The organism is Sphingomonas sp. GW821-FHT10F11 (genome assembly GCF_058809095.1).
Window position 1 is genome coordinate 1062796 of sequence record NZ_JBXASH010000001.1, and the last position, 53947, is coordinate 1116742.

The 53947-nt window shown below is 65.7% G+C and carries 64 protein-coding genes and 1 pseudogene; 11 read left to right on the forward strand and 54 right to left on the reverse strand.

Annotated features, from left to right (window positions below):
• Positions 1-204: 204 nt before the first annotated feature.
• A complete protein-coding gene (locus AC1RT8_RS05240) occupies positions 205-1509 on the reverse strand; it encodes an amidohydrolase family protein (RefSeq protein ID WP_493074522.1) in 1305 nt (434 codons plus the stop codon).
• A 31-nt stretch (positions 1510-1540) separates the two neighbouring features.
• The gene (locus AC1RT8_RS05245) at positions 1541-2854 is read right to left on the reverse strand and encodes an MFS transporter (RefSeq protein ID WP_493074523.1); all 1314 of its coding nucleotides are present in this window, start codon (positions 2852-2854) and stop codon (positions 1541-1543) included.
• 168 nt (positions 2855-3022) lie between these two features.
• On the opposite strand from AC1RT8_RS05245, the gene AC1RT8_RS05250 reads away from it, so the two are divergent.
• On the forward strand, positions 3023-4198 hold the full coding sequence (locus AC1RT8_RS05250) for a molybdopterin molybdotransferase MoeA (protein ID WP_493074524.1): 1176 nt from the start codon (positions 3023-3025) through the stop codon (positions 4196-4198).
• 56 nt (positions 4199-4254) lie between these two features.
• Positions 4255-4932: a transcriptional repressor LexA gene (gene lexA, locus AC1RT8_RS05255; RefSeq protein ID WP_372851496.1), complete on the forward strand. Its 678-nt coding sequence runs from the start codon at positions 4255-4257 to the stop codon at positions 4930-4932.
• On the opposite strand, the pseudogene AC1RT8_RS05260 reads toward lexA, so the two are convergent.
• A pseudogene (locus tag AC1RT8_RS05260) lies at positions 4877-7114 on the reverse strand (ComEC/Rec2 family competence protein); the annotation flags it as partial. The gene lexA and the pseudogene AC1RT8_RS05260 sit on opposite strands and share 56 nt — an antisense overlap.
• Positions 7115-7142: 28 nt before the next feature.
• Between AC1RT8_RS05260 and gltX the strand changes: the two are divergent.
• Genes gltX through AC1RT8_RS05275 form a run of 3 tightly spaced genes read left to right on the forward strand, consistent with a single transcriptional unit; the run spans position 7143 to position 10080 of the window.
• Entirely contained in the window at positions 7143-8588 is a 1446-nt protein-coding gene (gene gltX / locus AC1RT8_RS05265) for a glutamate--tRNA ligase (RefSeq protein WP_493074525.1), read from the forward strand.
• A gap of 23 nt (positions 8589-8611) precedes the next feature.
• Positions 8612-9895: a citrate synthase gene (locus AC1RT8_RS05270; RefSeq protein WP_493074526.1), complete on the forward strand. Its 1284-nt coding sequence runs from the start codon at positions 8612-8614 to the stop codon at positions 9893-9895.
• Positions 9895-10080, forward strand: a complete 186-nt coding sequence (locus AC1RT8_RS05275; protein WP_493074527.1) for a hypothetical protein — start codon at positions 9895-9897, stop codon at positions 10078-10080. The genes AC1RT8_RS05270 and AC1RT8_RS05275 overlap by 1 nt, the downstream gene beginning before the upstream one ends.
• 457 nt (positions 10081-10537) lie before the next feature.
• Here the strand turns inward: AC1RT8_RS05275 and AC1RT8_RS05280 are convergent, their stop codons facing one another.
• Genes AC1RT8_RS05280 through AC1RT8_RS05295 form a run of 4 tightly spaced genes read right to left on the reverse strand, consistent with a single transcriptional unit; the run spans position 10538 to position 14574 of the window.
• Complete coding sequence (locus tag AC1RT8_RS05280) at positions 10538-11914, reverse strand: PAS domain-containing sensor histidine kinase (protein WP_493074528.1); 1377 nt, start codon at positions 11912-11914, stop codon at positions 10538-10540.
• Positions 11911-13023: a DUF2336 domain-containing protein gene (locus tag AC1RT8_RS05285; protein ID WP_493074529.1), complete on the reverse strand. Its 1113-nt coding sequence runs from the start codon at positions 13021-13023 to the stop codon at positions 11911-11913. Before AC1RT8_RS05285 ends, AC1RT8_RS05280 begins: the two co-directional genes overlap by 4 nt.
• Positions 13024-13058: 35 nt before the next feature.
• Positions 13059-14222 (reverse strand): hypothetical protein, encoded by a 1164-nt coding sequence (locus AC1RT8_RS05290; RefSeq protein ID WP_493074530.1) that lies wholly within the window; start codon positions 14220-14222, stop codon positions 13059-13061.
• A 58-nt stretch (positions 14223-14280) separates the two neighbouring features.
• Positions 14281-14574 carry an Hpt domain-containing protein gene (locus AC1RT8_RS05295; protein ID WP_372851511.1) on the reverse strand — a complete coding sequence of 98 codons (294 nt, stop codon included), beginning with the start codon at positions 14572-14574 and terminating at the stop codon, positions 14281-14283.
• 82 nt (positions 14575-14656) lie between these two features.
• Between AC1RT8_RS05295 and AC1RT8_RS05300 the strand changes: the two genes are divergently transcribed.
• Entirely contained in the window at positions 14657-16960 is a 2304-nt protein-coding gene (locus tag AC1RT8_RS05300; RefSeq protein ID WP_493074531.1) for a coiled-coil domain-containing protein, read from the forward strand.
• Between the two features lie 4 nt (positions 16961-16964).
• On the opposite strand, the gene AC1RT8_RS05305 is transcribed toward AC1RT8_RS05300, so the two are convergent.
• The 5 genes from AC1RT8_RS05305 to panB form a co-directional block, all read right to left on the reverse strand.
• Complete coding sequence (locus AC1RT8_RS05305; RefSeq protein ID WP_493074532.1) at positions 16965-17375, reverse strand: Hpt domain-containing protein; 411 nt, start codon at positions 17373-17375, stop codon at positions 16965-16967.
• Positions 17376-17530: 155 nt separating this feature from the next.
• Entirely contained in the window at positions 17531-18904 is a 1374-nt protein-coding gene (der, locus tag AC1RT8_RS05310) for a ribosome biogenesis GTPase Der (RefSeq protein WP_493074533.1), read from the reverse strand.
• 73 nt (positions 18905-18977) lie between these two features.
• Complete coding sequence (locus tag AC1RT8_RS05315) at positions 18978-20303, reverse strand: outer membrane protein assembly factor BamB family protein (RefSeq protein ID WP_493074534.1); 1326 nt, start codon at positions 20301-20303, stop codon at positions 18978-18980.
• Positions 20300-21001 (reverse strand): tetratricopeptide repeat protein, encoded by a 702-nt coding sequence (locus tag AC1RT8_RS05320; RefSeq protein ID WP_493074535.1) that lies wholly within the window; start codon positions 20999-21001, stop codon positions 20300-20302. The genes AC1RT8_RS05315 and AC1RT8_RS05320 overlap by 4 nt, the downstream gene beginning before the upstream one ends.
• A 69-nt stretch (positions 21002-21070) precedes the next feature.
• Positions 21071-21931: a 3-methyl-2-oxobutanoate hydroxymethyltransferase gene (panB, locus tag AC1RT8_RS05325; RefSeq protein ID WP_493074536.1), complete on the reverse strand. Its 861-nt coding sequence runs from the start codon at positions 21929-21931 to the stop codon at positions 21071-21073.
• 137 nt (positions 21932-22068) lie between these two features.
• Between panB and AC1RT8_RS05330 the strand changes: the two genes are divergently transcribed.
• Genes AC1RT8_RS05330 through AC1RT8_RS05340 form a run of 3 tightly spaced genes read left to right on the forward strand, consistent with a single transcriptional unit; the run spans position 22069 to position 23213 of the window.
• Positions 22069-22533, forward strand: coding sequence for a hypothetical protein (locus AC1RT8_RS05330; RefSeq protein ID WP_493074537.1), 465 nt, complete (start codon positions 22069-22071; stop codon positions 22531-22533).
• A 1-nt stretch (position 22534) separates the two neighbouring features.
• The gene (locus AC1RT8_RS05335) at positions 22535-23008 is read left to right on the forward strand and encodes a hypothetical protein (RefSeq protein WP_493074538.1); all 474 of its coding nucleotides are present in this window, start codon (positions 22535-22537) and stop codon (positions 23006-23008) included.
• The gene (locus AC1RT8_RS05340; RefSeq protein WP_372851530.1) at positions 23001-23213 is read left to right on the forward strand and encodes a helix-turn-helix transcriptional regulator; all 213 of its coding nucleotides are present in this window, start codon (positions 23001-23003) and stop codon (positions 23211-23213) included. Before AC1RT8_RS05335 ends, AC1RT8_RS05340 begins: the two co-directional genes overlap by 8 nt.
• A gap of 25 nt (positions 23214-23238) precedes the next feature.
• On the opposite strand, the gene AC1RT8_RS05345 is transcribed toward AC1RT8_RS05340, so the two are convergent.
• From AC1RT8_RS05345 to AC1RT8_RS05375, 7 genes are all read right to left on the reverse strand, one after another.
• Positions 23239-23679 carry a hypothetical protein gene (locus AC1RT8_RS05345; protein ID WP_493074539.1) on the reverse strand — a complete coding sequence of 147 codons (441 nt, stop codon included), beginning with the start codon at positions 23677-23679 and terminating at the stop codon, positions 23239-23241.
• Between the two features lie 116 nt (positions 23680-23795).
• Positions 23796-24077 carry a DUF427 domain-containing protein gene (locus AC1RT8_RS05350; RefSeq protein ID WP_493074540.1) on the reverse strand — a complete coding sequence of 94 codons (282 nt, stop codon included), beginning with the start codon at positions 24075-24077 and terminating at the stop codon, positions 23796-23798.
• A 16-nt stretch (positions 24078-24093) separates the two neighbouring features.
• Positions 24094-24444 (reverse strand): ArsC family reductase, encoded by a 351-nt coding sequence (locus tag AC1RT8_RS05355; RefSeq protein ID WP_493074541.1) that lies wholly within the window; start codon positions 24442-24444, stop codon positions 24094-24096.
• Between the two features lie 2 nt (positions 24445-24446).
• The gene (locus AC1RT8_RS05360) at positions 24447-24875 is read right to left on the reverse strand and encodes a GNAT family acetyltransferase (protein WP_493074542.1); all 429 of its coding nucleotides are present in this window, start codon (positions 24873-24875) and stop codon (positions 24447-24449) included.
• Between the two features lie 284 nt (positions 24876-25159).
• Positions 25160-25576, reverse strand: coding sequence for a GFA family protein (locus tag AC1RT8_RS05365; RefSeq protein ID WP_493074543.1), 417 nt, complete (start codon positions 25574-25576; stop codon positions 25160-25162).
• Positions 25577-25618: 42 nt separating this feature from the next.
• On the reverse strand, positions 25619-26101 hold the full coding sequence (locus AC1RT8_RS05370; RefSeq protein WP_493074544.1) for an SRPBCC family protein: 483 nt from the start codon (positions 26099-26101) through the stop codon (positions 25619-25621).
• Complete coding sequence (locus AC1RT8_RS05375) at positions 26098-26427, reverse strand: ArsR/SmtB family transcription factor (protein WP_493074545.1); 330 nt, start codon at positions 26425-26427, stop codon at positions 26098-26100. The genes AC1RT8_RS05370 and AC1RT8_RS05375 overlap by 4 nt, the downstream gene beginning before the upstream one ends.
• A gap of 347 nt (positions 26428-26774) precedes the next feature.
• Here AC1RT8_RS05375 and AC1RT8_RS05380 point away from each other — a divergent pair, with 347 nt between their 5' ends.
• Positions 26775-27470, forward strand: coding sequence for an imm11 family protein (locus AC1RT8_RS05380; RefSeq protein WP_493074546.1), 696 nt, complete (start codon positions 26775-26777; stop codon positions 27468-27470).
• Positions 27471-27743: 273 nt separating this feature from the next.
• On the opposite strand, the gene AC1RT8_RS05385 is transcribed toward AC1RT8_RS05380, so the two are convergent.
• The 3 genes from AC1RT8_RS05385 to AC1RT8_RS05395 form a co-directional block, all read right to left on the reverse strand.
• Positions 27744-29021 (reverse strand): Xaa-Pro dipeptidase, encoded by a 1278-nt coding sequence (locus tag AC1RT8_RS05385; RefSeq protein WP_493074682.1) that lies wholly within the window; start codon positions 29019-29021, stop codon positions 27744-27746.
• A gap of 224 nt (positions 29022-29245) precedes the next feature.
• Positions 29246-30802, reverse strand: coding sequence for a glutamine-hydrolyzing GMP synthase (guaA, locus tag AC1RT8_RS05390; protein ID WP_493074547.1), 1557 nt, complete (start codon positions 30800-30802; stop codon positions 29246-29248).
• 49 nt (positions 30803-30851) lie between these two features.
• Positions 30852-31367: a hypothetical protein gene (locus tag AC1RT8_RS05395; RefSeq protein WP_493074548.1), complete on the reverse strand. Its 516-nt coding sequence runs from the start codon at positions 31365-31367 to the stop codon at positions 30852-30854.
• A 106-nt stretch (positions 31368-31473) separates the two neighbouring features.
• Between AC1RT8_RS05395 and AC1RT8_RS05400 the strand changes: the two genes are divergently transcribed.
• A complete protein-coding gene (locus tag AC1RT8_RS05400; RefSeq protein WP_493074549.1) occupies positions 31474-32571 on the forward strand; it encodes a 50S ribosomal protein L11 methyltransferase in 1098 nt (365 codons plus the stop codon).
• Between the two features lie 485 nt (positions 32572-33056).
• Here AC1RT8_RS05400 and AC1RT8_RS05405 read toward each other — a convergent pair whose 3' ends face one another.
• The 32 genes from AC1RT8_RS05405 to rpsJ all read right to left on the reverse strand — a co-directional run bounded on the left by AC1RT8_RS05405 (position 33057) and on the right by rpsJ (position 53906).
• Positions 33057-35189, reverse strand: coding sequence for a prolyl oligopeptidase family serine peptidase (locus AC1RT8_RS05405; protein WP_493074550.1), 2133 nt, complete (start codon positions 35187-35189; stop codon positions 33057-33059).
• 97 nt (positions 35190-35286) lie between these two features.
• A complete protein-coding gene (gene rplQ, locus AC1RT8_RS05410) occupies positions 35287-35709 on the reverse strand; it encodes a 50S ribosomal protein L17 (RefSeq protein ID WP_493074551.1) in 423 nt (140 codons plus the stop codon).
• A gap of 194 nt (positions 35710-35903) precedes the next feature.
• A complete protein-coding gene (locus tag AC1RT8_RS05415; protein ID WP_372852003.1) occupies positions 35904-36968 on the reverse strand; it encodes a DNA-directed RNA polymerase subunit alpha in 1065 nt (354 codons plus the stop codon).
• A 95-nt stretch (positions 36969-37063) separates the two neighbouring features.
• Positions 37064-37453, reverse strand: a complete 390-nt coding sequence (gene rpsK / locus AC1RT8_RS05420) for a 30S ribosomal protein S11 (protein ID WP_034161671.1) — start codon at positions 37451-37453, stop codon at positions 37064-37066.
• A gap of 58 nt (positions 37454-37511) precedes the next feature.
• Positions 37512-37880 (reverse strand): 30S ribosomal protein S13, encoded by a 369-nt coding sequence (gene rpsM, locus AC1RT8_RS05425; RefSeq protein ID WP_332717555.1) that lies wholly within the window; start codon positions 37878-37880, stop codon positions 37512-37514.
• Between the two features lie 196 nt (positions 37881-38076).
• Positions 38077-38787 (reverse strand): hypothetical protein, encoded by a 711-nt coding sequence (locus AC1RT8_RS05430; RefSeq protein WP_493074552.1) that lies wholly within the window; start codon positions 38785-38787, stop codon positions 38077-38079.
• Positions 38788-38809: 22 nt separating this feature from the next.
• Positions 38810-40159, reverse strand: coding sequence for a sensor histidine kinase (locus AC1RT8_RS05435; RefSeq protein WP_493074553.1), 1350 nt, complete (start codon positions 40157-40159; stop codon positions 38810-38812).
• The gene (locus AC1RT8_RS05440; RefSeq protein WP_493074554.1) at positions 40159-40851 is read right to left on the reverse strand and encodes a response regulator transcription factor; all 693 of its coding nucleotides are present in this window, start codon (positions 40849-40851) and stop codon (positions 40159-40161) included. The genes AC1RT8_RS05435 and AC1RT8_RS05440 overlap by 1 nt, the downstream gene beginning before the upstream one ends.
• Positions 40852-41164: 313 nt before the next feature.
• Complete coding sequence (locus tag AC1RT8_RS05445) at positions 41165-41722, reverse strand: SRPBCC family protein (RefSeq protein WP_493074555.1); 558 nt, start codon at positions 41720-41722, stop codon at positions 41165-41167.
• Between the two features lie 66 nt (positions 41723-41788).
• Positions 41789-42439, reverse strand: coding sequence for an adenylate kinase (locus tag AC1RT8_RS05450; RefSeq protein WP_493074556.1), 651 nt, complete (start codon positions 42437-42439; stop codon positions 41789-41791).
• A gap of 31 nt (positions 42440-42470) precedes the next feature.
• On the reverse strand, positions 42471-43835 hold the full coding sequence (gene secY, locus AC1RT8_RS05455) for a preprotein translocase subunit SecY (protein WP_493074557.1): 1365 nt from the start codon (positions 43833-43835) through the stop codon (positions 42471-42473).
• A 188-nt stretch (positions 43836-44023) separates the two neighbouring features.
• Positions 44024-44566, reverse strand: coding sequence for a 50S ribosomal protein L15 (rplO, locus tag AC1RT8_RS05460; protein WP_493074558.1), 543 nt, complete (start codon positions 44564-44566; stop codon positions 44024-44026).
• A gap of 118 nt (positions 44567-44684) precedes the next feature.
• Entirely contained in the window at positions 44685-44885 is a 201-nt protein-coding gene (rpmD, locus tag AC1RT8_RS05465) for a 50S ribosomal protein L30 (RefSeq protein ID WP_372852020.1), read from the reverse strand.
• Between the two features lie 5 nt (positions 44886-44890).
• Positions 44891-45616 carry a 30S ribosomal protein S5 gene (rpsE, locus tag AC1RT8_RS05470; protein ID WP_493074559.1) on the reverse strand — a complete coding sequence of 242 codons (726 nt, stop codon included), beginning with the start codon at positions 45614-45616 and terminating at the stop codon, positions 44891-44893.
• A gap of 2 nt (positions 45617-45618) precedes the next feature.
• Positions 45619-45978 carry a 50S ribosomal protein L18 gene (gene rplR / locus AC1RT8_RS05475; RefSeq protein ID WP_272626180.1) on the reverse strand — a complete coding sequence of 120 codons (360 nt, stop codon included), beginning with the start codon at positions 45976-45978 and terminating at the stop codon, positions 45619-45621.
• A complete protein-coding gene (gene rplF / locus AC1RT8_RS05480) occupies positions 45978-46511 on the reverse strand; it encodes a 50S ribosomal protein L6 (RefSeq protein WP_493074560.1) in 534 nt (177 codons plus the stop codon). The genes rplR and rplF overlap by 1 nt, the downstream gene beginning before the upstream one ends.
• Positions 46511-46906, reverse strand: coding sequence for a 30S ribosomal protein S8 (gene rpsH, locus AC1RT8_RS05485; RefSeq protein ID WP_272626176.1), 396 nt, complete (start codon positions 46904-46906; stop codon positions 46511-46513). The genes rplF and rpsH overlap by 1 nt, the downstream gene beginning before the upstream one ends.
• 10 nt (positions 46907-46916) lie before the next feature.
• Positions 46917-47222: a 30S ribosomal protein S14 gene (rpsN, locus tag AC1RT8_RS05490; protein ID WP_372852027.1), complete on the reverse strand. Its 306-nt coding sequence runs from the start codon at positions 47220-47222 to the stop codon at positions 46917-46919.
• Position 47223: 1 nt separating this feature from the next.
• Positions 47224-47781 (reverse strand): 50S ribosomal protein L5, encoded by a 558-nt coding sequence (rplE, locus tag AC1RT8_RS05495; RefSeq protein ID WP_493074683.1) that lies wholly within the window; start codon positions 47779-47781, stop codon positions 47224-47226.
• Between the two features lie 31 nt (positions 47782-47812).
• On the reverse strand, positions 47813-48130 hold the full coding sequence (rplX, locus tag AC1RT8_RS05500) for a 50S ribosomal protein L24 (protein ID WP_493074561.1): 318 nt from the start codon (positions 48128-48130) through the stop codon (positions 47813-47815).
• Entirely contained in the window at positions 48130-48498 is a 369-nt protein-coding gene (rplN, locus tag AC1RT8_RS05505) for a 50S ribosomal protein L14 (RefSeq protein WP_332716285.1), read from the reverse strand. The genes rplX and rplN overlap by 1 nt, the downstream gene beginning before the upstream one ends.
• A gap of 60 nt (positions 48499-48558) precedes the next feature.
• The gene (gene rpsQ, locus AC1RT8_RS05510) at positions 48559-48831 is read right to left on the reverse strand and encodes a 30S ribosomal protein S17 (RefSeq protein WP_372852031.1); all 273 of its coding nucleotides are present in this window, start codon (positions 48829-48831) and stop codon (positions 48559-48561) included.
• Positions 48832-48842: 11 nt separating this feature from the next.
• Complete coding sequence (gene rpmC / locus AC1RT8_RS05515) at positions 48843-49061, reverse strand: 50S ribosomal protein L29 (protein WP_465172779.1); 219 nt, start codon at positions 49059-49061, stop codon at positions 48843-48845.
• Position 49062: 1 nt separating this feature from the next.
• Entirely contained in the window at positions 49063-49497 is a 435-nt protein-coding gene (gene rplP, locus AC1RT8_RS05520; protein ID WP_372852035.1) for a 50S ribosomal protein L16, read from the reverse strand.
• Positions 49498-49509: 12 nt separating this feature from the next.
• Positions 49510-50205, reverse strand: coding sequence for a 30S ribosomal protein S3 (gene rpsC / locus AC1RT8_RS05525; protein ID WP_372852037.1), 696 nt, complete (start codon positions 50203-50205; stop codon positions 49510-49512).
• A complete protein-coding gene (rplV, locus tag AC1RT8_RS05530; protein ID WP_272626161.1) occupies positions 50205-50582 on the reverse strand; it encodes a 50S ribosomal protein L22 in 378 nt (125 codons plus the stop codon). The genes rpsC and rplV overlap by 1 nt, the downstream gene beginning before the upstream one ends.
• Complete coding sequence (gene rpsS / locus AC1RT8_RS05535) at positions 50582-50857, reverse strand: 30S ribosomal protein S19 (RefSeq protein ID WP_034161646.1); 276 nt, start codon at positions 50855-50857, stop codon at positions 50582-50584. Before rpsS ends, rplV begins: the two co-directional genes overlap by 1 nt.
• A 5-nt stretch (positions 50858-50862) precedes the next feature.
• Entirely contained in the window at positions 50863-51699 is an 837-nt protein-coding gene (gene rplB / locus AC1RT8_RS05540) for a 50S ribosomal protein L2 (protein WP_272626159.1), read from the reverse strand.
• Positions 51699-52016, reverse strand: coding sequence for a 50S ribosomal protein L23 (locus AC1RT8_RS05545; protein ID WP_465172778.1), 318 nt, complete (start codon positions 52014-52016; stop codon positions 51699-51701). The genes rplB and AC1RT8_RS05545 overlap by 1 nt, the downstream gene beginning before the upstream one ends.
• Positions 52009-52638: a 50S ribosomal protein L4 gene (gene rplD, locus AC1RT8_RS05550; RefSeq protein WP_493074562.1), complete on the reverse strand. Its 630-nt coding sequence runs from the start codon at positions 52636-52638 to the stop codon at positions 52009-52011. The genes AC1RT8_RS05545 and rplD overlap by 8 nt, the downstream gene beginning before the upstream one ends.
• Positions 52639-52640: 2 nt before the next feature.
• Entirely contained in the window at positions 52641-53396 is a 756-nt protein-coding gene (gene rplC / locus AC1RT8_RS05555) for a 50S ribosomal protein L3 (protein WP_372852046.1), read from the reverse strand.
• Positions 53397-53594: 198 nt separating this feature from the next.
• The gene (rpsJ, locus tag AC1RT8_RS05560) at positions 53595-53906 is read right to left on the reverse strand and encodes a 30S ribosomal protein S10 (RefSeq protein ID WP_034161642.1); all 312 of its coding nucleotides are present in this window, start codon (positions 53904-53906) and stop codon (positions 53595-53597) included.
• Positions 53907-53947 lie beyond the last annotated feature (41 nt).

Here is a 53947-nt window from a genome sequence, read left to right on the forward strand (position 1 = left end):
CGCGCGTTACAGCGGAAAACCTCGTCTGTTTTCGTGTTTTTTCGACAGAATGCGCCGATTTTTTCCGCTGTTATCCGTAACAGGGAAAACGCGGCCTAACATGCTGGAAACAGATCGAAAAATCGAGCCGAAAATCCAACATAACAGCGGAAGAAAAAATAAAGCCGCTGAAACAGCGATAAATCCGAGTCGTTGTTGGAATCCTCAATCCAGCTTGCGGCCGGCGATCCACACCTGCTCCAGGCTGTGTGTGTTGCGGATATCGGCCAGCGGATTGGCACCAAGCACCAGCAGGTCGGCCTGCCGACCGGGCCTGAGCGTGCCGACCATGTCGTCGATCCGCATCACCTTGGCCGCACCGCCGGTCGCGGCGACGATCACCTTCATCGGCGTCAGGCCCGCCTCGACCATCATCTGCATTTCGAGATGCTCGAAATAGCCCTGCCAGCGGCCGGTGGGCGCGCCCGTATCGGTGCCCATCGCGATCTGCACGCCGGCGTCGGACAGCAGCTTGAGGTTGCGCTTGGCCTGCTCCAGCGCCGGCTTGATCGCCTGCGCACTGGCGCTCGCCTTCACCTTCGCCTGCGCTTCCGGATCGAGCAGGGCGGCGAGCGGCGCGCGATAGGCCGCTTCCCGGGTGAAGAAGGGATCGGTCGTGAAATCGGGGGTGGATTCATAGACGAACACGGAAAGGTCGCGCGTCAGCGTCGGGATATAACCCACGCCGTTCGCCTTGATCGCGGCGATCAGTGCCGGGTCGGCATCGCGGTCGCGGATGCTGTGGGCGAGGATGTCGGCGCCCGCATCGACCACGCCCTTCGTCTCGTCGGCGGTGAACATATGGACGGCGATGCGCAGCTTCTCGAGATGCGCCTGGTCGATCATCGCACCATAAACGGCCGGGGTGCGGATCGGCGCGTCCGGCGGCCCTTCCAGCCGGATCTTGATGATGTCCACGCCGCGCGCGGCATTGGCCGCCACAGTGGCGCGACCTTCTTCGGGGGTCTTGGCGTTGAGCACCGGGCCTGAGACGTAGAGCCGCGCCATGCCGGGCCCGAACGGCGCGGTGCGCAGTTCGTCGCGCAGCTTCACCGTCTCCACCCCGTCATCGCCCAGGCTGTAGACGGTGGTGACGCCGTAGCGGGCATAAAGCGCGAGCTGGTCGACCAGCTGGGTACGTGCCGGGACCGCCGATTTGGCGTCGAAGAACAGATGACCGTGCGCGTTGACGATGCCGGGCATGATCGTCTTGCCGGTCACCTCGATGCGCGTCGCGCCGGCCGGAATCGCGGTGCGCCCCTTCGCGCCGACCGCGGCGATCTTGCCGTCGGTCACCACCACGACGCCATCGATGATCGGCGCCCTGCCAGTGCCGTCGATCACCCGCGCGCCGGTGAAGGCGATCGTCTCCCCCTGGACGGGCGCGATCGCCAACAGCGACAATGCCCAGAGACCAAGCCAGCTCAGCAACCGCATGCTCTTGCCCTTTTCCAGCGAAAGCCGGAGCATAGCATCGCGACCGCGCTTGGATAGCGCGGGTTCAGTCGTCTCCACCGCCGAGCCGGCGCTTGCGTTCCAGGATGCGCACCGCGCCGAAGATCACGAAGAGCACGACGGGGATCAGCGCCACCACCTGGAAGGAGCGCGTCGCGGCATAGGCCAGCACGTCGTTCAGCACCGGCCCCGGCTGAAGCGCGGCAAAGGCGGCCTCGCCCCCCGCCCGTTCCAGCTTGGCCTTGTCGTAGATCGCGCCGAGCTTCGGCAGCACCAGCTGGATCGCCATCGCGCCGGCAAAGCCGACCAGCCCGATCGTCCAGGGCCCGCCGCGCGGATAGCGATGCGACACCGCCGCCAGCATGGTCGGCCACATGAAGGCAACGCCCACCGCCCACACCGTCGCCGCGACCAGGGCCGTCACCGGCGACGAGGCCACGCTCAGCAGATACAGGCCCAACGCCGCCGGCACCGTGCACAGCCACAACAGCCCCATGTCGGAAACGCGGTGCGACAGGACGCCGGCGAAATGCCGCATCACGAACATGATCGCCGAGACATAGACGAGCAGCAATATGCCCTTCATGCCCACCGTATGGGTCAGCGCGACATCGACCCAGGATCCCGGCGCCAGCTCGGCCGACGCCGTCAGGAACATGATCGCGAAGAAGATCCAGAAGGTCGGCCGCTTGAACGGCACCGCGATCATCTCGCCGAAACCGACACCCAGCGCCGCGCTTTCGGTCTTCGGGAATTTCTGGGTGAGCGTCCACAGGCCGAAGGCGATGCCCGGCATCATGATCAGCGCGATGTCCCAGCGCCAGTCGAGCCCGATCTGCCCCACGCCGATGCTCGCCAGCCCGCCGACCACGATACCGGCCGGCCACCAGGCGTGCAGCACGTTGAGCCGGTGGGTCTTGTCAGCCGGATAGAGCGCCGCGGTCATCGGGTTGATCGAGGCCTCGGTGCAGCCCCAGCCTACCCCGGTCAGCGCCATGCCGAGGGTGACGAGCGTCCCGATGCCTGCCCCGCTGCCCATGCTCGGCGCCAGCACCATCAGCAACGATCCGCCGACAAAGCTGCACGCCGCCAGCAGCAGCACGCGCTTCGCCCCGATCACGTCGAGGAACGGGCTCAGCACCAGCAGCGAAAAGGCGAAGCCGCTGAACGCGGCGCCGAGCGCACCGCCGATCATCCTGCCCGAATTGGCCGGGTCGATCGGATCGAACACTGCCTGGCGGATCGCATCCGACGCGGCCGTGCGCATCGAAAAGGCGACCGCTGCGGTGAACAGCGCCAGCACGCAAATCCAGAACAGGGCAGTACGATTATAGGCGTCAGGCGCCGGTGCTTCCGTCATACATCTTCCCCCGTGACATGGCCCGTGGCCATGCGAAGCACCCTGCCGACTTGGTTGCGGCCGATCTGCTACCGAAGCGATTGCTATAACACTCGTTTCGAAGATGGTAGCGGTAACTGACGTGCCTGCCGTCTCGACCCCCGGCGCCCCGCCGGATAGGGAGGCCGGATGATCTCCGTCACCGAAGCCCAGGCCCGCCTGTTCGCGCTCGCCCCTCCGATCGAAGCGGAGACGGTGCCGTTGCGCGACGCCGCAGGCCGCTGGGCCGCCCGGGACGTGGTCGCGGCGCGGACCCAGCCCGCCAGCGACCTCTCGGCGATGGACGGCTATGCCATCAGCTTCGCCGACCTGCCCGGCCCCTTCGCCCTGGTCGGCGAGAGCGCCGCCGGCCGGCCCTTTACCGGCAGCATCGGTGCGATGGAGACGGCGCGTATCTTCACCGGCGCCGCCATGCCCGCCGGCGCCGATACCGTGCTTGTCCAGGAAGAGGCACGGCAGGAGGGCGGCCTGATCCTGCTCGCCGGCGAAGGACCCGCCGTCAGGGGCAGGAACGTCCGTCGCAAGGGCCTGGACTTCTCCAGCGGCGACTTGCTCATCCCCCAAGGCACGCGGCTCACCCCGGCGCGGATCGCCGTGGCGGCGACTGGCGGGCATGGCGCCCTCCCCGTCACCCGCCGTCTGCGCGTCGCCATCGTCGCGACCGGCGACGAGCTGGTCGCACCCGGCGCCGCGCTGACCGAAGCGACGCTGCCCGAATCCAACGGCGCGATGCTTGCCGCCCTGCTCGCCGACCTGCCGGTCAAGGTGATCGATCTCGGCATCCTGCCCGACCGGCTCGAGACCATCACCACGGCCTTCGCTTCGGTCGATGCCGACATCCTCGTCACCACCGGCGGCGCCTCGGTCGGCGATCACGACCTGGTCCGCCCCGCGCTCGAGGCAGCCGGCGGCAGCATCGACTTCTGGCGGATCGCACTCCGCCCGGGCAAGCCGATGATGGCGGGCCGGCTGGGCGCCGCGGTGGTGCTCGGCCTGCCGGGCAACCCGGTCTCGGCCTTCGTTACTGCCTTCCTCTTCCTCCGCCCGCTGATCGCAACCATGGCCGGGGCGCTCGATCCGCTGCCTCGCGCTGCCACCGCGATCCTCGGCGAAGACCTGCCGGCGAACGATCACCGCCAGGACTATCTCCGCGCCACGACCCGTAACGGCCATGTCTTCGCGGCACACACGCAGGACAGCTCGATGCTCCTGACCCTCGCGCGCGCCGACTGCCTGATCGTCCGAGCGCCCCACGCCCCGGCGCTCGGCGCGGGAGAAGTGGTGGAAATCCTTCCATTCGCTTGACACGGCGGCGGAACATTGCATAAACGTTCCCAGTCTGTTCCGACGGAGGAATTGGGATGCTTACCCGCAAGCAGCACGAGCTGATCTGCTTCATTAACGACCGGCTCGAGGCGAGCGGCGTTTCGCCCTCGTTCGAGGAAATGAAGGAGGCGCTCGACCTCAAGTCCAAATCGGGTGTGCACCGCCTGATCAGCGCGCTGGAGGAACGCAAGTTCATCCGCCGCCTGCCCAACCGCGCCCGCGCGCTCGAGGTGCTGCGCATGCCGGAGCGGCCCGAGGCAGTGCGCAAGGGCGCTGCTGCGGTCGCCGCACCGACCGGCAATGTGAAGAAAATCCCCGAGCCCGCGAACGACGTGATCGAGATCCCGCTGCACGGCCGAATCGCGGCCGGTGTGCCGATCGAGGCGTTCGAGGGGCAGTCGATGCTCGCGGTGCCCGCCGCGCTACTCGGCGGCGGCGAGCATTATGCGCTCGAAGTCTCGGGTGACTCGATGGTCGATGCCGGTATTCTCGACGGCGACTATGCGCTGATCCGGCGCGCCGACACCGCGCGCGACGGGGAGATCGTCGTGGCGCTGATCGAGGAGAGCGAGGCGACGCTCAAATATTTCCGCCGGGAGGGCGCGATGATCCGCCTCGATCCGGCGAACCGCGCGTACGATCCCCAGCGTTATTCTCCCGATCAGGTGCGCGTGCAGGGTAAGCTCGCCGGCCTGCTCCGCCGCTACGTCTGACCGCTACCGGCGCCGCCACCCGCCAGGGGTGGCGGTCGCCCGGCTGGAGCACGGTGACGACATGGCCGGTGCGCAACGTCACCGCGACCCCGCCGGTCCTGGCCAGCATGTCGCGGTCGAGCTTTAGCCAGCGCGGGCGGCATCCGCCCGGTAGCCAGCGCTCGCTGACGACGATATCGGCGGTGGCGCAGGCTGCGATCAGTTCGTCCGCAGGCACGAGATAGGCGCTCCGCGTCGCGAGGATCCGCCAGGTCCGCTCGCCCGTTCTCTGCTCGACCAGGCAAAGATCGCGGCTGCACCGGGCCTCTGGCTGGTCGGACAGGAACAAGGGTTCGCCGTCCACCCCGCTATTCTCCGCGAGCATGTCCGATGTGTAATCGCCGACCCGTTCGCGCAACAGCGCCAGCCCACCGCGTGCCGTGCGGATCGCGACATGCCGCCCGTCGCCGGTGACGAGCAGATCGGGCGTCGGCGTCGACAGTGCCCAGGCCGCCCCCATCGCAAACGGTACCGCGCCGAGCCGTCGCCAGCGCGTCCGCCACAAGGCGACCCATAGCCCACCGAACGCCATCAGCCCAAACGCACCGCCCGGCATCGCCGGCAGTGCCGCGACCGATCCGGGGATGCTCGCGGTGGCATGCGCGATCCACAACAACAGATCGAGCGACCGCGCCGTCAGCCACCACAAGGGCGCACCGATCCCGGCCAGGTCGAACAACAGCGCCAGCGCCTCGAGCGGCATCACGATGAACGTGGTCAGTGGGATCGCCACGATATTGGCGACCGCGCCATAGATGCCCGCCTTGTGGAAGTGGAACAAAGCGATCGGGATCAGCGACAGTTCGACGACTACGCCGGTCAGCAGCAGCGACAGCAGAGTCCGCCCCAGCTTCTGCCACCATCGCTGTTCGCGCGGCGCAAACCACGCCTTCACCTGCGGATGTTCGTGCAGCGCGACGATCGCCGCAACCGCCGCGAAAGAGAGCTGGAAGCTCGGCCCGGCCAGCGCTTCGGGGAAGAGCAACAGCACGATGAAGGCGCCGGCTGCCACCAGCCGCAGGGTGATCGCCTCCCGCCCCATCGCCATCGCGATCAGCACCAGCAAGGCCGCGACGCAAGACCGGATCGTCGGCACCTCGGCGCCGGTCAGCCAGGTATAGCCGATCGCCGCCACCGCACCCGCTCCTGCAGCGATGAGCGGCAAGCGGAAGCGCAGCGCCAGCCAGGGGCTGAGCGCAAGCAGCCGCAACACCAGCAGCATCACCGCGCCGACCACCGCGGTGATGTGCAGTCCGCTGACCGACAGGAGATGCGCGAGCCCCGATCGCCGCATCGCCTCGGCATCCTCTTCGGAGATGCCGCCCTGATCTCCGGTGGCGAGCGCCGCCGCGATCGCTCCGCCACCGCCCGGCGCGCTCGCCTGGATGTGTTTCGACAGCCGTTCGCGCAGGCCAGCGCCACTCGACACGCCCGGGCTGACGATGGTGACCGGCCCGAATCCGCGTCCGGTGGCGCCGATCCCGTCGAACCACGCCACGCGGGCATAGTCGTACGCCCCGGGTACCGCCGGCTGAGGCGGCGGCATCAGCCGGGCGCCGAGCCGGATCGTCGCGCCCCGCGACAGCCCCGCCGGCACATCCGCCTCGGCCAGGTTGACGCGGACATGTTGCGGCAGGGTCGGCAGCGGCCGCGTATCCCTGCGTCCCGGACGCGCAGGCACCGCTACCACTCGAACCGGCGCCAGCCGCAGCCGTACCAGATCGCGCGACGGCAGCGGTTCGACCCGCTCCACGCGCGCTTCAAAGGTTGCGATCACGGGCCTGGCCAGCACCTGCCCGTCCGAACTCTCCGCCCGCCACCAGATCAACGCCAGTCCCGCTGCGGCGAGCAGTGAGCCCACCGCCACCACGCGCCCGGCCCGCCCACCGCGGGCAATGGCGATCGCAAACAACGCCACCCCGGCCAGCGCAGACAGGACCGTCCACCACCAGCCAGGATCGGGCAGCACGAACCACGCGGCGATGCCCGCCCCAAACGACACCGGCACCCACAGGAAAAGCTGATCGCGCTCCGCCTCGAGCCACAGCTCGATCGCGGCCTTCGCCTTGCGCAACCGGTCGCCCGCCACGATTTGAAGCCACGGGGGTCGCGTGCTAGGGGCCTCGGCGGCTGTACTGGCCATCGATTTTCAAGTCTGGGAGCAAGCGCGTTTGGGCGCAAGGTCTGATACCGCGGCGGCCGATACCGGCACGCCCGACACGTCCGCAGTGGTGACGCGCTTCGCGCCGTCGCCTACCGGTTATCTGCATATTGGCGGCGCCCGCACGGCGCTGTTCAACTGGCTGTTCGCGCGCCATCACGGCGGCAAGTTCCTGCTGCGCATCGAGGATACCGATCGCGCCCGCTCGACCCAGCCGGCGATCGACGCGATCCTCAGCTCGATGACCTGGCTCGGCCTCGATTGGGACGGCGACACCGTTTACCAGTTCGAGCGCGCGAAGCGTCACGCCGAAGTCGCCTATCAGATGGTCGAGCAGGGCAATGCCTATCGATGCTACGCCACGCCCGACGAGCTGACCGCGCTGCGCGAGAGCCAGAAGGCCGCCGGCAAGCCGATGCGATACGACGGCCGCTGGCGCGATCGCTCGCCCGCAGAGGCGCCCGAGGGTGCGCCCTTCGTCGTCCGGCTGAAGGCGCCGAAGGAGGGCGCGACGACCATCGTCGACCGGGTCCAGGGTTCGGTCACCGTGCAGAATGAGGAGATCGACGATCTCGTCCTGCTGCGGTCGGACGGCACGCCGACCTATATGCTCGCGGTCGTGGTCGACGATCACGACATGGGCGTGACTCACGTCATCCGCGGCGACGACCATCTCAACAACGCGTTCCGCCAGCTGCCGATCATCAAGGCGATGGGCTGGCCCGAACCGGTCTACGCGCATATCCCGATGATCCATGGCAGCGATGGCGGGAAACTGTCGAAGCGCCACGGCGCGGTCGGCGTTGAATATTACCGCGATGAGCTCGGTATCCTGCCCGAGGCGCTGAGCAATTATCTGCTCCGCCTCGGTTGGGGTCACGGCGATGACGAGATCATCAGCCGCGAGCAGGCGACCGAGTGGTTCGATCTGGCCGATGTCGGGAAATCACCAAGCAGGTTCGATCTGAAGAAACTGGAGAACCTGAACGGTCATTATATCCGCAGCGCAAACAATGCGCGGCTGGCCGAGCTGGTGATCCCGCGACTCGGTTTCGAAATCACCGAATCGCAGGCTGAATTGCTTCAGCGCAGCATGGAGTCGTTGAAGCCCCGCGCAGCCAATCTCAACGAGCTTACGTCCGGGACGGCCTTTCTCTTTCGCACTCGCCCACTGGAAATGGACGGCGATGCAGCATCGCTCGTCTCCGGCGATGCACCTGCGCTGCTGGCGCGCCTGCATGCCGCTCTTGACGCGGTTGCCAACTGGGATGCAGAGGCTCTCGAAGACGCGGTCCGCCGGGTCGCGGACGATGCGGGGGTGAAGCTTGGTCAGGTCGCGCAGCCGTTGCGGGCGGCGCTGACCGGGCGCAAGACATCACCCGGGATCTTCGATGTGCTCGAGCTGCTCGGGCGCGACGAGAGCCTGGGACGCATCGCCGACCGGATGGCTGCCTGACGGGTTCGAGAAAGGACGTATCGATGAGCAACACCGCGAAGCTGGACGTGGCAGGAACTGCGCACGACTATGCGGTTATGTCTGGCAGCACCGGGCCCGACGTCATCGATATCCGGCGGCTTTATGCCGATACCGGCATGTTCACTTACGATCCCGGCTTCACCTCGACGGCAAGCTGCGACTCGGCGATCACCTATATCGATGGTGACGAAGGCGTGCTGCTCCACCGCGGCTATCCGATCGGCCAGCTCGCCGAACAGTCGAGCTTCATGGAAGTGTCCTATCTCCTGCTGAACGGCGAGCTGCCGAACGCGAAGGAGCTGGAAGGTTTCAGCTACACGATCTCGCGCCACACCATGCTGCACGAGCAGCTCGCGACCTTCTATCGCGGCTTCCGGCGCGATGCGCATCCGATGGCGGTGATGTGCGGCGTGGTCGGTGCGCTTTCCGCCTTCTATCATGATTCGGCCGACATCACCGATCCGCACCAGCGCATGATCGCCAGCCACCGGCTGATCGCGAAGATGCCGACGATCGCGGCGATGGCCTATAAATATTCGGTCGGTCAGCCCTTCCTCTACCCCGACAACAGCCTGTCCTACACCGGCAACTTCCTGCGCATGACCTTCGGCGTTCCGGCCGAACCCTATGTGGTGAACCCGGTGGTGGAAAAGGCGCTCGACCGCATCTTCATCCTGCATGCCGACCATGAGCAGAACGCGTCGACCTCGACCGTCCGCCTCGCGGGCTCGTCTGGCGCGAACCCGTTCGCCTGCATCGCGGCCGGCATCGCCTGTCTGTGGGGCCCGGCGCATGGCGGCGCCAACGAAGCGGCGCTCAACATGCTGCGCGAGATCGGCACGGTCGACCGCATCCCGCATTATATCGAGCGCGCCAAGGACAAGAACGATCCGTTCCGCCTGATGGGCTTCGGCCACCGCGTCTACAAGAACTACGATCCGCGCGCGACGGTGATGCAGCAGACCGTACGCGAAGTGCTCGGCGCTCTGGGCGTCAACGATCCCGTGTTCGACGTGGCGCTCCACCTTGAGGAAATGGCGCTCAACGATCCGTACTTCATCGAAAAGAAGCTGTTCCCGAACGTCGATTTCTATTCGGGCGTGATCCTGTCGGCGATCGGTTTCCCGACGACGATGTTCACCGCCTTGTTCGCCCTTGCCCGCACCGTCGGCTGGGTCGCGCAGTGGAACGAGATGATCTCCGATCCCGCGCAGAAGATCGGCCGGCCGCGCCAGCTCTATACCGGGCCGACCCAGCGCGATTACGTGCCGGTCGCGAGCCGGTGATGCGCGCGGCGGTCACCATCCTCGGCATTCTGGTGCTGCTGATGGGGCTGCTGTGGATCGGCCAGGGCACCGGCTATATCCAATGGCCGCAGTCCAGCTTCATGATCGACCAGCGCATCTGGGCGCTATGGGGCGCGTTGCTGGCGGTCGTTGGTATCGTGCTGATCCGGATCGGGCGGCGGTAAGTAGGACCGGTTACCCCCGTTGTTCGCCGCGATCGCGAATAGCTCAAATCGTCACCCCGGACTTGTTCCGGGGTCCACCGTGCCGCAAATCAAGGTGCCGATGGATGCGCGGCACAGTGGATGCCGGAACAAGTCCGGCATGACGGCTAAACTAAATGATGCTCCGCCGCGTTGGACGTCGATTCAACTGAAATAACGTTTGACGCAGGATAGCGCTGGACGCCCCCTCGGGTGCCGCCCCTCGCTCTTTCTCACGGTCGATCAATGAATTCCCTGTTCCGGCGGGAATTTTCCCTGCTATCCCGGCGAAATTCCCTGTTATTCAATAATAGGGAATCCGTTCTTAAGTGTCTGCAAAAGCATAGAGATTCGACGTCAAAATCGCGCGTTCCGGCCGAAAATGAAAGTACTTCCCTGTTATTTCCCTGTTCCTGCGCCAGGAATTTCGTCGCAGCGATCAGTCCCGATAAGGCAGCGTAAACACGAACCGGGCACCCTGCCCCGGCGCACTGTCCACGGTCACGTCGCCACCCATCGCCCGCGCCAGTTTCCGCGCAATGTAGAGCCCGAGCCCGCTGCCGCCCGGCTCGCGCGGATCGACGCGTTCGAACTTCTCGAAGATGCGCGCCTGGTCCTCGATCGCGATGCCCTTGCCCTGGTCCGCCACGATCACCGCTGCGATGCCGTTCTCGCGCTCGGTGCGGATCCACACCATGCCCTCGCGCGGCGAATAGCGCACCGCATTGCCGATCAGGTTGACCAGCACCTGCAGCGCACGGCGGAACTCGCCCGTCGCGGGCAGCATATCCTGCGGCGCCGGCTTGTCGATGCGCACCTGCGCCTCGGACGCCCGCACGCCGAGCAGGCCGGCCGCGCGGCGCGCGACATCGGCCATATCGACCGGTTCCTGCGCGACGACGAAATCGGGGCGCTCGATCGCCTGGAGATCGACGAGGTCGTCGACCAGGCCCATCAGGTGCCGGCCGGCACTCGCAATGTCGGCGGCGTAATCGGCATAGTCCTGACGCAACGGCCCTTCCGACTGGGCGTTGATGCTGTCGGCATTAGCGATGATCCGGCCGAGCGGGTTGCGGAGCGCCTGGTCGAGCCGCGCCGCAAAGGCATCGGTCAGGTCCTCAGGCGCAGCCTCGGTTCGTGGCGCAACGACCGGCGCGTCCTCGATCATGCGCGCCGCGCCGATGAAACCGGCAAAGGCGCCACCCGCATCGGTGCGCGGCGTCGCGGACAGCCGCACGGTGCGGCCGGTTGCGCGGATCGTCGCATTCTGACCATCGAATTGCTGGTGCATCGCCAGGCCGCCCAGGATGGGGAAGGATCCCTCCTGATCCTCGCCGAGCGCGAACAACCGGGTCAGCGGCTGGCCGAGCATCGACGCCGTATCGAACCCGTGCTTCGCGCCGGCGCTGATCGACAGGAAGGTGATGCGTAGCGCCGAATCCGTCTCCCACGACCAGTCGCCCGCGCTGCGCAGGAAATCGCCCTCGCGCTCGCCCTGCGTCGCTTCGGGATACCAGGCGGCGCGGCTGCGCCAGCCGGTGATCATCAGGCGGACGCCGGCCGCCTCGGGTTCGGCCCGGACCCATAGTTCGACATCGTCGTCGCCATCAGCCGCGACCACGCCGCGCGACACCAGGATGCCGAGGCGCTGCGCGAGCCGCGCCAGATTGGCGATCTGCGGGATAGCGATCGGCTGGCCGATTCCGCCGCCCGCGCGGATGTTGAGGTCCATCAGCCGCTGATCGGCCTCGACCATCCGGCCGGCACGATCGACCAGCCCGCGCACCGGCGGAAGCATGGGTTCGTTCACGTTCATGCCTGAGCCCCCCGCGCCAGCGCGAGCAGGGCGCCGCGATAATCGGGATGAAGCAGCAACGGCGCAAGCGCGGCGCGAGCGCTCGTCGATGGTGTGGCGGCGATGCCGTCGAGCCCCTCGGCAAAGCTGTCGAGGTCGCGGCGGGGATCGGCTTCGCTCAACGCCAGCCCGATCCGCGCGATCGATTCACGATCGAGTTCGAGCGCGCGCAGCACCAGCCACAGGCGGTCGGCACCGGGATCGAGCACGATTTCGCGCGCATCGGTATATTCCAGGCCGAGCGCGTGACCGATCAACGCGACGAACAGCGACAGGCGACGATCCGCCAGGGCCTCGACCAAAAGCGGCGCGAGTTCGTCGGCGTGCGCATCGAGGGCGGCCGCGAGGCGCATCGCCACGGCCTCCAGCCGATCGCCTTCGTCATGCGAGGAAATGCTCCGCATCGCGGCATCGATCAGCGCACGGTCGAGATGGGCAAGGCCGTCACCCGCCGCCTCACCGAAATGCTCGCGGAGCGCAGCCGCCGTCCACCAGGTCAGGCGGTGATGCAGCTCGGCGGGAAGATCGGTCCGCGTCGCCATGGCTTCGGCATCGCCGTGGCGGCGGCTTTCCGCCGCGAGCAGCGCCATCGCCGCGGTAGCGACCACGCCGTCGGGATTCTGGATCAGCCGGGCAAGCAGGCTGGCGCGATCGGGATCCTCCGGCGCCGTGACCGGCAAGGCGCCCGCAAGCACTTCCTGACGCGCACGGCCGACCAGCTCACACATCAGCTCGGCATCCCGCAACAGGCCGGACGAGAGCAGCCGGCCAAGGACCAGCGGCTCGCTATTGGCCAAGGCCTCGGATAGGGCCGGCGCCTCGCGCGCGGCGAGCAGGCGCGCGGCATGCTGGCCCACCGCGCTTTCGACGGCGGAGACGAGACCGGCAAGCGTTCCGCCAAGGGCCGAGCGCGATCGTTCGTCGAGCCGCGATTCGGCGGGGAGGAAGAAATCGTCGATAGCGACCGCCAATCTTTCATCGGCGCACAGATCCGCTGCCGCCGCGCGAGCGAGCAGCCGGCCGACCCCCCATTGGGTGCCATCATCCATGTCGCCAACATCGCTCGACATGCGCCTCTGCTACGGGATTTGTCGTTAAGACCAGCCTAAGGCTTTTCGCGAAACGCCTCAATGGCGGTGCCAAGTGTCGAAAAAGCATAGAGTCCCGCGGCGACCAGCGCGGCGAGCGGCTGCCCGATGGCGACCAGCGGCAGCATCAGCATCGGATAGGCGGCCGGGCTGGCCCACTGGCGACGGCGGATTCGCGCATTGCCGGCCCGCTCGACCAGCCCGCCTGCGACGATGACCGTCCCCGCCGCGACCAGGCCGGCGGCCGAATCGCGGCCAAGCAGCAGGGTGGACAAGGCCGGCACCGCCAGCATGGCGCCTTGCTGGATGCGCAATTCGATCGTCTCGTCGCGCAGCGCCGACGCCGTCGATCCGACCGAGAATCCCGCCATTGCCAGGATCGTCAGCACGAGGCCGGTAACCGGCCAGGCAAGATACAGCGCGGCGAACCCGGCCAGCGCGAAGCTGAAGCCAAGCGCCGTGACGGCAATGCTGGGAATGCCGCGCCCGACCAGGTGCGGCAAGGCGAGGCGCGCCAGCGGCGCCAGCACATAGCGGTCGGCCCAGGGCGTCGGCACCGGCGCGAGCGCCGACAGGATCGCCCTGCCCCGCTCCGCAAGCTGGCGCGAATCGCGTTCGATGCCGTGCGCGCCCCGCGCCGCGCCCGCAGGCAGCCGGACATGAGCCGGTGCGGCCTGGGCCGCCACACGCAGCAAGGTCGACTGGAAATCATAATCCTTCGGCATGGCCGCCACCTCGGCGATCCGCTTCGGATCGAGCAGGGCCAGCCCGGCCCAGGCGGTCAGGGCACCGACCCGCTCGAACGGGCTGCCGCTGCCTTGATCGTCGGTGACGAGCAGCGCGTCGCCATTCTCCGCCGCGAGAGACGAGACGACCTCACCGGTCGTCATCACGCCGTCGGCCACGACAAGCACGCGCGACAGGGGATGCAATTTCTCCATCGCCTCGGCCGCGGTGCGGACGGCGTCGACGGCGACGCCGCGCCGTCCGATCCGGTTGATGGCGCCGAGCAGCTCCGGCGTCAGCCGGGCGATGACGAGGATGATCTGCGATGCGCCCGCCGCGACGAGCAACCGCGCCTGGAACTCGATGAGCGTCAACCCGCCGAACGGCAGGGTCGCGGCAAGCGTCCCGGGCCGGTCATCGGCATCCTCGGTCGCAAAAATCAGCCCGGCCAACATGCTGGGCTGTTAGGCGGAACGACCGCCAATGGCAAAGGTATCGGAAGGGTGCGCCCGTTTAAAGGCGCTCGGCTGCCCGGCGCAGGCGGCGAAGCAGGTTGACGTCCTGCGGTACCGCATCGGCTGCCTCGGACGCGATCGCCATCAGGCGGATCGCCCCGAAGCTCGCGGCAAGCCCCTTGAGACGTGCGGCAGCGCTGCGCCATTCGTCGCCCCCACGGGCACGCTCAAGATTGTCGAGGCCACGGCGGACGCCATCGAGAAAGGCTTCGCGCAGCTCAGCAATCAGCTGGGGTTCGTCGCCCACCGCCGCCGCCAGAGTCGCATCGATTGCACCAGGATCATAAGCCATGCCTGTATTTCTACAGGGAAGCGCTTAAGACAAGGTTTCGCTATTCACTTCCCGCAGGCGGAAATCATGGTAAACAGCTGATATGAACGGGGGTTCGCGCATCATCGATCTTCGGCCAGGGACCGGACCCGCCGTGCCCGCCGAAGATGTGCCGTCACCGCGCCCTGAAGCGGTCGAGCCGCTGGAGCTGCGCCAGGCCATCCATGACTATGACGACGAGCCGGAGCCACAGCCCGGTCGCTGGATCGTCCCGACGCTGGGCATCCTCGTCTCGCTCGGCTGGATCGCCGGCATGCTGTGGCTCGCCTGGCCCAGCCTGCAACGCGCGCTGCCGATCGAGCTGACCGGCTTCATCGCCGCCTTGTGCGTGCCCCCGGCGCTGATCGGCATCCTGATGCTGCTCGCGCTGCGTACCAGCACCGCCGAGGCGCAGCGCTTCGGTCGCACCGCCCGCGCCATGCGCGCCGAGGCGGCGAGCCTGGAACGCACGGTCGCAACGCTGTCGGAAGCGATCGAAGCGAATCGCGCGAGGCTTGCCGAACAGACCACCAGCCTGATGGCGATGGGCGACGGCGCCGTCGCAAAGCTCGCCGGTGTCGGGAACGGCATTGCCGAGCAGGTCGATCTGGCCGACGCGCAGGCGCACAAGCTCGCCACCGCCGCCGCCGCCGCTGAAAACAGCCTCGGCGTGCTGCTCGCCACGCTGCCCAGGGCGCATGGCGAGACCGAGGGGCTGGCAAAACTCCTTGAACAGACCGGCATTTCCGCAGGCCAGCACGCCAGCGCGCTGGACGCGCAACTGGTCGCGCTCGCCGAACGCGGCCGCGAAGCCGACGCCGTCGCCGGCGGCGCCGCGCAAAAGCTCGCCGCCCATATCACCCGCATGGAATCGACCAGTGAGACGGCCGGTAACCGCCTCGAGGCGGTTACCGGCGAAATGTCGGCCGCGGTTGACGGATTGCTCGGCCGCACCGCCGGCGCGGTCGATGAAGCACGCAAGGGCATTGCCGCTCAGGGCGAAGCAATGCTGGCGATGCTCGGCACCAACCAGGCGGCGCTCGACCGGGTCAGCCGCGACAGCGCCGAGGCGCTCGCAGCCCGCATCGGCGCGATCGAGGAGATCATCGACCGGATCGCTGCCCGGCTCGGCGAACAACGCGTCTCCAGCGAGATGGTGATCGGCGAACTCGATACGGGTCTCACTCGCGTTTCCCGCCAGCTCGACGCGCTTCACGCGCAGGGCGTCGATCGCACCCAGACCCTCGCAGCCTCGATCAGCGCGCTCGGCGGCTCGGCCGATGCGATGACCGAAGCGCTGAAGACCGGCGATGCGATCGCGACCACTGCGATCGACACCACCGACCGGCTGCTGACCGCGCTCGATGCCGCGGCGCGCGAGATCGACGAAACCTTGCCCGATTCCCTGGCCCGGCTCGATGCACGGATTTCCGACAGCCGGCGCGTGGTGGGCGAGGCGAAGCCGGAACTGCTGGCGCTCGTCACCGCCGCCGAAAGCACGCATGACGCGATCGAGGCCATCGCCCATGTCATCGCCGGCCAGCGCGATACGCTCGACAAGCTGTCGAGCAAGCTGATCGAGACGCTCAACAGCGGCCGCACCAAGGCGGATGCGCTCGGCGACATGGTCGAGGAGACGATCGGCCGGACTCACCGTTTCGCCGAGGAAGCAGCGCCACGCCTGGTCGAAGCGCTGCTACGGGTCCGCGACACCGCCAGCGCCGCGGCCGACCGCGCCCGCGAGACGCTCGCCACGGTGATCCCGGAAGCGGCACTGGCACTGGAGAATGCCAGCGCCGAGGCGATGCGGCGCGCATCCTCGGTGGCGCTGGATCAGCAGATCGCGGCGATCACTGAAGCCGGCGACGCCGCGGCCGAGGCAGCCCAGCGCACCTCCGAACGGTTGACTCGCCAGATGCTGGCGATCGCCGATTCGACCGCGACGGTGGAAAGCCGGATCGAGGAAGCCCGTACCGAGCGCGAGAATGCGGACAAGGATACCTTCGCCCGCCGTGTCTCCTTGCTGATCGAATCGCTCAACTCGGCCTCGATCGACATCACCAAATCCTTCTCGACCGACGTGTCGGACAGCGCCTGGTCGGCCTATCTCAAGGGCGATCGCGGCGTCTTCACGCGGCGCGCGGTACGACTGCTCGATACCGGCGAGGCGCGCGAGATTGCGCGGCTCTATGACGAGGACATGGCGTTCCGCGAGCAGGTCAACCGCTACATCCATGATTTCGAAGCGATGCTGCGCGCGATTCTGGCGCAACGCGACGGATCGCCGCTGGGCGTGACCTTGCTGTCGTCGGATATGGGCAAGCTCTATGTCGCCCTTGCCCAGGCGATCGAGCGGCTGAGGAACTAGGCGGTCAAAGCACCCGCCGGCCGAAGGCGGCGGGCCGGCGCTCGACCAGAGGGTTCGATTCGCGCTCGAGCATTTCCAGGGTCTTGTCGAACAGCGGCCGAAGTTCGACCACCGACTGAAGCGCTTCGTCGGGCGTGTCGCGATTCTCGACGCAATCGCGGGCGATGGTCTCGATCTTCTCGGCGAGAACGCCAAGCGGTTCGGCGCCGAACTGGCGAGCCTCTCCCTTGAGCGTGTGCGCCGGAAGGACCATGGCGGCGGCATTCAGCGCACGCATCGCCGTCTCGATCGCCGCGACCGACTTCACGCCGTCTTCCCGGAAATATCCCAGGATGCGCACGAAGCCCGCGCCAAGCTCGCTACGAGCCTGCGAGAACACCGTCCAGTCGACCAGACCAGGATCTCCGAGTGACACCGCTATCTCCCACTTCGGGGCCACCAAGACCGCGAAGATATACCCTGCTCTTAGGCAAACGGGGTAAAGGATGAGTTGACACAGTAGCGCGTAATCGACCGGAAGAGCTGGTAAATCAGTGTTTAATCAAGTCGGTGCGGCCGTCGCCGCCGCTTTTACCGGTCGAACGGGTTCTTGGGCGCGCGGAGGGTCAGCCGCACCGGCACCGCGCCGAAACCGAGATCACGGCGGATGCCGTTGATCAGGTACCGCTGATAGCTGGTCGGCAGCTGATCGACGCGGGTGCCGAACAGCACGAAGCCCGGCGGGCGGGTCTTGGCCTGAGTGAGGTAGCGCAGCTTGATGCGCTTGCCGCCGGGCGCGGGCGGCGGATTGGCTTCGATCGCCTTTTCGAACCAGCGGTTGAGCTCGCCCGTGCCGATGCGGCGCGACCAGGCCTCGCGCGTCTCGAACGCCACCTTGAGCAAAGTGTCGATGCCCTTGCCCGTCGCCGCCGACACGGTGAGCACCGGAATGCCCTTCACCTGCGACAGCCCTTCTTCCAGCGCCCCGCGGATGCCGTTGAACAGGCTGCTGGCATTCTCGGCCACATCCCATTTGTTGATCGCGACGACAAGCGCGCGGCCCTCCTGCAACGCCGCGTCGGCGATGCGCAGGTCCTGCGCCTCAAGCCCGCGCGTCGCGTCCAGCAGCAGCACGACCACCTCGGCGAAGTCGATCGCGTGGAGCGCATCGGCGACCGACAGTTTCTCCAGCTTGTCCTGCACATTGGCGCGCTTGCGCATGCCCGCGGTGTCGATCAGCCGGACGGCCCGAGCTTCCCCCTCGGGATCATGCCAGGTCCAGTCGATCGCGATCGAATCGCGCGTGATCCCTGCCTCGGGGCCAGTGATCAGCCGCTCCTCACCGAGCATGCGATTGATCAGAGTCGATTTGCCTGCATTGGGGCGGCCGATGATGGCGAGCTTGAGCGGGGCGTCGAGGCTCTCCTCATCCACCTCCTCGACCACCGCTTCCGCATCTTCGTCGGGCTCGACATGCGGCAGCAGCGCCTCGAACAGCTCGACCATGCCCTCGCCATGCTCGGCCGAGAGCGCGACCGGATCGCCAAAGCCGAGCGACAGCGATTCGAGGATGCCGCTCTCGCCGGCGCGGCCTTCGGCCTTGTTGGCGACGAGGATGACGGGCGTCTTCGAACCGCGCAGCCAGCGCGCGATCTCTTCGTCGAGCGGGACGAGGCCGACACGGGCATCGATCAGGAACAGCGCGACATCGGCCTGGGCGACCGCCGCCTCGGTCTGCGCGCGCATGCGGCCGGGCAGCGAGGCCGCGTCCTGGTCCTCGTAACCGGCGGTATCGATGACGCGGAATTCCATGCCGACCAGGGTCGCGTCGCCCTCCCGCCGGTCGCGGGTGACGCCCGGCCGATCGTCGACCAGCGCGAGTTTCTTGCCGACGAGGCGGTTGAACAGAGTCGATTTGCCGACGTTGGGCCGGCCGATGATCGCGACCACGGGAAGATTGGGCATGGCGCGCCTTAGCCTGCCGCGCCGCATTCGTCACCCCGGAGTCGCACCGGGGTCACGAAGCGGTTGCCGCCGATCAGCGATAGGCCGAGATTCGGCCCTTCTGATCGAGCACATACAGCGTGGAATTGGCCACCACCGGCGGCAGGTTGTACGACTTGCCGGCCTCGATCACCGCGCCGGGCTCACCCGTGTCGGGCGAGGCGGAGACGATCTCGCCCTGCGAGTTGGTCAGGATCAGGCGGTTGCCCGCCAGCACCGGACCGTACCAGGTGATCGGGTTCTTCTTTTTCTTTTCGCTGCGATAATGGCGGAGCTGCTGGATCCAGCGCACCTTGCCCGTCGCGCGGGCGAGGCAGACGAGCCGGGCGTCGTCGGTGACGAGGAACAGCCACTCGCCCGCGACCCAGGGGGTCGAGATGCCGGCGAAATTCTGTTCCCAGATCCGCTGGCCCGAGACGATCTCCAGTGCGACCATGCGCCCGCCCTGGCCGACGGCGAAGACGAGGCCGCGATCGATGACTGGCGAGGCATCGATATCGGCGAGCGACGACACCGAGGTGGAAATGGTGGAGCGGGACAGCGCGTCCTGCCACAGGCTGCGGCCATTCTCGTAGCGATAGGCGTTGAGTTCGCCCGAGGAGAAGCCGGAGACGACAGTGCCCTGGCCTACCGCGGGCGCCGCGACGCCGAACACGCCCTGAGTCTCGAGCGAGCCGGACTGAGTCCAGACGATCGCGCCGGTCGCCTTGGCGAGCGCGAAGAGCTGGTTGTCCTGGCTGAGCACATAGATGTTGTCGTTGTCGATCGTCGGCGAACCACGTAGCGGGCCGCCCGGCTTGACGCGCCAGACCTCGGCACCAGTCGTCGCGTCGAGCGCGGCGACATCGCCGAGACCGTCCGTCGCATAGACCTTGCCGTCATCGAAGCTCACACCGCCGCCAAACCGCGCGCTGCGGGTCTTTTTTTCATCCTTGGAGATATTGGTCGTCCAGGCGCGCGCGCCGGTATCGGCAGCGAAGGCATGGACATTGGCGTCCACATCCATCGCGTAGAGCCGGCCGCCGGCGACGACCGGCGGCGCGGCGAGCCGCTGACGATTGGAGCCGCCATCGATCGAGACGCTCCAGGCGCGCGAGAGCGTGGCGCCCAATGCGAGCTGGCCCATCGACTTGGAGGCATTACCGCCGGGCTGCGCCCAATTGTCATTGGCCTCGGGCGGCGGCAGCAGCACCTGCACGTCGGCGAGGGTCTTGTCCGAAGTCACTTCGGATTCGGCCATGAGGATCGGCACGCGATCGCCCAGTACAGGCGTCTTCTTGCCGCCGCCCTTGAAGATGCCGCAGCCGCTGAGCGCGAGGAGCGCGGCGCCAGCCAGCACCGCCCGGTTCTTGTACATCATTGCGCTTTCTTTTCCTCAACCGGGCCGACCGCGTCGATGCCCATGGTGCCCGCGATCTGAACCGCGCGTTGACGGATCGTGTCAGGCACCGTCTCGTCCCGGGCGATCTGCCCGAAGAGCGGTGCCGCGAGATCGGGCTTGTTCATTTGGAGATAGGCCGCACCGACGAGTTCGCCCGCGCTGCCGAACCAGGGATTGCCCTTCACCGCGAGCGGCCGCAGCCGGCTGACGACGACATCGGGCTTCAAACTATCGAATTCCGCCGAGGTCTGACGGATCAGCGCCAGGTCACGCAGCGGCTGGCCGACCGACGTATCGCCGACGATCGCGCCGAACTTGGCGGCAGCGCCCTTCAGGTCTTCCTTCTGCAGCAACAGGTCGGCCTGGGTGAACAGGGCCAGCGCGCGGTACCCGGCGACGCTCGACCCGGCGAGTTCGGCCAGGCCCTTCTCCGCGCTGCCGATCTTCCGCACCGACAGATCGTCATAGACGGTCTGCAGCTTCTCGCCCTGCTCGCCCGCGACCTCGGCGCTGTGATGCTCCCAATAGAGGAAGCCGCCGAACGCGGCGAGGCCGGCGATGATCGCGACGATCAGCCAGCGGCCATAACGCGTCCACATGCTGGCGAGCTGATCGCGGCGAAGCTCCTCATCGACCTCACGCAGGAATGCTTCATCGGTATTCGGCGTAACGGCCAAGTGGTGCTCCATCGGGCGAAGGCTGGAAAGGCGCGGACCTTAGCGATGGCCGCGGACAAACGGAAGGGATCAATCCTTGGGGGCGTAGGTCTGCTCCGGACCCGGAAAATGGCGGGATCTGACGTCAGCCGCATAGGTTTCAACCGCGGCGGAAATGCGGCCGGCCATATCGTCGAACTTCTTCACGAAGCGCGCGGTGCGCTCGAACAGGCCGAGCATATCCTCAGCCACCAGCACCTGCCCGTCGCACGCGGCCGACGCGCCGATGCCGATGGTGGGGCACGCGACCTTCCCGGTGATCTCGATGGCGATCGGCTCGACCACGCCTTCGATCACGATCGAGAAGGCGCCGGCATCGGCAATGGCGACCGCATCGGCGACGATCTTCGCCGCTTCCTCGGGCGTACGGCCGCGCGCACCATAGCCGCCGAGGATGTTCACCGCCTGGGGCGTGAGGCCGACATGGCCCATCACGGGAACGCCGCGTTCGACCAGGAAGCGGACTGTCGGCGCCATCGCCTCGCCCCCTTCCATCTTCACGGCCGCAGCGCCGGTCTGCTTGAGCAGCCAGGCGGCGTTCTCGAACGCCTTCTCCGGCGAGGCCTCGTAGCTGCCGAACGGCATGTCGATGACCACGACCGAGTGATAGCTGCCCCGCACCACCGCGGCGCCATGCGCTGCCATCATCTCGAGCGTGACCGGCACCGTCGACGGCAGGCCGTAGACGACCTGGCCGAGGCTGTCGCCGACCAGCAGGAGATCGCAGTGCGGATCGAGCAACTGCGCCGTGCGGACCGTATAGGCCGTCAGCATCACCAGCGGCGTGCCGCCCTTGGCCCTGCGCAAGGCCGGGATGGTGAGCCGCTTCATCGGCGCCGGCGTGGGATTCGCGCGGCTGGTCGAGGTGTCGATGGTGAAGGTCGTGGACATGGCCCCGCTGTTAGCGCCGCCACGGGTGGGACGCCAGCCACGGCGAATGCCTGGACCGAGGCGATGTTCTCATCATTTGACTCAATGTCAGATATACTTTACATGGAGTCGCATAAACTTGACATTGGAGGCCGAGAATGGCGTTTCGGGAAAAGATGATGTGGGGGTCGGTCGCAGCGACGATCGTGATCTGGGGCTGGTATTTCCTGGGGTTCGTGCGCGCGCTGGGGGGGCCGAGTTTCAATGTCGGCGCCGAAGTGGGCAATTTCATTGTCGCGGTGGTCGCGCTGACCGTGGTCCAGATCGTGGTGGCGATCGTACTGGCGATCCTGTCGCCGAAAGAAGCGAGCGCGCCGGCCGACGACCGGGACCGGGAGTTTTCGCTGCTGGCCTATCGGCCGGCCTTCGTCACCCTGAGCGCGCTGGTCGCAACGCTGACCGTGGTGGCGCCGCTCACCATGGCGACCGCCCCGGCCTGGCTGAACGGCAAGCCCGTCACGCTGGTGCCGATCGTGATCAGCAATGCGCTGTTGCTGGCGCTGGTCCTCGCCGAACTGGTGCGGGCCGGAACGCTGTTGTTCCTGTATCGCCGGGGGAGTTGAGATGACCCAGTTCGCACCTCAATCCGGCACCGCAGACGCCGGCACGCCCTTTCGCGAAAAGACCGCGTGGATCGCGGTGGCGGCGATGGTGGTGGCCTATGGCCCCTATTTCATCGCGGCGAGCATGGTTGAGCAACGGGGCGAGCCGCACGACACGCTCACCCTGGTCGCGCTGTTCGCCATCGCCACGGCGATACGATTGCTGATTCTCGCTGTCGGGACGATCGTTGTCAGGGCCCGATCTGGCGCCGACGCTCGCCTGCCGGCGGATGAGCGCGACCGGGCGATCGCCGCACGGTCAGCCGCAACCGCATATTATGCGTTGATGGCGGGCATGATCCTGGTCGGGATCATTATGCCGTTCGAAGCGCAGGGCCAGGCGATCACCAACGCCGCGCTGTTTGCGCTCGTGACCGCCGAAATCCTGCGCTACGGCGCCGCCATCTTCGCCTATCGCCGAGGCCGGCATGGCTAACACCCCCATCACGAACCAGATCCGTACCTTGCGCTTCATGGCGGGGGAGATGACCCAGGCCGATCTCGGCGCGCGGATCGGGATGACGCGGCAGACGATCGCCGCGATCGAGGCGGGAAAATATTCCCCCTCGCTCGAGGCGGCGTTTCGCATCGCCCGGGTGTTCGGCAAGCCGCTCGACGATGTGTTCCAGTGGGAGGAGTGACCCTCCTCCCACCGGGCATTGCCCCTCAGGGACGCAGATATTCCCGCTTCTTCGCGAACCCGGCGAACCAGACCGCGAAGACGCCGATCGCGATGATCAGGATCGGGAAGGGCAGCACCGTCCCCGCGCCCTTGACCGCGATGATGTCGGTGGCGGCGAAGAGATAGCCGAACTGGATGACCGCCGCGACGAGCGAGACGATGAAGAGGATCCGTACCGCGCGCGAGCGGGTCAGCAGCCCGATCGCCCCGAGCAGCCCGGCGATCACCGCGAGCGCGAAGAGGTAGTTGTACCAGACGGGCATGCTTGCGTAGAGCTTGAGATCATATTCCGTCGCCGGACCCATCGCCTCGGCACCGTGAATGAACTGCATATAACAGGAATAGCAGCCGAGCGCGCTCCACAGCGCCAGCGCACCGCCAACGACATAGTACCAAACAGGTGGCTGTTCGCCGTCCTCTGTCATGACCTACTCCCCTCCATTGGTGAGAAGGGGATGGTGCGCCCTCCGGGACGAAATGGCAATATTTACAGCTGAATCGGACCTAATCCGGGCATTTTTTGCCGGCAGGCCGGCCGCTCCTATTCGACGTGCACGCCCTTCCAGAAAGCGAAGCGCCCCTTGATCTCCGCCGCGGCCGGCAGGGGATCGGGGTAAAACCAGGCCGCGTCGGGATTGCGCTTTCCGTCCACCACGATCGACTTGTAGCTGGCCTCGCCCTTCCACGGACAGGTCGTGTGCGAAGGGCTGGCCTCGAGCAGATCGGCGTGCACGCTTTCGGGCGGGAAATAGAAATTGCCCTCGACCACCACGATATCGTCCGATTCGGCGATGACGGCGCCGTTCCAGCGTGCGGTCGGCATTGATCTTCTCCGGGAATTATCCAAGCCCTGCCGTATCATAGAGATCGGGCTTGAAGCCGACCAGCAGCTTGCCGCCGGTATCGAGCACCGGCCGCTTGATCATCGACGGGTTGGCCAGCATCAGCGCGATCGCCTTGTCCTCGCCGATATCCGCCTTGTCGGCATCGGGCAGCGCCCGGAAGGTGGTGCCGGCACGGTTGAGCAGCACTTCCCACCCCACCTGCCCCGCCCAGCCGCGCAGGGTCGCCTCGTCGATGCCGGCCTTTTTATAATCGTGGAAGTCATAGGCGACGCCATGCGCATCGAGCCAGGTCCAGGCCTTCTTCATCGTGTCGCAGTTCTTGATGCCGTAGAGCGTGGCGGCCATGTTCAATCCTTCAGGAATTTGCCGAGCGTCACGACCTTTTGCCGTTCGAGCCCGAGCGCTTCGTAGAAACCGAGCGCGGCGTGATTGTCGTCGCGTACCATGAGCTGGACCTTGGGAGCGCCGCGGGCACGGAGCCAGGCCTCCGCCGCGTCCATCAGCGTGCAGCCCAGGCCGTGCCGGCGTTGATCGGGCGCGACCGCGAGATAATAGACCCAGCCGCGATGCCCGTCCAAGCCGACCATGACCGAACCGGCGAGAGTCCCCTGCCCCACGATCAGGATGGTCGAAGCCGGCCCGGCGAGCGCCCGGGCGAAATCGGCCAGCGGGTCATTCCATGGGCGGGTGAGGCCGCAAGCTTCCCAGAGGGCGATGACCGCGGGCGCATCGGCGGGTGTCGCTTGGCGGGGCTTGGGTTCGGGCAGGTCCGGCATGGCCGCGCTCTCGCCCAGTAGCGCGCGCGGCGCAAGGCGTGGCGGCAACCTCTATACAATATGAGAAAGAAGCCGGGCGCAGACGCCCTGCCATGCCGTCGTTCTAACCGGTATGCCGTGGCCGTTGAATCGAAGCGTGTTGTGAATGTCAGTAGGGTAGCTGACATTTTCCTCTTTTCATATATTTCTTTTATATCAATGTTTTAATACTGAAACGGCCTGTCATCGATTGACATTTCCCCAATCCGCTTGCCGGGATGGCCGATCCAGATGCACCTGCATCCTTACATCGGCGGCATTGTGGCGAAGGCCGGCAGCGCCGGATCGAGGTGATCCCAGGCATAGCCACGCACCGTGTAGGTCACCGCCTGGGGGCGGTAGCGGCCCGGATCGTCGAGGCTGGCGGCGTGGATGGTGAACAGGTCGGGCATCGCTGAGAAGGTCAGATGGACCGGCGACCCGCAGGTCGGGCAGAAGCCGCGCGTCTTCACATTGCCGCTGTCGCCGATCATGTCCCAGTGAGTCGCCTCGCCCTTCAGCGTCACATCGGCGCGCCGCGCGAAGGTGAGATAGGAGCCGTGGCCGGTGCCGCTCTTGTGCTGGCAGTCGCGGCACTGGCAGTGATTCTGGAAGATCGGTTCGGCGGCGATCGAGTAGCGGATCGCACCGCAGGCGCATCCGCCGGTATAGGGTTCGCTCATTTTCTCTCTCATTCAGCGGGAGGGGTGGCCCGATCGGGCCTTTTACGAGTCCAGCTCGCCGGCGACCTTGGCCATGGCCGGCACGACCTTCTTCCAGCCCTGGCTCATATTGGAGAAGGCGCTCTCGTTCTTCGGCAGGTCGAAGCCCGAATGGACCATGCGGACCCGGGTGCCGCCCTCGGCCGGGGTGAGCGTCCAGGTGACGACCGTGTCGAGCGGCGAGCCATAGCCCTTGTTGCCCTCGTGCCCGCCCTTCCAGGCGAAGGAGAGGTGCCGGTTCTCGACAACCTCGAGCACCTGGCAATGGATGACGCCGTCCCATTCGCCCGCCGGGGTGGTCTGGAAGGTGAAGCTGGCGCCCTCGACCGGCTCGAACCCGGCCGGCACCATCAGCCAGCGGCCCATGACAGGGCCGTCGGTCAGCGTCTTCCAGATCGTCTCGGGCGCATGGGGGAAGACCTCGTCGACGACGATGTCACAGGTTTCGGCCCGGGATACCGGGGTCTTCTGGGCAAGCTGGTTCATGGATCGATTTCCTTGAGCAGGGAGCGGAGGTCGACGAAACGGTCGCGCCAGAAGACCCCGTAATGGTCCATCCAGTCGACCAGCGGCGCGAGGCCATCGGGCCGGGCGCGGTAATAGACATTGCGACCCTCGGGTCGCTCGGCGACGAGGCCTGCCTGTTTGAGCGACTTGAGGTGCTGGGAGATGGCGCCCTGGGTCACGCCGCTGCCTTTGGTCAGCTCGGCGACGGTGATCTCCTCGGCGTTGACGACGCGCTCGAAGATGCCGCGCCGCGTCGGATCGGCGAGCGTACGCATGACAGTGGTGATGGCGGTGGCTTCGAGCATGAACGAATCATTAGCGAAGGCTAATGCATTAGTCAATGCTAATGCTTTTCGAGCCCAAAGCGACACGGTGCAGAGCGATTTCAGAAGCGAATGCGATCAAGTCGAATTGTCACCCCGATCGGACGCGTTTTGCGGGCCGCCACGCAGGCGCACCCCGGCCCACTGCCGCTACTGCTAGCAGATGGGCAACTTACATATGAGTTGGGCCGCCGCGGGGATAAGTCGGCGAGCGCTTAGGCGTGGCAACGACCGCTTTCCACCCATTTCCGGTCGGCCCGGCACTGGATCGGCGAGCCAAAAGCGGACTGGCAGGGAGCGACCCCATTGCGGACACCGACAGGCATCGGATGGCCCTCAGCTACACGTTTCTTAAGGTGGCCGTGCGACTTAATCACTCCCTGCACAAAAACGGATTTGGGATGGCTTGGCTCCTTAACTTGCAGCCGGAAGGCTTTGCTGTGGTGCCCGCAGATGTCGACCCGCCGCTGAGTGAACGGGAACTTCCATTACACTGGTATAAGGAACGCGGTCTTCATCACCTTTCTACCGGAATAACCGGCGCTGAGATTCCGGAATCAATATGGCCGAAGCGAGCACGCCTGAAGACCAGCCGCAAAGCGTTGCCGCATATCACTCACTTCTCCAGTTTTCGTGCGTTGAGCGAGACGGCCAAGGAAGTCGTCGAGGAGATCGAGTCAGATGTTCATGATTTCCGTCCGATTGAAGTAATTCAGAAGAATGGGAAGCATTACCCAGAGCCATATTTTTTGCTTAATTGCCGCCACAGATTCGACGATATAGTCATATGGGGGGAGACTACCGCTTATTCGAGATTTTTCGGGGAGTTTCGGGCATTTCGCCGACCATATTCTAGCGAGCAAGTCGTTATTGATGGAGCCAAGGTTCGCAATGCACACTGGTGGATCACATCGCAGATGATAGGCGGCCATGGTCATACTGTCTCAGACGATTTATTTTCCCGGCTGGAGCAGCTTAAACTTCTACGCGGCACAGAACCGTTCCGTCTAATCGAAAAGCTTTGACTCGATGGCTACGGCCGCTTTCCACCCAATAGCGGTCGCGAGGTCATTGCTGAACGAACGGCGGCATACGGGATTGTCTACGGCCCGGGCGAAGATCCGCTTTTAGGCGCCTTGCCGCCTCTCCGATCGGCATGAGAGTTCAAATGGTGATTTCCAGCGCGTTATACCATCGGTGTGTCCGCGAAGGCGGGAGCACTGGGAGGCAGAAGGCGTGCGGCATCGTGGATGCCGGAGCAAGTCCGGCCTGACGGCCAAACCCAATCGTGAATGACGCTAGCGGATCAGCTTGCCGCCCTTCATGACGTGGTCGACCTTTTCGAGGACACCGATATCGGCGAGCGGATCGCCCGTCACCGCGATCATATCGGCATAATGGCCGGGTGAGACGGCGCCGACCTCCGCCGATTTGCCCATCAGCGCGGCAGCGCTGGTCGTTGCCGACTGGATCGCCTGAATCGGCGTCATGCCGAAACGGACCATGTAGCGGAATTGCCGCGCGTTCAGGCCATGCGGATAGACGCCGGCATCGGTGCCATAGGCGATCTTCACGCCGGCACGGACCGCCTTGCGGAACCCTTCGCGCTGGGCGTCGGTGGTTTCAGTGTTCTTGCGCAGGATCTCGGCGGGCCAGCCGTCACGCTTGCCGATCTGGTCGATATAGTCGCCGTTATAGATGTCCATCACGAGCCAAACGCCCCTCGCTTTGGCCAGCGCGATACCCTCATCGTCGATCAGCGAGGCATGTTCGATCGAGCGCACGCCGGCGCGGATCGCCAGCTTGATGCCCTCGGCGCCATGGGCATGGGCGGTGGCGTAGCTGCCGTTGCGGGCGGCCTCGGTCACGGCGGCGCGCATCTCCTCCTCGGTCAGTTCGGGCGCGCCGGGTTCGGTGCCGGCGGCGAGCACGGCGCCGGTCGCGATCAGCTTCAGGAAATCAGCGCCGCCCTGGAACAGGCGGCGCGCCTTGACCGTCATGTCGGCGGGACCGGTGACCACACCCATGCGCATGATCGCGGGGACCTCGACATCGGGCGCCACGCCGGTGACCTCGCCACCGCCGCCCGGCACGGTGAGATAGGCGCCGGCGACGCTCATCCGCGGGCCGTCCACCAGCCCGGTATCGATCGCGTTGCGCAGCGACACGTCGCCGAACGCGCGAAAGGTGCCGACGTCGCGCACGCTGGTGAAGCCGGCGGCGAGCGTGTCGCGGGCATGCTTCGCGCCGAGCAGCGCGATGTCCGCGCCCGAATGGAGCAACGGTTCGGCGACATTGGCCGACTGTTCGGCGTCGGCGAGATGGGTGTGCATGTCGATCAGGCCAGGCAGAACGGTGAACGCGCTCCAGTCGGTCAGCGGCGCGCCCGGCGGGGGCGGCGCCCAGGGCGTCACGGCGGTCACCCGGCCATCGTCGATGCGGATCAGCCGGTCGGCGAGCACAACGCCCTTTTCGGTATCGACCAGCTTTCCGGCGCGGACATACAGCGTTTCCGCCAGCGCGGGCGATGAGGCCAGCGCAGCGATTGCCGCCAACCCGAGGATGCGTGCAATCAGCCTGGACACCGTCATTCCCTCCCGCTCATCATGATCGTTGTCCCCGGTTGTTGGACGATCGTCAAACAGGAAATGGAATCAGGGTTTCGCCGGCTTTGGCTTCAGCGAGGCGGGATAGCTGGGCGACCGCCAGGAAGCGATGAGATGGCGCCCTGCGCCCCTATGCGGCTTGCGCCGTCAAGCGATGAAGCCGCGATCATCCTCCGGATGATCGCGAGTCTTCATCACTCCCACTCGATCGTGCCGGGCGGCTTGGAGGTGTAGTCATAGGTCACCCGGTTGATGCCCTTCACCTCGTTGACGATGCGGGTCGCGACGCGGGGGAGGAAGTCGCCGGGGAACTGGAAGGCGACCGCGGTCATGCCGTCGGTCGAGGTCACTGCCCGCAGCGCCAGTACATTGTCATAGGTGCGGCCGTCGCCCATCACGCCGACGCTGCGCACCGGGAGCAGCACGGCGAAGGCCTGCCAGATCGCGTCGTACAGGCCCGCGGCGCGGATCTCCTCGAGATAGATGGCGTCGGCCTTGCGCAGGATGTCGCAGCGTTCCTTGGTCACCTCGCCGGGGATGCGGATGGCGAGGCCGGGTCCCGGGAACGGGTGCCGGCCGACGAATATCTCGGGCAGGCCGAGTTCGCGGCCGAGCGCGCGGACTTCGTCCTTGAACAGCTCGCGGAGCGGCTCGACCAGCTTCATGTTCATCCGCTCGGGCAGGCCGCCTACATTGTGGTGGCTCTTGATCGTCACCGAAGGCCCGCCGGTGAAGCTGACGCTCTCGATCACGTCCGGGTAGAGTGTGCCCTGGGCGAGGAAATCGGCGCCACCGATCTTGCGCGCTTCCTCCTCGAACAGGTCGATGAACGCACCGCCGATGAACTTGCGCTTCGCCTCGGGGTCAGTGAGGCCGGCGAGGCCGCCGAGGAACTGGCCTTCCGCGTTCACATGGACCAGCGGGATATTGTAATGGTTGCGGAACAGGGTGACGACCTGATCGGCCTCACCCGAGCGCATCAGGCCATGATCGACGAACACGCAGGTGAGCTGCTCGCCGATCGCCTCGTGGATCAGCACCGCGGCCACCGCTGAATCGACGCCGCCCGAGAGGCCGCAGATCACTTTGCCCTTGCCGACCTGCGCGCGGATATCGGCGATCTTGGCGGCGCGGAATTCCGCCATGGTCCATTCGCCGGAAAGGCCGCAGACATGGCGGGCGAAATTGGCGATCAGCTTCGCGCCATCGGGCGTGTGCACCACCTCCGGGTGGAACTGCATCGCGTAATAATGGCGCTCGTCATCGGCGATGATCGCATAGGGCGCGCCCTTGCTCGCGGCGACGGGACGGAAGCCCGGGGCGAGCGCGGTGACCTTGTCGCCATGGCTCATCCAGACCTGGTGGGTCTCGCCTTCGCTCCACAGGCCGTCGAACAGCGCGCAGCTGTCGGTCACCTCGATCACGGCGCTGCCGAACTCACCGCTGTCGCCCAGGGTGACGGTGCCGCCGAGCTGCGCCATCAGCACTTGCTGGCCGTAGCAGATGCCCATGATCGGCAGGCCGCTGTCGATGATCTCCTGCGGGATGCGGGGGCTGCCCGCTTCCAGCACGGAAGCCGGGCTGCCCGACAGGATCACGCCCCTGGGCTGCATCCGGGCAAAGGCCTCGGCGGCGGAATTGAAGGGGGCGATCTCGCTATAGACCCCCGCTTCACGGACGCGGCGGGCGATGAGCTGAGTCACCTGGCTGCCGAAATCGACGATGAGGATCGAGTCGCTGGGCTGTGTCATGCGGCCAGATAGCAGATGCGGCCCGGCGGGGAAGCCCCGGTCGCGGGGTTTAGTTCGCCGCGACCACCGGCCCGTCGATGGTCACCTGCTCGACACCACGCTCGCCGACGCGGCACGTGAAGTCGCGATGCTCGGACGCGGTGTCGCGATAATCCTCGCGCAGGCCGAGCGTGCCGCGAATGATCCAGTCGGACGCGACCGCATCGACGATCGTCACCTTGTCGATCTTGGCGATGCGGGCGTAGCGGCGCCCTTCCGATTCGGCGGAGGAAACGCAGGCGTCGACCGCGGCTTCCTCATCGCTATTCGCAACCGAGACGGTGCGGTTGCCTTCTTCCGGGCCGATGACGGGCGTCGGCTCGACTTCCTCGGGCGCCTTCTTCTTGCCGGCACCCGACAGGATCGCGAACAGGCCGCCGGCAAGCACTGCGCCGAGCAGCACGTCACCGCCGTCGATCCGGTCATTGTTGTTGCGATGACGGTGGCGCTCCGCCTGGGCGGGGACTGAAGTGAGGCTCATCGCCACCAGCGCGGTGGCCGCGACTGCCTTGCCGAAAATCGTCATGTCCCCGTCCCTTTCGATTCGATGTCGTACCGATAGGTGAGTCGTGCTGTCGCGTCGATGAACCGCTTCTTTGGACAGCGGGCGCGCGACGTGCGAGGGGCCGTGGATGACGGATGACGGCAAGCTGGACGACATGGCGCGAGCCGGATTCGAGGATCGGGTCGCGGCAGCGCAGGGCGATGGCCTGCAACTCGCACAACTCGCGGTGACGGCGAGCCGGATCGGCCTGGGTCCGCGCGTCTATGCGCTGGCGCGCGCGGCACAGGCACTGGCGCCCGACGACCCCGATGTCGCGAGCATGACCGGCGAGCTGATCGCGGGTGGAGTGCCCGGCTGGCATTTCTACATGGTGCTCGACGAGGCACGCAACGCCGCGTTCGAGGCAGCAATCAAGCGTGCGGTGACGCCAGACACGCGCGTGCTCGATATCGGCGCGGGGACCGGGCTGCTGGCAATGATGGCAGCCCGGGCCGGGGCGGCATCGGTGACGAGCTGCGAGATGAACCCGGCGATCGCCGATGTGGCGACCGAGATCGTGGCGCTGAACGGCTATACCGATCGAGTGCGCATCCTCTCGGCACCCTCGACCGCGATCGGGCCCGAGGACCTTGGCGGCAAGGCGGCGCTGATCGTCTCGGAAATCGTTTCCAACAACCTGCTGTCCGAAGACGTGCTGCCGACCATGGCGGACGCGGTCGAGCGGCTGCTGGCGCCGGGTGGCAAGATGATCCCCGAGGCCGGGCAGATCGTCGTCTCGCTGGCCGACTGGGACGGTTATGGGCGCGACGGCATGGAGGATGTCGCGGGGTTCGACATGCGGCCGTTCAACCGGCTGGAACAACGGCCGCTCCGGCTGAAGGTGGGGGACCGGGGCATCGAGCTGCGCGGCGATCCGGCCGACCTGTTCGATTTCGATTTCACCACCGGCGGCCCCTGGCCGGACGAACAATGCAGCGTCGATCTGGTCGCGGACGGCAATTATATCAACGGCGTGATCCAGTGGATCCGCCTGAGGGTGGATGCGAAGAGCAGCTACGAGAACCGGCCGAAACCGGAAACCATGTCGAACTGGGCGGCCCTGTTCGTGCCGTTCGGGCGCGAGATCGTGCCGCCGGCGGGCACGATCATCCGCGTCTATGGGTCGCACGACCGGCATAGCGTGCGCATCTGGGTCGACGAGCAGATGATCGGGGCGGATCGCTAGCGCACCGCGTTCCTCGGCCGCATACGTCGCGATCCTTGGCAATCATGTTCCGACAATCAGAAAGAGCGTGCCGGTACAGGTCCGGCGAGGGACGGCGTGCCAGATGCTGGGTCATGATTGAATCGACGCCGGCGAGAATATGCGGGAGATATGGGACACCAAGGATGTCCCATATCTCCCTGTCTCGTGATGTAACTTCTTAACAATAGCCTTATATATCAAATACTTAGTTCAAAACACCTGCTGCCAGATAGCGCGTGATGTGGGACACGCAACAAGCTTTGGGTGACCGGAAAGCTGGCGCAATGCAGCTCAGCAATCTCTTCCTGCTTCCCCGGCGAAGGCCGGGGCCCAGCTGGAATGGCTGTCGTGACGACGCGCAGCTTCCGTTTACGTGCGTCCCCCAACTGGGCCCCGGCCTTCGCCGGGGAAGCGCAGTGGGAGAGGCGGCATACGCGGTCGCGGACAGAACAGCGCTTCCCGCGTTAGCGGAGTGCCTTCACCGTCATGCCGGTCCAGGCCGCGGCGAAGGCCCAGCTGTCGGCGGCCTCGGCAATCACCTTGTCGGTCGGCTTGCCTGAACCGTGCCCCGCGCGCGTTTCGATGCGGATGAGATGGGGCTTCGGCCCGATCTGCGCTGCCTGGAGCGCAGCGGTGTATTTGAAGCTGTGGCCGGGCACGACGCGGTCGTCGGTGTCGGCGGTCGTCACCATGATCGCCGGATAATCCTGCCCCGCCCTGATGTTGTGATAGGGCGAATAGGCGCGGAGCACGCGGAAATCGGCTTCCTTCGAGGGATAGCCATAATCGTCAACCCAGTAGCGGCCGGCGGTGAAGCGATCGAAGCGGAGCATGTCCATCACGCCGACCTGCGGCAGCGCGGCGGCGAACAGGTCCGGCCGCTGATTTACCACGGCGCCGACCAGAAGGCCGCCGTTCGAGCCGCCCTGGATCGCGAGCTTGTCCTTTGAGGTCACGCCCTGCGCGATCAGATCCTCGCCTGCCGCAATGAAGTCATCGAACACATTCTGCTTGTGCGCCAGCCGCCCGCCATCATGCCAGGCCTTACCGTACTCGCCGCCGCCGCGGATATTGGCGACCGCAAGCACCCCGCCCTGCTCCAGCCACGCGATCCGCGTCGCGGAGAAGGCCGGGTTCAGCGAGACGTTGAAGCCGCCATAGGCGTACAGCAATGTCGGCGCCGGGCCGGCCGGCAGGTCCTTGCGGCGGACGATGAACATCGGGACCTTCGTGCCGTCCTTCGACGCGTAGAAGCGCTGTGAGACATCATACAGGCCCGGATCGAACGCGACCTTGGGCTTGGCCCAGGCGGTCGCCGTCCCGGTCTTCAGATCGTAGCGGTAGATGGTGGTGGGCGTCGCGAAGCTGGTGAAGGCGTAGAACAGCTCGTCATCGTCCGCCGCGCCGCTGGTGCCGGCGACGCTGCCGATGCCCGGAAGCGCGACGACGCCGTCGGGCTTGCCGTCCAGGCCGTAGCGCCGCAACTCCGACTTCACATCGACCAGATAGGAGGCGATCAGCTTGCCGCCGACGATTCCGGCGCCCTCGAGCACTGCCTTGTCCTGCGGCACCACCTCATGGATCGCGGGCACCGCCTGGCGCACGTCCATCGAGACGATGCGCAGGCGCGGCGCATCCTTGTTCGTCGTCCAGTAGAAGGTGGAGCCGACATTGCCGGCGAGCGACCATTCATTCTCCAGGCCCTTCACGATCGTGCGTGGCCTGGCCGCCGGATCGGTCAGGTCGAGGACCGTGATTTCGTAGCGATTGTCGGTGCCTTCGGTCGTGGTGATGACCAGCCATTTGCCGTCCTCGGTCACCTGCGCGCTATGCCCGCGCTTCGGCGCGTCGGGCGTGGCGTAGATCAGCCGGTCTGCGGACTGGGCAGTGCCGAGCTTGTGGAAATAGACCTGCTGGTTCTCGTTCAGCGCCTGGAACTTGGCGCCCTCCGCCGGCGCGGCGAAACGCGAATAATAGAAACCCGAGCCGTCCTTCGTCCAGGACAGGTTGGAGAATTTGACCCATTCGACCGTGTCGGCGGCGATCGCACCTGTCGCGACGTCGAGGATCTTCACCGTGCGCCAGTCAGTGCCGCCGTCCTGCACCGAATAGAGGACATGGGTTCCATCCTCGGACGGCACCCACTCGCCCAGCGCGGTCGCGCCGTCCTTCGCCCAGGCGTTCGGATCGATCAGGACCCGGCCGGCGCCATCGAGCGAATCGCGGACATAGAGCACTGCCTGGTTCTGCAGGCCGCCGTTGCGCATGTAGAAATAGCGGCCGCCTTTCTTCACCGGCACGCCGAACCGCTCGTAATCGAGCAATTGCTTCATGCGCGCGGCGAAGATGTCGCGCCCCGGCAGGCTCGCGAGATAGGCGTTGGTCACCTCATTCTCGTCCGCGACCCATTTGGCGACCGCCGCATCGGTGCGCACATCATTCTCGAGCCAGCGATACGGGTCGGCGACCTTCACGCCGAACTGCTCGTCCACCGTGTCGCCACGGGTCGTCTGGGGATAGATCATGCTGGGGGCCTTGGTCTGAGCGGCGGCTGAAGTGGCGAGAAGGAGCAAGATCAGGGGCAAGGCGCGACGCATCAAGGGCTCCGGACAAGAAAAAAGGAGCCGCACCCTATCAGGCGCGACTCCTTTCTCAACTGATCCTCCCCGAGCAAGCTCGGGGAGGAATTAATTATTACGCGGCCTGATCGTAATCCTCGTCACCGAGCACCGGGCCCGAATCCTGGCCCTTGGCACTGACGTCGCGATCGACGAACTCGATGATCGCCATCGGCGACGCGTCCGAAGCGCGGATGCCGGCCTTGATGATGCGGGTATAGCCGCCGTTACGGTCGGCGTAGCGCGACGCCAGGACGTCGAACAGCTTCACCAGCTGCGCATCGTCGAGCAGACGAGCGTGCGCCAGGCGACGGTTCGAAAGGCCGCCCTTCTTGGCGAGCGTGATCAGCTTCTCGACATAGGGGCGAAGTTCCTTCGCCTTGGCGGTCGTCGTCATGATCTGCTCATGCTTGATGAGCGATGCCGACATGTTGCGGAACATGGCGGTGCGGTGGGCCGAGGTCCGCTGAAGCTTACGGCCGCCTACGCGATGGCGCATGGTATCTTTCCTTCGTTCGTTAAGGGGCCGTTTGACGGAACCCCAGACCAGGCAGTGTCAAGGGCCACCGCCAATCGCCCGTCTCTTCGATGCAGCGCCGCGGCAAAGCCGCGTCGTCGGACGGAGCCTTCGGCCCCGCCGACCGGGCCTCGCGATCAATCCGGGATTAGCGCCGCTAATCCCGGACGCGAGGCTCAGCCCATGATCTCTTGTTCGAGCTTCTTGGCCATCTCTTCGATGTTCTCAGGCGGCCAGCCCGGGATTTCCATGCCGAGGCGGAGACCCATGGACGACAGCACTTCCTTGATTTCGTTCAGCGACTTGCGGCCGAAATTCGGGGTGCGCAGCATCTCGGCTTCGGTCTTCTGGACCAGATCGCCGATATAGATGATGTTGTCGTTCTTGAGGCAGTTGGCCGAACGCACCGACAGTTCGAGCTCGTCGACCTTCTTGAGAAGGTAACGATTGATCTGCTGGGTGTCGCCCGAGACCTCGCCGGCCGAAGACGGCGCGGCATGGCCGATCGGAGCCGACGGACGGACCGACGAATCGTCGAAGTGGACGAACAGCGCGAGCTGGTCCTGCAGGATGCGACCGGCATAGCCGACGGCGTCCTCAGGGGTGATCGTGCCATCGGTTTCGATGGTCAGGGTCAGCTTGTCGTAATCGAGCTCCTGCCCGACGCGGGTGTTCTCGACCTTGTACGACACCTGCCGCACCGGCGAGTAGAGCGCGTCGATCGGGATCAGGCCGATCGGGGCATCCGCCGGACGGTTCGCGACCGCGGCGACATAACCCTTACCCACGTCAGCGGTCAGCTCCATGTTGAGCGTCGCGCCTTCGTCGAGATGGCAGATCACGAGATCGGGGTTCATCACCTCGATGTCGCCCGACACCGCGATGTCGCCGGCCTTCACGTCGGCCGGGCCGGTCGCGGAGAGCTGGAGACGCTTCGGGCCTTCGCCCTGCATGCGAAGCGCGATCTGCTTCACGTTCAGGACGATGTCGGTCACGTCTTCACGCACGCCGGCGAGCGACGAGAATTCGTGGAGAACGTTCTCGATCTTGATCGAGGTAACGGCAGCACCCTGAAGCGACGACAGCAGCACGCGGCGCAGCGCGTTGCCGAGCGTGAGGCCGAAGCCACGCTCGAGCGGTTCGGCCACGAAAGTCGCCTTGCGCTTGGGATCACCGCCCGGCTTCTTCTCGAGGCCATTGGGCTTCTTCAGTTCCTGCCAGTTCTTAGCATTGACGGACACGGGCTTCCCCTTGGTTTTGGGCCTGAGCGGGGTAACTCAGACCATGTGGGAATCGTCCGCGCGGCGCGATCAACCGCGCGCGGACGAGACGAAAATCAGACGCGGCGGCGCTTGGAAGGCCGGACGCCGTTATGCGGGATCGAGGTCACGTCGCGGATCGAAGTGATCTGGAAACCAACCGCCTGCAGCGCGCGAAGCGCCGACTCACGGCCCGAACCCGGACCCTTTACTTCCACTTCGAGCGTACGGACGCCGTGCTCGGCGGCCTTCTTGCCGGCGTCCTCGGCTGCGACCTGGGCCGCATACGGGGTCGACTTGCGGCTTCCCTTGAAGCCCATCATGCCGGCCGACGACCACGAGATCGCGTTGCCCTGGGCATCGGTGATCGTGATCATGGTGTTGTTGAAGCTGGCGTTCACGTGCGCGACGCCAGAGGTGATGTTCTTGCGCTCACGCCGCTTAATGCGCTGAGGTTCGCGTGCCATGTTGAAATCCTAACCCTGTAGCTGGAAGGCGAGCCGCCCGAAAGGACGGCTCAGCGCATCACTTCTTCTTGCCGGCGATCGGCTTGGCCTTGCCCTTGCGGGTGCGCGCATTGGTGTGCGTGCGCTGGCCGCGGACCGGAAGGCCCTTGCGATGGCGAAGGCCGCGATAGCAGGCCAGATCCATCAGCCGCTTGATGTTCATCGCGGTGTTGCGGCGGAGATCACCCTCAACGGTGTGATCGGCGTCGATCGTTTCGCGAATCTGCAGCACTTCCTGATCGGTCAGGTCCTGCACGCGGCGCTCGGGGGCGATGCCCAGCTTGGCGGTGATTTCCTTGGCCTTGGTGTCGCCAATGCCGTGGATGTAGGTCAGCGCGATAACAACGCGCTTGTTGGTCGGGATGTTGACACCCGCAATACGAGCCATGAAATTTATTCTCCTGCTCCACAGGGCGTGCATGGCTGCAGCCGCCCCATCTCAACGCGTTGCCATCCGAACGCAAGATAACGGCGTGCGCAAACAAGCGCCGCCGGGACCCGGTGTTTCGGAATGATGGCCAAATAGGTGGGCGAGTCGCCCGTGTCAAGGTCGGCAGCGACCGTTACGGACCCATCGGCCCGGATCACGCGAGAATGTTCACCGCCCTCGCCGCGACCAGCGCGATCGTCAACAGCGAGATCGCGGATTCGATCATCATCAGCATCTTGGCGCGGCGCGACAGCGGCAGCGTGTCGGTCGGTGAGAAGGCGGTCGCGTTGGTGAAGGACAGATAGAGATAGTCGACGAAGCCCGGCGACCAGGTGCAGGGCTCGCGCGGTTCGCCGATGGTCATCTGGGGATAGAGGAAATCGCATTTCTCGGTCTCGATCAGGCCGCGCGCCGCAGGGCCGCCATGATCGATGTTCCAGAACCACAAGGCAAAGACGATCACGTTGGTCGCCCAGATGTTGAGCGCATCGAGCAGCAGGGTCTGGCCGATCTTGGTCGCACTGCCGGCAAGCAGCGCATGGACCAGCGCGATCAGCGCGCCCAGATTGATCACCGTGATCAGCGCGGTCAGGGTCAGTGCGGCGCGACGGATCATCCGTCGCTCCCAGGCGACCTGCAGCCAATGGTGATCGGCCTCCGCGTCGCGGGCATTGGCCTGGGTCCAGGCGGTCGCGGCCGACAGCGGCAGCAGCAGCGCGATTTCCAGGCCGGGCGCCAGCCAGCGCGGCCCGATCGTCAGGTCGTTGAACATGAGCAACTGGAGCCCGGCCACCAGCGCGACCGAGGCGCGGGCGAACCAGAAATCCCAGGCATGCGTGTGGATCGCCTTGAGCGCCCAGTTCATCCCCGCCCCTCTCTCGAAACCGTCACGCCGGCAATACGATCGCCGCGATCAGCCCGGGCGCGTTGTCGCCCAATTCGAGCCGCCCGCCATGAAGTCGCGCGACCGCCTCGATCAGCGACAGGCCAAGGCCGGCGCCCGGCGTGCTGCGCGCATTGTCGAGCCGGCCGAAGCGGCGCAGCGCCTGGTCGCGATCCTCCGCGGCGATGCCGGGGCCGCGATCCTCGACCTGGATGCGGACCTCGCCCCCCTGCCCGGTCAACCGCAAGGTCACCTCGCCACCGTCGGCGCCGTGGCGCAGCGCATTATCGACCAGATTGGCAATCGCCTGGGTGAGCAGCTCGCGGTGGAGGATCAGGCGCGGCGGATGCGTTTCGAGCACCGTCGCGAAATGCAGGCCGGCATCTTCCGCCACGGGCGCGTAAAGCTCGGCGATCTCCTCGATCAGTGCGGCCGGATCGATGCTGGCGAACCGATCGCGCGAAACCGATTCGGACCGGCTGATCTCGATCAGCATGGTCAGCATGCGCATCACCAGATCGGTTTCGGTCAGCAGGCCGGCCAGCGCCGCCTCGCGCTGCGCAGGGTCGGCGAGGAGGACCGCATTCTCGGTCTTGGTCCTGAGCCTGGCGAGCGGCGAGCGCAGGTCGTGCGCCAGGCTGTCGGTGACCACGCGCAGTTCGACCATCAGGCGCTCGACCTTGTCGAGCATCGCGTTGAGGCGGGTGGCGAGCCGGTCGAACGCATCCCCACCGCCCGAGGCATTCGCGACACGGCGTGTCAGGTCGCCACCGGCCACACCCTCGATCACATCCGCGACATTGTTCAAGCGCCGCCCGACATAGCGGGTCACGACCAGCCCCCCCATAATCCCCAGCCCGAGCGACAATAGCATCGCCAGCAGCAGCGCCCGCTCGATCCCGCGCTGCACCTGCTCCCAATCGTCGAGCATCCGCCCGCTGACGAGGCGCAGGGCACCGATCCGGCGCACCGAATAACCGGCATCGCGCAGCGACCAGGGCGGCGATGCGCCGATGCGGCCGATGCGGAAATCGACCGAGCCGGACGGTCCGATGGTCGCGACCGAAGGACCTATGCCCGCGACGCGCCGCCCCCGCGCGTCGATCACCGCGATGATCAGCGACAGATCGCCCGGCGCACGCGCCTCCTCGATCGTCTGGTCGAGCGCGCGCAGGCCCCCGGCGCGCCAGACCGAAACCAGCGCATCGGCCTGCTCGGCGGTGTCGCGGCGAAGCGAATCGATCGCGTCGTCATGTACCTGCCGCCAGATGAAGGTGACCAGGACGAGGTTGGAAACAAGGGCCAGCGCGATCGCGAGCAGCGCGATGCGCGCCGTGACCGACAGCCGCCGCATCAGGCCTCGGCCGACAGCCGATACCCCGCGCCGCGCACCGTATGGAGGATCGGGCTGGCGAAGCCTTCCTCGATCTTGCGCCGCAGCCGGCCGATATGGACATCGACCACGTTCGATCCCGGATCGAAATGATAGTTCCAGATCTTCTCGAGCATCATGGTGCGGGTCACCACCTGCCCGGCATGGCGGGCGAGGAATTCGAGCAGGTTGAACTCGCGCGCGCCCAGCGCGATCGGCCGTCCCTCGCGCGCGACCGTGCGGGCGAGCAGGTCGATCTCCAGGTCGCCGACGACCAGGCGGGTCGTCTGGGTTTCGCCGGCGACGCGATCGGCACGGCGGAGCAGGGCCTCGATCCGCGCTGACAGTTCGGCGAAGGAAAAGGGTTTGACCAGATAATCATCGGCACCGGCGTGCAAGCCATCCACGCGATCGTCGACCGTCGCCAGGGCCGACAGGATCAGGGTTGGGGTGCGGATGCCGGCGGCACGAATCGCGCCGACCATGGCCAGGCCGTTCAACCCGGGCAACATGCGGTCGGCGATGATCAGGTCGAAAATGCCCTCGCTGGCGAGGAACAGGCCGTCGCGCCCGTCGCCACAGGTTTCGACCGCGAAGCCAGCCTCGCCCAGGCCCTTGGCGAGATAGCCAGCGGTGGCGGCGTCGTCTTCGACGATCAGGATCTTGCGGGTCATCGGCGGCATTCCGGGCGGTGCCTTTCTGCCTTTACAGCAAAATTGGCCGGCGGAAAGCGAACCTTCCGCCGGCCACGGCGCCCCCGGGAGTGCGGACGCCGATTCAAGGAGTTTGGTGCCCGGCGCGCTGGGCACGGACCCTGATTAACGGGCCGGCGTGCACGGTCCGATGACGGCGATGTGAAGAATTTGTCATGGAGCGCCGAAGGGTCGGCGGAGAACTCGGGCGGACCGATATTCACGCAGACGATCGTTCCTCTCCAGTGGGAGATGACGAAGGCAGCGCATGTGAATGTCGATCCGCCCTAAGGTCCTATCGCTGCGGCGTCGGAGCGGGCGGCGGCGGGCCCTCGGCGGCGGATTTCAGGTTGAGCACCTGCAGCGCCAGCACTTCGTCGACCTTGGGCGCGAGCGTGTCGGCACCGGCGCGGACATAGCCGCTGACGATATAGCTGAGCGTCAGCCGGGTCGCGTTCGACCCTTCGGGCGCAAGCTTGAAGGTCAGCGTGCCGACCACTGCCTCGGCCTGGAGCGGCCCCAGCGCGCCGGAGAGCCGGATCATCTGGGGCGGCTGGATATAGAGGATGCGGGCATGCTCGACGCTGCCCCGGCGATCAGGGAAACGCTCGCAGAAGCAGCCGGTCGCCTGGCCGTCCATATAGAGATTGGCCGAATCGTCGGTGTAGGTGTGCTCCTTGCTCCACCAGCGTTGCGGCGAGCGCAGCGTATCCCAGACCCGGGCGATCGGCGCGTCGACCGTGACGACCTGGCTGATCTCCATCGTGGTCGGCGTGGCGGAGACGACTTCGGACGCGGCCGGGGCAGCGAGCGACAACGCAAGGGCAGCGCCCAAAAGACCGACAGACTTCATCGACGCGCTCCCCGCTGACCCGTGCGCATCATATGCGCTGCGGGGCGAACGGCAAGCGACGCGGCGTCACCTGCCGTCGAGGATCGCCTCGATCGCCTGGGTCACCTGGTCGATATCGCCCATGCCGTCGACGCGCGCCACCAGGCCGCGGGCCTCGTAGATCGGCAGGATCGGGGCGGTCTTGGCGCGATATTCGGCCATGCGGGTACGCACCGTCTCGGCATTGTCGTCGGGGCGGCGCTTGAACTCGGTCGAGCCGCACACGTCGCACACGCCAGCCACCTTGGGCTGCTTGTAATGGTCGTGATAGCCCTCGCCGCATTTGGCGCAGGTGTAGCGGCCGACGATGCGATCGACGAGCGCGTCCTCGTCGACGCTGAGTTCGATCACATGGTCGAGCGTGCGGCCGCGCGCATCGAGCAACGCATCGAGCTGCTCGGCCTGGGCGGCGGTGCGGGGATAGCCGTCGAAGATCACACCATTGGCGGTATCCGGCATGTCGAGCCGCTCACCGATGATGCCCGAGACGATCTCGTCCGAGACGAGCTCGCCCGCCTCCATCACCGATTTGGCCTTGAGGCCGACCGGGCTGCCCGACTTGACCGCAGCGCGCAGCATGTCGCCGGTCGAGAGCTGGACCATCCCCCGGTCGGCCATCAACCGGCTCGCCTGGGTACCCTTGCCCGCACCCGGCGGACCCAGGAGAATGATATTCAAGGCCGTTCCCCTCACTTCGATGTCACCCCTCTCAGCGGAGGCGGCCACCCTTCAACTTCGCCTTCTTGATCAGATCGCCATATTGATGCGCAAGCAAGTGGCTCTGGATCTGGGTTACCGTATCCATCGTCACGTTGACGACGATCAGCAGGCTGGTGCCGCCGAGATAGAATGGGATGCTCAGCGCCGACACCAGATATTCCGGCAACAGGCAGATGATCGTCAGATAGGCGGCACCGATCACGGTGATACGCGTCAGCACATAATCGAAATAGGTCTCGGTATTCTTGCCGGGACGGATACCCGGGATGAAGCCGCCATAGCGCTTCAGATTGTCCGCCGTCTCCTCGGGATTGAACACCACCGCGGTGTAGAAGAACGAGAAGAAGATGATGCCGGCGCCGTAGAGCGACATGTACACCAGCGATCCGTGCTGGAGATACTGGTTCATGTTGATGATCAGATCGCCCATCCAGCTCTCGCCCGCGACGCGGTTGCCCGCGAACTGGGTGATCGTCAGCGGCATCAGCAGCAGCGACGAGGCGAAGATCGGCGGGATCACGCCGGCGGTGTTGAGCTTCAGCGGCAGATGGCTGCGATCGGCCTGCATCCCTCGTTGGGTCTGTCGCTTTGGATACTGGATCAGGATGCGACGCTGCGCGCGCTCCATGAAGCAGATGAAGAGGACCAGCAGGACCACCGCGACGATGATGCCGATGAAGCGCACCGGATCGAGCGAACCAGAGCGGCCGCCCTCGAACAGATTGTAGAGGGTGCGCGGCAGGCTGGCGACGATGCCGGCCATGATGATCAGCGACATGCCGTTGCCGATGCCGCGGCTGGTGATCTGCTCGCCGATCCACATCAGGAACATGGTGCCGCCGACCAGGCTGATCACCGCGCCGACGCGGAACAGCATGCCGGGTTCGATCACGGCCTGAAGGCCATTGCTGGCGCCGAGCGTCTCGAGCCCGATCGCAATGAACCAGCCCTGCACCGCGGTGAGGCCCACCGTGCCGTAGCGGGTATACTGGTTGAGGCGCTTGCGACCGCTCTCGCCTTCCTTCTTGATCGCGGCGAGCGTCGGCGACAGCGAAGTCGCGAGCTGAACGACGATCGAGGCGGTGATGTAGGGCATCACGCCGAGCGCGATCAGGCTCATCCGGCTGAGCGAACCGCCCGAAAAGGCGTTGAAGAAATCGAGCACGCCGCCCGAAGTGCGCTGCGACAGCTGGGCGAGCACCGACGGATCGATGCCCGGCAGCGGCACATAGCTGAGCATGCGGAAGATGATCAGCGCGCCGATCGTGAACCACAGGCGCTTCTTGAGATCGGTCGCCTGGGAGAATTTCGACAGGCTGATGCCGGAGGCCATCGAGTCGGCTGCGGATGCCATAGTTGTGATCGTCCCAAAAAAACCTGGGGGGAAACAAAAGCGGCGGGAAACGTTTGACCGCCCCGCCGCTCATATAGGGGCCCGATCGGGCTTGTCTAAGGGCTTTGATGCAGGATCTGCGACAACGTCGCGACACCGATCGCAAAAAATCCGCCGCGAAACCCGGCTTGCGCCGGGCCCGCAGGGAATTACGCCTTGAACGAAGCCTTGTGCGCGATGCGCTCGAGACGGGCCACGCCCTTCTTGGCCTTGGCCTTCTCGGCCGCGGGCACGACGACGAGCACGTCGACCTTGCCGCCGGCCTTCTCGACTGCCTCGATCGCGCCCTTCGACGCGCCGGCGACAGTGAAGTTCAGCTTCGCGGTGATCGCGCCCTTGCCGAGCAGGCGGACGCCGTCCTTGCCGCCACGCGCCAGGCCAGCGGCCTTCAGCGTCTCATGGTCGAGCGACGCACCGGCTTCGATCTTGCCGGCATCGACCGCCTTCTGGATCGCACCGAGGTTCACCTCGGCATAATCCTTGGCGAAGATATTGTTGAAGCCGCGCTTCGGCAGACGCATGTGGAGCGGCATCTGGCCGCCTTCGAAGCCGGCGATGGACACGCCCTCACGGCTCTTCTGGCCCTTGATGCCGCGGCCGCCGGTCTTGCCCTTGCCGGAACCGATACCACGGCCGACGCGCATCTTGGATTTGCGCGCACCGGGATTGTCGCGGATGTCGTTCAGTTTCATGTCGTGCACTCGCTTTCGCTTTTGTCGCGCTGATTAAAAAGGCTGGGGGCGGAACACCCGAACCTGCGTTCGAGCCGTTCCGCCCCTCACCCTCCCCTGACGGGGAGGATCATTGAGGTCAACCCTCGACCGATACCATGTGCGCGACCTTGCGGATCATGCCCCGAACCTCGGGGCTGTCCTGCAGTTCGCGCGTCTTGTGCATCTTGTTGAGGCCGAGACCGATCAGCGTCGCGCGCTGATCCTTCTCGCGGCGGATCGGCGAACCCGTCTGGGTCACCTTGATCGTGCCGCCGGCGGCGGCTTGCTTCTTCGCCATCTGTCTTACTCCGCGATCGCTGCGGCGTCGGCCTCGGCGGCCTGCGAGCCACCACGGCCGAGCAGGTCGGCGATCTTCTTGCCGCGACGCTGCGCGACCGACTTCGGGCTGACCTGGGTGGTCAGCGCCTCGAAGGTCGCACGGATCATGTTGTACGGGTTCGACGTGCCGACCGACTTGGTCACCACATCGGCCACGCCCAGGCTCTCGAACACGGCGCGCATCGGGCCGCCCGCGATGATGCCGGTGCCCTGCGGCGCCGAACGCACGGTCACGAGGCCGGCGCCGAAATGGCCCTTGCCGTCATGATGCAGCGTGCGACCCTCGCGGAGCGGAACGCGGACCATGGCCTTCTTGGCGGCAGCCGTCGCCTTGGAAATGGCTTCCGGCACTTCTCGCGCCTTGCCATGACCGAAGCCGACCCGGCCCTTGCCGTCGCCGACGACGACGAGTGCCGCAAAGCCGAAGCGCTTGCCGCCCTTCACCGTCTTCGAGACGCGGTTGATGTGGACCAGCTTCTCGATCAGCTCTTCGCCGCCATCGTCGCTGCCCGGACCACCGCGACGATCGTCGCGACGACCGCGGTTGCCGTCACGGCCGCCACGATTCTGGCCACCGCCACCGGGGCCGCCACGGCCACGGCCGCCACGCGGACCACGGCCCTGCGGCGCGTCCTGCGGGGCACCTTCAGCGCCGGCAACGACTTCCGTCGGGTTGATTTCGTCGGCCATTCTTAGAACTCCAATCCGGCTTCACGCGCGGCTTCCGCCAACGCCTTCACGCGACCGTGGAACAGGAAGCCTCCGCGGTCGAACACGACCTTGGTGACGCCTGCCTGCTTCGCCGCTTCGGCGACGCGCTTGCCGACCAGGACGGCTGCATCGATGTTCGCGCCGGACGTGCCGCGCACGTCCTTCTCCAGGGTGGAGGCGGCAGCGACCGTCTTGCCCTGGGCGTCGTCGATCACCTGAGCATAGATGTGCTTGCCCGAACGGTGCACCGACAGCCGCGGACGGCCGGCAGCACGACCGCGGAGCGCGGTGCGGTTGCGAAGGCGACGCTTCGCAAAGAGGGAGAGACCTTTGGTGCTCATTACTTCTTTTTCCCTTCCTTGCGGAAGATGAACTCGCCGTCGTACTTGATGCCCTTGCCCTTATAGGGCTCCGGCTTACGCCACTGACGGATCTCCGCGGCCAGCTGCCCGACCTTCTGCTTGTCGGACCCCGAAATCTCGACGGTCGTGTTGTCCGGCGTCTTCACCTCGATGCCTTCCGGCACGTCGATGTTGACGTCGTGGCTGTAGCCGAGCTTCAGGTTCAACACCCGGCCCTTGGCGTCCGCACGATAGCCCACGCCGTTGATCAGCAGCTTCTTGGTGAAGCCGTCCGACACCCCGGTGATCAGGTTTTGCACCAGGGTACGCTGCATGCCCCAAAAGGCGCGGGCGCGCTTGGTGTCGTTGGCCGGGTTCACCGAGATCCCGCCGTCCTCGAGGACGTAGGTGATCTCTTCGCGCAGCGGCATCGACAAGGTGCCCTTGGGTCCCTTGACGCTCAGCTGCTGGCCTTCGATCGTCGCGGTCGTACCGCTCGGGATCGCGACCGGCTTTTTACCGATGCGGCTCATCAGAATACCTCCGCCAGCACTTCGCCGCCGACATTCTGCTCGCGCGCTTCCGCGTCGGACAGAACGCCGCGAGGCGTCGAGACGATCGTGATGCCCAGGCCATTCATGACGCGGGGCAGCTCGGTCGCGCCCGAATAGACGCGGCGACCGGGCTTCGAGACGCGCGCAACATGCTTAATCGCAGGCTGGCCCTCGAAATATTTCAGCTCGATACGGATGCCCTTTGCGGGACCCATCTCTTCTTCGCTGTAGCCACGGATATAGCCCTCGCGCTGAAGCACGTCGAGCACGCGGGCCCGCAGCTTGGACGCGGGCGACAGGACGGAGTCCTTGCGCGCGCGCTGGCCGTTGCGGATGCGGGTGAGCATATCACCCAGGGGATCGGTCAATGCCATCTCGTGATCCTTACCAGCTCGACTTCGTAACGCCCGGGATCAGGCCCTTGTTGGCCAGATCGCGCAGCTGAATACGGCAGAGGCGGAACTTGCGGTAATAGGCGCGGGGACGACCCGTCACCTCGCACCGGTTGCGGATGCGCGTCGGGTTACCGTTGCGCGGGATTTCCGCCATCTTCAGGCGAGCGATCAGGCGATCGCCGTCATCGAGCGAATTGTCCGCCGCGATCGCCTTCAGCTTCGCATAGGCGCCGGCGTACTTCTTCACCAGCAGCTTGCGACGCTCGTTCTTGTTCACAGAACTCTTCTTAGCCATCTTATGCCGCCTTCTTTTCGTCGCTGGCTTCGATCGGGAACGGGAAGCCGAACAGACGGAGCAGCTCGCGCGCTTCGTCGTCGGTCCTCGCCGTGGTCGTTACGATCACGTCCATGCCGCGGATCTTGTCGACCTTGTCGTAGCTGATTTCCGGGAAGATCAGCTGCTCCTTCAGACCGCAGGCATAGTTGCCGCGACCATCGAAGCTCTTCGGGTTCAGCCCGCGGAAATCGCGAACGCGCGGCAGCGCGATCGTGATGAAGCGGTCGAGGAACTCGTACATGCGCTCGCGGCGAAGGGTGACCTTCACGCCGATCGGCATGCCTTCACGCAGCTTGAACTGCGCGATCGACTTCTTCGCCTTGGTGACGACGGGCTTCTGACCAGCGATCAGCTCCATCTCACCAGCGGCCTGCTCGACCTTCTTCTTGTCCTGCGTCGCTTCGCCAACGCCCATGTTCAGGACGATCTTGTCGAGGCGCGGGACCTCCATCACGTTCTTGTAACCGAACTTCTCGGTCATCGCCTTGACGATGCGATCGTCATAGATCGCCTTCATCCGCGGCTTGTGCGCCGCCTTCTGATTTGCATCAGCCACTGATCGTCTCCCCGGACTTCACGGCCACGCGGACCTTCTTGCCGTCCTTGGTTTCAAAACGAACGCGCGTCGGCTTGCCGTCGGCGGTCACGTGAGCGACCTTCGAGGCGTACAGCGGCGCTTCCGAGCGGACCAGGCCGCCCTGGGGGTCGCCCTGGCTCGGCTTGGTGTGACGGACCGCGATGTTCACGCCCGACACGATGACCTTGCCGTCCTTCGGCATGGCCTGGGTCACTTCACCGGTCTTGCCCTTGTCCTTGCCGGACAGGACGATGACTCGGTCACCCTTCTTGATCTTCGCAGCGGCCATTACAGAACCTCCGGCGCCAGGCTGATGATCTTCATGTGCTTGCGGGCACGCAGTTCGCGCACGACCGGGCCAAAGATACGGGTGCCGATCGGCTCCTCGTTCTTGTTGACCAGCACGGCCGCGTTCGAATCGAAGCGGATCACGGTGCCATCGGCCCGGCGAATGTCCTTCGCCGTACGCACGATGACGGCACGGTGCACGTCGCCCTTCTTCACGCGGGCACGGGGTGCCGCTTCCTTGATGCTGACGACGATGATGTCGCCAACGCCTGCCGTCCGGCGCTTGGATCCGCCAAGCACCTTGATGCACTGCACCCGCTTCGCGCCGCTGTTGTCAGCGACCTCGAGATTGGACTGCATCTGGATCATCGATCCGGTTCCTTCTCACATGGGGTCCGATTCCGACCGGGCCCCGCCTAAAACTCGGCCTCAGCCGTCGATGGTTGCCCGCTCGGGGGTCGCGTGGGTGTTGACCCGCTCGATCACCTTCCAGGTCTTCAGCTTGGAGATCGGCGCGGTCTCTTCGATCCGCACGGTTTCGCCCTGCTTGAACTCGTTGCCCTCATCATGGGCGTGGTACTTCTTCGTACGGCGGATGATCTTGCCGTAGAGCGGGTGCTTCACCTTACGCTCAACGTTCACCACAACCGTCTTGTCGGTCTTGTCCGAGACGATCACCCCGGTCAGCACGCGCTTCGGCATGTCGGTCTTCCTTACTTGGCTTCGGCCGAGCGCACGCGCTGGCTCTGCAGGGTCTTGATGCGAGCGATGTCGCGGCGGACCTCACGCACCCGGCTCGGCTTTTCGAGCTGGTTCGTGGCTGCCTGGAAACGGAGGTTGAACGCCTCGCGCTTCAGGTTGCCCAGCTCCTCGTCGAGCTGGTCTTCGGTCTTCGCCTTGAGGTCGGAGCGACGGGTGTCGATCTTGCTCATGTTATGCAACTCCCAGATGCGAGGTGTCGCCGAGACGGGCAACGACCTTCACCTTGATCGGCAGCTTCATCGCGGCGCGGCTGAACGCCACGGCGGCGATATCGCCAGGGACGCCGTCCAGCTCGAACAGGATCCGGCCGGGCTTGACCCGGGCGGCCCAATATTCGGGCGAACCCTTGCCCTTGCCCATGCGGACTTCGGCGGGCTTCGACGTGACCGGCACGTCCGGGAAGATGCGGATCCACAAACGCCCCTGGCGCTTGATGTGACGCGTGATCGCGCGGCGGGCCGCCTCGATCTGGCGTGCGGTGATCCGCTCCGGCTCCATCGCCTTCAGCCCGTAAGAGCCGAAGTTGAGGGTCGTGCCGCCCTTGGCGTCGCCATGGATCCGGCCCTTGAAGGCCTTGCGGAACTTGGTCTTTTTCGGTTGCAGCATTGCTCTTGTTCCTTAGCGCGCCGGACGGACGCCGGAGGTTTGAGCCTCCATCATGATCCGGTCCTGTGCCATCGGGTCATGGCCCAGGATTTCGCCCTTGAAGATCCAGACCTTCACGCCGCACACGCCATAGGCGGTGTGTGCCTGCGCTTCGGCATAATCGACGTTCGCGCGCAGCGTGTGCAGCGGAACGCGGCCTTCGCGGTACCATTCGGACCGGGCGATCTCGGCGCCGCCGAGACGGCCGCCGCAATTGATCCGGATGCCCTCTGCGCCAAGACGCATCGCCGACTGCACCGCACGCTTCATGGCGCGGCGGAAGGCGATACGACGCTCGAGCTGATCGGCGATGCCCTGGGCGACGAGCTTGGCGTCGACTTCAGGCTTGCGGATTTCGACGATGTTCAGCGACACGTCGGACGAGGTCATCTTGCCGAGGAGGCGGCGCAGCTTCTCGATGTCCGCACCCTTCTTGCCGATGATCACGCCGGGGCGTGCGGCATAGATGGACACGCGGCACAGCTTGGCCGGACGCTCGATCACCACCTTGGAGATCGCGGCCTGGGGCAGCGTCTTCATGATGAAGGTGCGGATCTTCAGATCCTCGAGCAGGAGGCGGCCGTAATCGGCGCCTTCCGCATACCAGCGGCTGTCCCAGGTACGGTTGATCTGGAGACGCAGACCGATCGGATTGCTCTTTTGACCCATTATGCTTCTTCCTGCTCGCGCACGACGATCCGCAGCCGTGAGAACGGCTTGAGGATGCGCGTCGACTTGCCACGACCGCGGGTCGCGAAACGCTTCATGACGATCGACTTGCCAACCGAGGCCTCCGAGACGACGAGCGCGTCGACGTCGAGATTGTGGTTGTTCTCCGCATTGGCGATCGCCGAGGCGAGAACCTTGCGGGCATCGACTGCCATCGCCTTGGTCGAGAAAGCGAGGATGTTCATCGCATCGCCGGCCTTCTTGTTGCGGATCAGCGCCGCGACGAGACCGAGCTTCTGAGCCGAGCCGCGAATCTGCGTACCGACCGAGAGAGCTTCCTTCTCACCGACCTTGCGGGGGGATTTTGCCTTCGACATCAGCGCTTGCCCTTCTTGTCGGCGGCATGGCCGGGGAAGTAGCGCGTCGGCGCGAACTCGCCGAGCTTCATCCCGACCATGTCCTCGTTGACGGACACGGGCACGAACTTGCGACCGTTATAAACGGTGAAGGTCAGGCCAACGAACTGCGGCAGGATCGTGGAGCGGCGCGACCAGGTCTTGATCGGCGCACGCGCGTTGGTTTCCTGCGCGGTCTCTGCCTTCTTGAGCAGATGGAGGTCCACAAAGGGACCCTTCCAGACGGAACGAGCCATTGCGGTTAGCCCTTCTTCTTCGCGTGACGCGACCGGATGATCATCTTGTCGGTCGCCTTGTTGTGACGGGTGCGGGCACCCTTGGTCGGCTTGCCCCATGGGGTGACCGGATGACGGCCGCCCGAGGTCCGGCCTTCACCACCGCCGTGCGGATGGTCGACCGGGTTCTTGGCGACGCCGCGGGTCAGCGGGCGCTTGCCCAGCCAACGGTTGCGGCCGGCCTTGGCGAGGTTGGTGTTGCCGTTGTCCGGGTTGGACACCGCACCGACGGTCGCCATGCAGTTCGAGTGGATATAGCGCTGCTCGCCCGAGTTGAGGCGAACCATCACCATGCCCTTGTCGCGACCCACGACCTGCACATAGGTGCCAGCCGAACGGGCGAGCTGGCCACCCTTGCCAGGCTTCATCTCGACATTGTGGACGATCGTGCCGACCGGCATCTGACCGAGTTCCATGGCATTGCCAGGCTTCACGTCGGTCTTCTTGCCGGCAACCACCTTGTCGCCGACGGCGAGGCGCTGCGGCGCGATGATGTAGGCGAGCTCTTCGTCCGGATACTTGATCAGGGCGATGAAGGCGGTGCGGTTGGGATCATATTCGATCCGCTCGACCGTGCCGTCCACGTCCCACTTGCGACGCTTGAAGTCGATCAGACGATAGCGCTGCTTGTGGCCGCCGGCGATGCCGCGCGAGGTCACATGACCCTTGTTGTTGCGGCCGCCAGTCTTGCGCTTGCCTTCGGTCAGCGCCTTGATCGGGCCGCCCTTGTGCAGACCGCTGCGGTCGACGAGGATAAGTCCGCGTCGTGCCGGGCTGGTCGGGTTGTAATGCTTGAGTGCCATTACTGGATTCCCGTCGTCACATCGATCGACTGACCATCAGCCAGCGTCACGATCGCCTTCTTCATGTCGGAGCGCGTGTAGGGCGTGCCCTTCCACTTCTTCGTCTTGCCCTTCTGGACGATCGTGTTGACCCCCAGGACCTTGACGTTGAACAGCGCCTCGACGGCCGCCTTGATCTCAGGCTTGGTCGCGTCGTTCGAAACCTTGAACACGACCGCGTTCTGCTCGCTGAGCAGGGTCGCCTTCTCGGTGATGTGCGGAGCGACGATCACGTCATAATGACGAATGTCGATCTCGGCTTTCTGCTTCTTAGCCATTGAAGCGCGCCTCCAGCTTTTCGACAGCAGCGCGCGTCAGCACCAGCGTGTCATGCTTCAGGATGTCGTAAACGTTGGCGCCGGCAGCCGGCAGCACGTTGATCTCGTGGAGATTGCCCGCGGCGAGCGCGAAGCTCGTCTCGACCATGTCACCGTCGATCACCAGTGCCGTCTTGCCGAGGCCGAGCTTCGCCCAATCCGCGATCAGCGTCTTGGTCTTGCTCTCGGCCACTGCCAGGCTGTCCATGACGACCAGCGAGCCTGCCTTGGCGTGGCTGCTGAGCGCCATGCGCAGACCGAGTGCCCGGATCTTCTTGTTCAGCGACGGATTGAAATCGCGGACGCGGGCGCCGTGGGCCTTACCGCCGCCGACGAAGGTCGGAGCGCGGCGATCGCCGTGACGCGCCGTACCGCCGCCCTTCTGGCGACCGAACTTCTTGCCGGTGCGGGCAACGTCGGCGCGCTCGCGCGTGCCGCGTGCGGTCGCACGACGCTTCTCGAGTTGCCAGGTGACGACGCGGTGCAGGATGTCGGCGCGCGGGTCGAGGCCGAAGACCTCGTCGTTGAGCTCGATATCGCCGGCTTTCGCCTTGGCGTCGAAGGACTGAATCTTGACCTTCATGTTCAGCCCTCCTGGCCTTCGGTCGCTTCCACGGCCTGGACGTCCTCGGCGGGCGTCTCGGCGGGTGCGGTGTTGCTGTTGGCGGCGGCCTTCAGGCCGGCCGGGTACGGCGCATCGGCGTGACGGGCGACCTTGACGGCGTCCTTGACGAGCAGCCAGCCGCCCTTCGAGCCGGGCACCGAGCCCTTGACGAAGATCAGGCCGCGCTCGGCGTCGGTCGATACGATTTCGAGATTCTGCTGGGTGCGGTTCTTGTCACCCATCTGGCCGGCCATCTTCTTGTTCTTGAAGACCTTGCCCGGATCCTGACGCTGACCGGTCGAACCGAGCGAACGGTGCGAGACGGACACGCCGTGAGTGGCGCGCAGACCGCCGAAGCCCCAACGCTTCATGCCGCCCGCGAAACCCTTACCCTGGGTCACGCCCTGGATGTCGACGATCTGGCCGGCGACATAGTGCGCGGCCGAAATCTCGGCGCCCACCTCGAGCACGGCGTCGTCGGAGACGCGGAATTCGGCAACCTTCGCCTTCGGCTCGACTTCGGCCTTGCCGAAGTGGCCGCGCTGCGGCTTGGCGACATTCTTCGCCTTGGCGGTGCCAGCACCAAGCTGGACAGCGGTATAACCATCACGGTCGGCCTCGCGAACGGCCACTACCTGCAGATTTTCCAGTGCCAGGACGGTGACGGGCACATGGCGCCCATCGTCCTGGAACAAGCGGGTCATCCCCATTTTCTTCGCGATCACGCCAGTGCGCATGATCAATGCTCCTATTACAGAGGCCCGCCGGAACGATTTCCGACGGGCGTGTCAGCCCAAAATATAATGCGTGCCCCGTCCCGGGCTGGTGCCCGGCGAACCGGGCGTGACGGGGGACGCAGACCCCGGCAAGCCGGGCGGTATCCCTGTATTTGATCTCGCCAGTAGCGAAACCGAATCTCGTTTGGAGCGCGGCCTTTAGGCCAGCTTGATCTCCACGTCCACACCTGCGGCGAGATCGAGCTTCATCAGCGCGTCCACCGTCTGCGGGGTCGGCTGAACGATGTCCAGCATCCGCTTGTAGGTACGGACCTCGAACTGCTCACGCGACTTCTTGTCGATGTGCGGCCCGCGGTTCACCGTGAACTTCTCGATGCGCGTCGGCAAAGGGATAGGACCGCGAATAAGGGCGCCGGTGCGGCGCGCCGTGTCGGCGATATCGCCGGTTGCCTGATCGAGCACACGATGATCGAATGCCTTCAGACGAATCCGAATATTCTGCGTTTCCATAACCCTACCGATGCGAAAGAGCGGGTTGCCTTACGGCAACT

Coding starts and splice junctions, on each gene's coding strand:
- AC1RT8_RS05240 (WP_493074522.1), bottom strand. CDS start 1,509: ATGCTCCGGCTTTCGCTGGAAAAGGGCAAGAGCATGCGGTTGCTGAGC.
- AC1RT8_RS05245 (WP_493074523.1), bottom strand. CDS start 2,854: ATGACGGAAGCACCGGCGCCTGACGCCTATAATCGTACTGCCCTGTTC.
- AC1RT8_RS05250 (WP_493074524.1), top strand. CDS start 3,023: ATGATCTCCGTCACCGAAGCCCAGGCCCGCCTGTTCGCGCTCGCCCCT.
- lexA (WP_372851496.1), top strand. CDS start 4,255: ATGCTTACCCGCAAGCAGCACGAGCTGATCTGCTTCATTAACGACCGG.
- AC1RT8_RS05270 (WP_493074526.1), top strand. CDS start 8,612: ATGAGCAACACCGCGAAGCTGGACGTGGCAGGAACTGCGCACGACTAT.
- AC1RT8_RS05275 (WP_493074527.1), top strand. CDS start 9,895: ATGCGCGCGGCGGTCACCATCCTCGGCATTCTGGTGCTGCTGATGGGG.
- AC1RT8_RS05280 (WP_493074528.1), bottom strand. CDS start 11,914: ATGAACGTGAACGAACCCATGCTTCCGCCGGTGCGCGGGCTGGTCGAT.
- AC1RT8_RS05285 (WP_493074529.1), bottom strand. CDS start 13,023: ATGTCGAGCGATGTTGGCGACATGGATGATGGCACCCAATGGGGGGTC.
- AC1RT8_RS05290 (WP_493074530.1), bottom strand. CDS start 14,222: ATGTTGGCCGGGCTGATTTTTGCGACCGAGGATGCCGATGACCGGCCC.
- AC1RT8_RS05295 (WP_372851511.1), bottom strand. CDS start 14,574: ATGGCTTATGATCCTGGTGCAATCGATGCGACTCTGGCGGCGGCGGTG.
- AC1RT8_RS05300 (WP_493074531.1), top strand. CDS start 14,657: ATGAACGGGGGTTCGCGCATCATCGATCTTCGGCCAGGGACCGGACCC.
- der (WP_493074533.1), bottom strand. CDS start 18,904: ATGCCCAATCTTCCCGTGGTCGCGATCATCGGCCGGCCCAACGTCGGC.
- AC1RT8_RS05315 (WP_493074534.1), bottom strand. CDS start 20,303: ATGATGTACAAGAACCGGGCGGTGCTGGCTGGCGCCGCGCTCCTCGCG.
- panB (WP_493074536.1), bottom strand. CDS start 21,931: ATGTCCACGACCTTCACCATCGACACCTCGACCAGCCGCGCGAATCCC.
- AC1RT8_RS05330 (WP_493074537.1), top strand. CDS start 22,069: ATGGCGTTTCGGGAAAAGATGATGTGGGGGTCGGTCGCAGCGACGATC.
- AC1RT8_RS05335 (WP_493074538.1), top strand. CDS start 22,535: ATGACCCAGTTCGCACCTCAATCCGGCACCGCAGACGCCGGCACGCCC.
- AC1RT8_RS05340 (WP_372851530.1), top strand. CDS start 23,001: ATGGCTAACACCCCCATCACGAACCAGATCCGTACCTTGCGCTTCATG.
- AC1RT8_RS05345 (WP_493074539.1), bottom strand. CDS start 23,679: ATGACAGAGGACGGCGAACAGCCACCTGTTTGGTACTATGTCGTTGGC.
- AC1RT8_RS05350 (WP_493074540.1), bottom strand. CDS start 24,077: ATGCCGACCGCACGCTGGAACGGCGCCGTCATCGCCGAATCGGACGAT.
- AC1RT8_RS05355 (WP_493074541.1), bottom strand. CDS start 24,444: ATGGCCGCCACGCTCTACGGCATCAAGAACTGCGACACGATGAAGAAG.
- AC1RT8_RS05360 (WP_493074542.1), bottom strand. CDS start 24,875: ATGCCGGACCTGCCCGAACCCAAGCCCCGCCAAGCGACACCCGCCGAT.
- AC1RT8_RS05365 (WP_493074543.1), bottom strand. CDS start 25,576: ATGAGCGAACCCTATACCGGCGGATGCGCCTGCGGTGCGATCCGCTAC.
- AC1RT8_RS05370 (WP_493074544.1), bottom strand. CDS start 26,101: ATGAACCAGCTTGCCCAGAAGACCCCGGTATCCCGGGCCGAAACCTGT.
- AC1RT8_RS05375 (WP_493074545.1), bottom strand. CDS start 26,427: ATGCTCGAAGCCACCGCCATCACCACTGTCATGCGTACGCTCGCCGAT.
- AC1RT8_RS05380 (WP_493074546.1), top strand. CDS start 26,775: ATGGCCCTCAGCTACACGTTTCTTAAGGTGGCCGTGCGACTTAATCAC.
- guaA (WP_493074547.1), bottom strand. CDS start 30,802: ATGACACAGCCCAGCGACTCGATCCTCATCGTCGATTTCGGCAGCCAG.
- AC1RT8_RS05395 (WP_493074548.1), bottom strand. CDS start 31,367: ATGACGATTTTCGGCAAGGCAGTCGCGGCCACCGCGCTGGTGGCGATG.
- AC1RT8_RS05400 (WP_493074549.1), top strand. CDS start 31,474: ATGACGGATGACGGCAAGCTGGACGACATGGCGCGAGCCGGATTCGAG.
- AC1RT8_RS05405 (WP_493074550.1), bottom strand. CDS start 35,189: ATGCGTCGCGCCTTGCCCCTGATCTTGCTCCTTCTCGCCACTTCAGCC.
- rplQ (WP_493074551.1), bottom strand. CDS start 35,709: ATGCGCCATCGCGTAGGCGGCCGTAAGCTTCAGCGGACCTCGGCCCAC.
- rpsK (WP_034161671.1), bottom strand. CDS start 37,453: ATGGCACGCGAACCTCAGCGCATTAAGCGGCGTGAGCGCAAGAACATC.
- rpsM (WP_332717555.1), bottom strand. CDS start 37,880: ATGGCTCGTATTGCGGGTGTCAACATCCCGACCAACAAGCGCGTTGTT.
- AC1RT8_RS05430 (WP_493074552.1), bottom strand. CDS start 38,787: ATGAACTGGGCGCTCAAGGCGATCCACACGCATGCCTGGGATTTCTGG.
- AC1RT8_RS05435 (WP_493074553.1), bottom strand. CDS start 40,159: ATGCGGCGGCTGTCGGTCACGGCGCGCATCGCGCTGCTCGCGATCGCG.
- AC1RT8_RS05440 (WP_493074554.1), bottom strand. CDS start 40,851: ATGACCCGCAAGATCCTGATCGTCGAAGACGACGCCGCCACCGCTGGC.
- AC1RT8_RS05445 (WP_493074555.1), bottom strand. CDS start 41,722: ATGAAGTCTGTCGGTCTTTTGGGCGCTGCCCTTGCGTTGTCGCTCGCT.
- secY (WP_493074557.1), bottom strand. CDS start 43,835: ATGGCATCCGCAGCCGACTCGATGGCCTCCGGCATCAGCCTGTCGAAA.
- rplO (WP_493074558.1), bottom strand. CDS start 44,566: ATGAAACTGAACGACATCCGCGACAATCCCGGTGCGCGCAAATCCAAG.
- rpmD (WP_372852020.1), bottom strand. CDS start 44,885: ATGGCGAAGAAGCAAGCCGCCGCCGGCGGCACGATCAAGGTGACCCAG.
- rpsE (WP_493074559.1), bottom strand. CDS start 45,616: ATGGCCGACGAAATCAACCCGACGGAAGTCGTTGCCGGCGCTGAAGGT.
- rplR (WP_272626180.1), bottom strand. CDS start 45,978: ATGAGCACCAAAGGTCTCTCCCTCTTTGCGAAGCGTCGCCTTCGCAAC.
- rplF (WP_493074560.1), bottom strand. CDS start 46,511: ATGAGCCGCATCGGTAAAAAGCCGGTCGCGATCCCGAGCGGTACGACC.
- rpsH (WP_272626176.1), bottom strand. CDS start 46,906: ATGGCATTGACCGATCCCCTGGGTGATATGCTCACCCGCATCCGCAAC.
- rpsN (WP_372852027.1), bottom strand. CDS start 47,222: ATGGCTAAGAAGAGTTCTGTGAACAAGAACGAGCGTCGCAAGCTGCTG.
- rplE (WP_493074683.1), bottom strand. CDS start 47,781: ATGAAGGCGATCTATGACGATCGCATCGTCAAGGCGATGACCGAGAAG.
- rplX (WP_493074561.1), bottom strand. CDS start 48,130: ATGGCCGCTGCGAAGATCAAGAAGGGTGACCGAGTCATCGTCCTGTCC.
- rplN (WP_332716285.1), bottom strand. CDS start 48,498: ATGATCCAGATGCAGTCCAATCTCGAGGTCGCTGACAACAGCGGCGCG.
- rpsQ (WP_372852031.1), bottom strand. CDS start 48,831: ATGCCGAAGCGCGTGCTGACCGGGGTGATCGTCTCGGACAAGACCGAC.
- rpmC (WP_465172779.1), bottom strand. CDS start 49,061: ATGAGCAAGATCGACACCCGTCGCTCCGACCTCAAGGCGAAGACCGAA.
- rplP (WP_372852035.1), bottom strand. CDS start 49,497: ATGCTGCAACCGAAAAAGACCAAGTTCCGCAAGGCCTTCAAGGGCCGG.
- rpsC (WP_372852037.1), bottom strand. CDS start 50,205: ATGGGTCAAAAGAGCAATCCGATCGGTCTGCGTCTCCAGATCAACCGT.
- rplV (WP_272626161.1), bottom strand. CDS start 50,582: ATGTCGAAGGCAAAATCCCCCCGCAAGGTCGGTGAGAAGGAAGCTCTC.
- rpsS (WP_034161646.1), bottom strand. CDS start 50,857: ATGGCTCGTTCCGTCTGGAAGGGTCCCTTTGTGGACCTCCATCTGCTC.
- rplB (WP_272626159.1), bottom strand. CDS start 51,699: ATGGCACTCAAGCATTACAACCCGACCAGCCCGGCACGACGCGGACTT.
- AC1RT8_RS05545 (WP_465172778.1), bottom strand. CDS start 52,016: ATGGCTAAGAAGCAGAAAGCCGAGATCGACATTCGTCATTATGACGTG.
- rplD (WP_493074562.1), bottom strand. CDS start 52,638: ATGAAGGTCAAGATTCAGTCCTTCGACGCCAAGGCGAAAGCCGGCGAT.
- rplC (WP_372852046.1), bottom strand. CDS start 53,396: ATGCGCACTGGCGTGATCGCGAAGAAAATGGGGATGACCCGCTTGTTC.
- rpsJ (WP_034161642.1), bottom strand. CDS start 53,906: ATGGAAACGCAGAATATTCGGATTCGTCTGAAGGCATTCGATCATCGT.